Below are 57,332 nucleotides of genomic sequence, written 5' to 3' on the forward strand. Positions count from 1 at the left end.
GTGAGAGTAGGTCATCGTCAAGATTAAATTCCGAAACCCCAATTGCGAAAGCAGTTGGGGTTTTGTTTTGCCTGCGGGAAAGTTTTCAGCCTGCCACCGGGGAAATTCATTCTGAAGTGGACGGCCAGTTTTGATATGGTGCAGCTCGTTTTTTAACGGACTGATGTCCTGCCCACGGATCGGCACTCATTTATGTCAAAGAGTTGCTGTAGAAATGCCTGAACCAATCCCGATCAAGGATCATGAAAAAGAGACGCGGCTGGTCAACAAGCGATTGATCGCCTGCGCTCTGTTTGTCTTCGCCATCAGCTGCGCTCTGGTGGTGCGCCTGTACATCCTTCAGGTCGTGGAATTCGACTACCACTCGACCATCTCCGAAAACAATCGCGTCCATGTCCTCCCGATACCGCCAACGCGTGGATTGATCTACGACCGCAACGGTGTGTTGCTCGCCGACAATCGCCCCAGCTACAACCTGACCATCACCCGTGAGCGTGCCACCGACGTCAATCAAGAATTGGACGAAGTCATCAACTTGCTGCACTTGCCTGCTGAAGACCGCACGGTATTCGACAAGGCGATGAAGCAATCCCGGCATCCGTTCACACCGGTCACCCTGTTTTATGAGCTGACGGAAGAGCAGATTGCCGTCCTGGCGGTTAACGAGTTTCGCTTGCCGGGCATTGATGTCGAGCCGCAGTTTGTCCGCCACTATCCCCTCGGCGCCCATTTCGCCCATTCGATCGGTTATGTCGGTCGGATCAATGAAAAAGAATCGAAAACTCTCGACTCCGTGGAATACCGAGGTACGCAGTCCATCGGTAAAACCGGTATCGAGCGTTTTTATGAAGCGCAGTTGCACGGCCATGTCGGTTACGAAGAAGTCGAAACCAATGCTCAAGGCCGAGTGCTGCGCGTACTCAGGCACACCGATCCGGTGCCTGGTAAAAACATCGTCCTCAGTCTCGATGTGAAGCTGCAGGAAGCCGCTGAAGCTGCTTTGGGCAACCGCCGTGGTTCCGTGGTTGCCCTTGATCCGTCCACTGGAGAAGTGCTGGCCATGGTCAGCAACCCGAGCTTCGATCCGAATCTTTTCGTCACCGGGATCAGTTCAAAGGAATATTCAGCGCTGCGCGATTCCATCGACCGTCCGCTGTTCAACCGCGTATTGCGCGGCCTTTATGCCCCAGGCTCGACGATCAAGCCCGAAGTCGCCATCGCGGGTCTGGACGCCGGCGTCGTGACCCCGCAGACCCGCGTATACGATCCCGGCTACTACCAATTACCGGACTTCGATCACAAGTATCGCAACTGGAACCACAGTGGTGATGGTTGGGTGGACATGGACGCGGCGATCATGCGCTCGAACGACACCTACTTCTATGATCTGGCGCACAAGCTTGGCATCGATCGTCTGCACGACTACATGGCGATGTTCGGCCTTGGTGAAAAAGTCTCGCTGGACATGTTTGAAGAGTCGCCCGGTCTGATGCCGTCGCAAGCGTGGAAACGCGCTACTCGGCGACAGGCCTGGTATCCCGGCGAGACGGTTATTCTGGGCATCGGCCAGGGCTACATGCAGGTCACACCACTGCAATTGGCCCAGGCCACTGCCCTCATCGCCAACAAGGGGATATGGAATCGACCGCACTTGGCCAAGTCGGTCGACGGCGTTGCGCCGGTTGACGAGCACCCGATGCCGAACATTCTGCTTAAAGATCCGCGCGATTGGGAGCAGGTCAATCACGGAATGCAGATGGTCATGCACGATGCTCGAGGCATCGCACGAGCGGCGGCTGCGGGGGCGCAATACCGCATCGCTGGCAAGAGTGGTACGGCGCAAGTGGTGGCGATCAAGCAGGGTGAGCGCTACAACCGTGAGAAAACCCTCGAGCGCCACCGTGACAACGCCCTGTTTGTAGGATTTGCACCGGCCGAGCATCCGAAGATCGCCATCTCGGTAATGATCGAAAACGGCGAGGCGGGTGGTCGTGTTGCCGGTCCAGTAGTGCGGCAGATCATGGACGCCTGGTTACTCGATCAGGATGGCCACCTCAAGCCGCAATACGCAGCGCCGAGCAAAGCACCGGGTGATCCGCACGTCTGAGGCATAACGGTTTCACAGCACAGGCTCCCGTAAGTGAGCCTGTGATTACGCACCAGGTACCGGGCAACTCATATCACCTTCCTCACATTTCAAATATTGCTTGAGCGACTCGACGCGCGTCTTGGTCATTCCCGTTAGGCACTCGCTGTAAATCAATGGATAAACGCTCCCGCCCGCCACCCCAGAAGCCGAAAACGTGCACTCGGCATCCCGAAAGCTGACCCACGCCCGCTGCGCGTTGACCAGCAGCTTCTTTCCGTCCGGGTTGTCCTTAAGGCGTCCGGTGATCTGCTGGTAGATCGTATTCAATTCCTTGTCCGCCGCTTTGAACGCTTGCCCAGCGCATTGATTCATCGTCGCCTGATCACTGGCGTTGGCGCAATCAACCGTGGCATGGGCGAAAGGGGCAAACAAAAAAGGCGCAAGGGCCAGAAGCAGACGCACTGACATAAGGTTCTCGCTGTATCGAGTGGAATGAGTGTAGCGATTGTTATGTACGTAGGCGGGAGGCCTCAAGCAAGCGATCCGCAGTGGCGGTGATTTCCTCGCCTTCATGCAACTGCTCCAGCCAGTGTTCGGGAATCGCCCGAGCGCCGTAGTAAGCACCTGCCAACTGACCGACGATAGCAGCCGTCGTAACCGCATCATCACCGAGATTGGCTGCTTTCAACACCGCTTCGGCGAATGTCTGCGTATGGTGAAAGCACCACAAAGCGGCTTCCAGCGATTGGACGCTATAGCCACTGCCTTTTATTTCAGTTTCCGCTTTATGGAGGTACTCACCCTGAGCAATCGCAATCACCTTGGGCTGGGAAAGCTGGAGCAGTGGCGACCGCCGAAGCTGTGTTTTCTCCGCACCCTCAAGCGCTCGTGCGATCAGGTCAGCCAGCAACTGACAGCACTCGATTGCCTCCGGCGCCGCATGGGTTGTGCGCGAACTGTCGGCGGCGTTGATCTGGATCTGTCCAGCGTCGGGAAAATAAAACAGCACGACAGGCGCCAATCGCATCAGCGACCCGTTACCAGCAGTCAATGGATCAGTCGACCCTGCGAAAGGCTCCCCGGTTCGCTGATACTGTTCCAGTGCATGGCTGACGGTCATGCCGATGTCGAAACATTCTCCGGTAGAGCTCAGGTATCCCCATTTCCACCAATTGAGATAGCGGCCCATCTGATCAGTCGCGTCGAAGCCGTTTTTACTCAGCAGGCTTTCGGCCAGGCACAGTGCCATTGAGGTGTCATCGGTCCATTGCCCAGGCTTGAGCTGGAACGGGCCGCCGCCAACCATATCGCTCAGCGGCTGGAATGATCCTCGCGGCTGGAACTCAACCGTTGTGCCGACCGCATCGCCGCAAGCCAGGCCGAGGAGGGCGCCGCGATACCGATCGGCAAGAGAGGGCTGCATGATTCGTCCTTGTTTCTGCGGATTCGCTGGAAAGATAACAGGTCAGGCGGCGCCGATCACAGAGCGCAAACTACCGCAGAATGTGTCCGCTCGAATGGGTGGCTGCAGCGCTTCGATACAACTTCGCATTGGACATGTGGTCATACAAGCCTAGTGTTCAGAACAGGAGGTGACGTATGAAACCAGTACCTAACAGTTTCGAACGCAAGATCACGCTCAAGGCGTCGCGTTCCCACGTCTGGCGTGCATTGGTCGATGCAGAGGCGTTTGGCCAGTGGTTCGGCGTGGCGCTCGAGGGACGGCGTTTCATTGCCGGCGAGTGGACGCAGGGCCAGGTCACGTACCCCGGTTATGAACACGTATTGTGGAATGTGCTGATCGAGCGGGTCGAGCCGCAGCAATTGTTTTCTTTCCGCTGGCACCCGTACGCGGTCAACCCGAAGATCGACTACTCGCAGGAGCCGACCACGCTGGTCAAGTTCGAATTGCAGGACTTCGAAGACGGCACTCTACTCAAGGTCTCGGAATCCGGCTTCGCGCACATCCCTGATATCCGCCAGAAAGAGGCGTATTACATGGACAGCCGCGGCTGGGAGGAGCAGTTGAGCAGGCTTGAACAGTTTCTCGCCGAAAGCGCCAGGGCTCGTGAAAGCGGCGGCGCCTGACACGTCTAAGGGTTTTCGGAAGTGTTTGTATGGCGAATGTCTTACACGCGTTGGTAGCTTTTACGACTATTGCTGATTGGATCCACTGGGTAATCTACACACATCAACTGAGACACAGGGAGTGTTTCAGGATCATGGATGATCGACCATTTGCAAGGATCGCTGCCGACAGGGAGTCGATAATGGTCTTGGGAAAAACCCGCTTCGGCGGGTTTTTTTTCGTCTGTACGTAGGAGCTGCCGAAGGCTGCGATCTTTTGATCTTGCTCTTGAAAACCCAAGTCAAAGAGATCGCAGCCTGCGCGAACGTGTCCCGTTACGAAGCAATCAACTGCCGCAACACATAATGCAGAATCCCCCCGGATTTGAAGTACTCGACCTCATTCAGCGTATCAATCCGGCACAAGACTTCGATTCTTTCCTGACGCCCATCCTCGCGAGTGATAACCAGCGGCAGGTTCATCCGTGGCCTCAGCTCGACGCCGGTCAATCCCAGAATCTCGAACGTCTCTTTGCCGGTCAGATTGAGGCTCTTGCGGTTTTGATCAAGCTTGAACTGCAACGGCAGCACACCCATGCCGACCAGATTCGAGCGGTGAATACGTTCGAAACTCTCCGCAATCACGGCTTTGACGCCCAGCAGATTGGTGCCTTTCGCCGCCCAGTCACGGCTCGACCCGGTGCCGTACTCCTGACCGGCAATCACCACCAGCGGCGTGTCCGACGCCTGATATTTCATCGCTGCATCGTAGATGGCCATTTTTTCCCCGGTGGGGATGTAAATGGTGTTGCCGCCTTCCTCGCCGCCAAGCATTTCGTTGCGAATACGGATGTTGGCAAACGTGCCGCGCATCATCACTTCATGATTGCCACGACGGGAACCGTAAGAGTTGAAATCGCGCGGTTCGACGCCTTTTTCCTGCAGATACCGCCCGGCCGGGCTGTCGATCTTGATGTTGCCGGCGGGGGAGATATGGTCGGTGGTCACTGAATCGCCGAGTAAGGCCAAAACCCGCGCGCCTTTGACGTCTTTGACTTCCGGCAGAGGGCCGGAAATGTCGTCGAAGAAAGGTGGATGCTGAATGTAGGTCGAATCGTCCTGCCACACGTAAGTCGCCGCTTGCGGCACCTCGATGGCTTGCCATTGTTCATCACCGGCAAACACTTCGGCGTATTCCTTATGGAACATCGCCGTGTTGACCTGATTCACCGCCTCGGCGATTTCCCGGCTGCTTGGCCAGATATCGCGCAGATACACCGGATTGCCCTGTTGATCCTCACCCAGCGGTTCGCTGCTGATATCGGTGCGCACGCTGCCAGCCAGTGCGTAGGCGACGACCAGCGGAGGCGAGGCCAGCCAGTTGGTTTTCACCAGTGGGTGTACGCGACCTTCGAAGTTGCGGTTGCCGGACAGGACCGACGCGACGGTCAGATCGGCTTTCTGAATGGCTTTCTCGATCGGCTCCGGCAGTGGCCCGGAGTTGCCGATGCAGGTGGTGCAACCGTAGCCGACCAACGAAAACCCGAGCTGATCAAGGTACTGAGTCAGCCCGGCAGCCTTGTAGTAGTCGGTGACCACTTTCGAGCCGGGGGCGAGTGAGCTTTTCACCCAAGGCTTGCGTGTCAGGCCTTTTTCGACGGCTTTTTTCGCCAGTAGTCCAGCGGCCATCATCACGCTCGGGTTGGAAGTGTTGGTGCAGGAAGTGATCGCGGCGATGACCACGGCACCGTTTTTCAGGCGATAGGTCTTGCCCTCGTATTCGTAGTCCGCTTCACCGACCAGATCGGCGTTGCCGACCGCCACGCCGCCACCGCCCTCGCTTTCCAGGCGTCCTTCTTCCTTGCTGGTGGGTTTGAACTGCAGGTCGATGAAATCACTGAAGGCCTGCGCGACGTTCGGCAGAGAGACGCGATCCTGCGGGCGTTTCGGACCGGCCAGACTGGCTTCGACGCTGCCCATGTCCAGCGCCAGGCTGTCGGTGAACACCGGCTCCTGACCCGGCAGACGCCACAGGCCTTGAGCTTTGGTGTAGGCCTCGACCAGTTTCACCACTTCCGGCGGCCGGCCGGACAAGCGCAGGTATTCCAGGGTGACATCGTCGACCGGGAAGAAACCGCACGTCGCACCGTATTCCGGAGCCATGTTGGCGATGGTCGCGCGGTCGGCCAACGGCAGGTCGGCGAGACCGTCGCCATAGAATTCGACGAATTTGCCGACCACGCCTTTCTTGCGCAGCATCTGCGTCACGGTCAGCACCAGATCGGTAGCGGTAATGCCTTCCTTGAGCTTGCCGGTGAGTTTGAAGCCGATCACTTCTGGAATCAGCATCGACACCGGTTGCCCGAGCATCGCCGCTTCCGCTTCGATCCCGCCCACGCCCCAGCCGAGTACGCCGAGGCCGTTGATCATGGTGGTGTGGGAGTCGGTGCCGACCAGTGTGTCGGGGAAGGCGTAGGTGCGGCCATCCTCGTCTTTGGTCCAAACGGTGCGGCCGAGGTACTCAAGGTTGACCTGGTGGCAGATGCCGGTACCCGGCGGGACCACGCTGAAGTTATCGAACGCACTCTGGCCCCAGCGCAGGAAGGCATAGCGCTCGCCGTTGCGTTGCATTTCAATGTCGACGTTCTGTTCGAAGGCACTGGCGCTGGCAAACTTGTCGACCATTACCGAGTGGTCGATCACCAGATCCACCGGCGACAATGGATTGATTCGTTGCGGGTCGCCACCGGCCTTGGCCATCGCCGCACGCATGGCGGCGAGGTCGACCACGGCGGGGACGCCGGTAAAATCCTGCATCAATACACGAGCAGGGCGGTACTGGATTTCGCGATCGGAGCGGCGCTCCTTAAGCCAGGCGGCAATGGCCTTGAGGTCAGCGCCGGTGACGGTTTTTTCGTCTTCCCAGCGCAGCAGATTTTCCAGCAGGACCTTCAATGACATCGGCAGCTTGTCGAGATCGCCCAGGCTTTTGGCGGCTTCCGGCAGGCTGAAATAGTGGTAGGTCGTGGCGTCGATTTGTAGGGTTTTCAGTGACTTCAGACTATCGAGGGACGGCATTACGATCACTCCTTTGAGTCCGCACGGCTACGGACTGAGGGGACGGGCAGAGCATTAAACCTAGCCCTGTTTTGAGTAGCTGGCTAATAACTGGACTCTATGGACGGAACCAAGGTTCCGACTTCAGCTATCATGCGCCGGTTTTCGTGACAGGCATTGCGGCAACGCAAGGCTTGAGCATCGCGCAGCGGCCGAATGATCGACCGCTGCCCAGGAGTAAAAATGAACACCCTATTCATGCATTGCCGGCCCGGCTTCGAAGGCGAAGTCTGTTCGGAGATTTCCGATCTCGCCGCCCGTCTCAATGTGGCCGGTTACGCCAAAGCCAAAACAGCCGCGGCCTGCGCCGAGTTTGTCTGCACCGAAGCGGACGGTGCCGAACGTCTGATGCGCGGTCAGCGTTTCGCCGAATTGATCTTCCCCCGGCAGTGGGCGCGGGGCTTTTTCATCGATCTGCCGGAAAACGATCGCATCAGCGTAATCCTCGCGCACATGGCCGATTTCCCGGTGTTTGGCAGTCTGTGGCTGGAAGTGGTCGATACCAATGACGGCAAGGAACTGTCGAACTTTTGCAAAAAGTTCGAAGGCCCGCTGCGCAAGGCGCTGACCGCCGCTGACAAACTGGTGGAAGACGCCAGCAAGCCGCGTTTGTTGCTGACCTTCAAAAGCGGACGCGAAGTGTTCCTCGGCATGGCCGATGCCGGCAATTCGGCAATGTGGCCGATGGGCATTCCACGCCTGAAGTTTCCTCGCGAGGCGCCCAGCCGTTCGACCTTGAAGCTGGAGGAGGCGTGGCACCACTTCATTCCGCGTGACCAGTGGGAAGACCGTCTGCACAGCGACATGACCGGCGTCGACCTCGGCGCCGCGCCGGGCGGCTGGACCTGGCAACTGGTCAACCGTGGCATGCTGGTGACGGCGATCGACAACGGCCCGATGGCTGAAAGCCTGATGGAAACCGGACTGGTCCAGCATCTGATGGCGGACGGTTTTACCTTCAAGCCGAAGCAGCCGGTGGACTGGATGGTTTGCGACATCGTCGAGAAACCGGCGCGTAACGCGGCGATGCTGGAAGAGTGGATCGGCGAAGGACATTGCCGCGAAGCAGTGGTCAACCTGAAGCTGCCAATGAAGCAGCGTTATGCCGAAGTGAAACGTCTGCTCGAGCGCATTGCCGATGGTTTCAAGGCACGTGGGATCAAGGTTGATATCGGCTGCAAGCAGCTATATCACGACCGCGAGGAAGTGACTTGCCATCTGCGCCGGCACGACACCAGGAAAACCAAATCGCGCTGACACAACACTGAGCGTGTGGGAGCGAGCCTGCTCGCGAAAGCGGTGGGGCAGCCAGCGATGTGTTGACTGACGGATTGCCTTCGCGAGCAGGCTCGCTCCCACATGGGTTGGACGATATCCCAAGCAATGCGCGACAATGCCGGCCAGTTTCTGGAGTGAACCATGAGTGAAATGATCGATACCGCGGTCGACGGCACCCTCGACGCCACCGGCCTGAATTGCCCGGAACCGGTGATGATGTTGCACCAGCACATTCGCGATCTGGTACCCGGCGGCCTGCTCAAGGTGATCGCCACCGATCCCTCGACCAAGCGCGATATCCCCAAGTTCTGCGTGTTTCTTGACCATGAGCTAGTCAGCCAGCACGAAGAGGCCGGCACCTATCTGTACTGGATTCGCAAGAAGTCCTGAATCAGGGCAAAAAAAGACCTGCAAAAGCAGGTCTTTTTTTATGGGTGTTCAACCCGCCGAACGACTGATCCGAATCCGCTTGCGCGCGCTGCGTGTCAGCCGGATCGACAGCATCAGCGCAGCGCAGCTCAAACCGACAATCAGACCCTGCCACAAACCGCTCGGGCCACGTGGCTCGCCGAGCCAGTCGGTCAGCCCCAACGCGTAACCCACCGGCAAACCAATCCCCCAGTAGGCGAACAGAGTCAGGATCATCGTCACCCGAGTGTCCTGATAGCCACGCAGTGCGCCGGCGGCAGTCACCTGGATCGCATCGGAAAACTGGAACAGCGCCGAGTAGACAATCAGCATCGCGGCAATGTGAATCACCGTTGGATCAGCGGTATAGATCGCCGCAATCGGCTCGCGCAGCGCCAGCATCAGGCTCGCCGACAGGCAGGCGTAGGCCAGCGCCGTGCCCATGCCGACTCCAGCGGCAAAACGTGCCTCTCGCGGTTCCTCGCGGCCCAGCGCCTGGCCGACACGCACGGTGACCGCCATGCCCAGCGAATAGGGAATCATGAACACCAGGGAGCTGACGTTCAGCGCGATCTGATGCCCGGCCACCACCGTCGCGCCGAGGCTGCCGATCAGCAGGGCGATCACGGCGAAGATGCTCGACTCGGCAAACACCGCGATGCCGATTGGCAAACCGATCGACAGCAGACGCTTGATCACCGCCCACTGCGGCCAGTCGAAGCGGCTGAACAATTCGCTCGAGCGATAGGCCGGCGCCCAGCGTTCGTAACCGGCCAGGCCCAGCGCCATCACCCACATTACGATCGCCGTGGCCCAGCCGCAGCCGACGCCGCCCATCGCAGGCACGCCGAAGTGGCCATAGATGAAGATGTAGTTCAGCGGAATGTTCAGCGCCAGACCGCACAGGCCCAACACCATGGCCGGGCGGGTGCGGCCGATGCCGTCACTGGTGCAACGCAATACGTGATAGAAGGCCACCGCTGGCAAGCCGCTGGCGATGCCGTGCAGATATTGCATGCACGGGCCGATCAACTCGGGATCGACCTTCATCAGGTGCAGCACAGGCTCGGCGGCGACCAGCATCGAGGTGGCGATCAATCCGACTACCAGTGCCAGCCACAACGCCTGACGCACGATCGGGCCGATCTCGCTGTGCTTGCCGGCGCCGAAACGCTGGGCGACTTTTGGTGTGGTGGCCAACAGGGTGCCGGTCATCAACAGAAACACCGGCACCCAGATCGAGTTGCCCAGCGCCACCGCCGCCAGATCCTTGGGCCCGACGCGCCCGGCCATCACCGCATCGACGAAGCCCATGGCCGTGGTCGCCAGTTGCGCGATGATGATCGGCAGGGCGAGGGCGAGCAGGTTTTTCAACTCCAGGCGAATCCGCGCAAGGCGGCTCAGCGAGACGGCGACAGGTTGGTCAGTTACAGGGTTCACAGGCAAAGCGTCCAGAAAGTATTGATGCGCAGAGCGGCGCATTCTACGCCGCTGACGCCTCGGTCAGGAAAAATCCTCTGTTGCGCATTTGTAAGCGCAAACCCTGCTGGCTGATCGACGCGTCAGCACCTAAACTGCCGATCCGCCCAAGGAGCCCGCCATGCTGATTGTTGCCGACGAAAATATCCCGCTGCTCGATGCCTTTTTTGCCGGTTTCGGTGACATCCGCCGAGTGCCGGGCCGCTCCATTGACCGCGCGACGGTCGAGCAGGCCGATGTGTTGCTGGTGCGTTCGGTGACCAACGTCAATCGTGCGCTGCTTGAAGGCAGTAAGGTGCGCTTTGTCGGCACTTGCACCATCGGCACCGATCATCTGGATCTTGATTACTTCACCGAGGCCGGGATCTGCTGGTCGAGCGCGCCGGGTTGCAATGCCCGTGGCGTGGTCGATTACGTACTGGGCAGTCTGATGACACTGGCCGAAATCGAAGGCGTTGATCTGACTCAGCGCACATACGGCGTCGTCGGCGCCGGTGAAGTGGGGGGGCGCTTGATCAAGGTCCTGAAGGGCCTGGGTTGGAACGTCAAGGTTTGCGACCCGCCACGTCAGGCTGCCGAGGGCGGCGATTATGTCAGCCTTGAGCAGATCATCGAACAGTGCGACGTGATCAGCCTGCATACGCCTTTGACCCGCAGCGGCGACTCTGCAACCTGGCACCTGTTCGATCAACAGCGTTTGCAGCAACTCAAGCAGGGTGCATGGTTGATCAACGCGGCGCGCGGCCCTGTGGTGGATAACGTTGCGCTACGTGAGGTGCTGCTGGAGCGCGAGGACCTGCAAGCGGTGCTCGACGTCTGGGAGAAGGAGCCGGAAGTCGACCCTGCGCTGGCCGAGCTCTGCTTATTGGCCACGCCACATATTGCCGGTTACAGCCTCGACGGCAAGCAACGCGGGACCGCGCAAATCTATCAAGCCTACTGCGCTTTCAGCGGCCAACCTGCAGTTATCCAGTTGAGTGATCTGTTGCCAGCGGCATGGTTGTCGGAGGTATCCCTGCACTGTGACAGCGACCCGGCGTGGGCGCTGGCGATGTTGTGCCGGGGCGTGTACGACCCGCGCCGCGATGATGCGGATTTCCGCCGCAGTCTAGTGGGAAATGTCGCTGAGCAGCGTGCGGCGTTTGACGCGTTGCGCAAGCAGTATCCGGTGCGACGCGAGATCGAAGGGCTGAAGGTGCGAATCGAAGGTGATGCGCCGGGGTTGCGGCAGATTGTTGAGGCGCTGGGGGCAACCCGTGTCCTGTAGGAGCTGTCGAGTGAAACGAGGCTGCGATCTCTTGATCTTGCTTTTTGGAGATCAAAAGATCGCAGCCTTCGGCAGCTCCTACACGATTCGCAGCTAAATTACAGATATAAAAAACCCGGCCAATCAGGGCCGGGTCAGGAAGGCGTTGGCTGCATCACTCTTGTTCGACAGGCTTGACCAATCGCTTCTCCAGTTCGCGGCAAGCGTCCTGGATCATGTCTTCAGTGATCGGTACTTCGCGGCCCTGCTCATCGATAATCGAGCAACCCAGAGACTGGTCGGGTTTGGTGCGGATCACTTCAATCTTGTCTTCGCTGCTGTGTTGCAAGGACATGGCCTGTCTCCTCATCAGGTTGTGTGCCTAAGTTAAAACCGCCACGTGACCAGGCTGTGACAACTCCCTGCGGTCTGTCGGCGGGCGGCATCTCTACTCAAACAGAAATGACCGCTCGTCTCAACCGCAACCTTAGACCAATCGTTTCTAGCATCCGGACATCCCGGGCATATTTAACCTGACTCATTGTGATTTACAGAGTTCCACCCCATCTGAGTCTGTAGGCTGGCCCGATCCATCTGCACAGACGTGAACTCCATGATCTCCATGCTTTCTTCCCGGCACCGGCGCGCCCTGCGCCTGACCAGTCATTTTCTCCTGCCGTACCGCTGGCATGCCTTCGGCGCTCTACTCGCGCTGATCGTCACCGCCGGCATTACCCTGTCGATGGGGCAGGGCATCAAGTTGTTGGTAGACCAGGGTTTCATGACCCGTTCGCCGCATCTGCTCAATCAGTCGATCGGCATTTTCATGCTGTTGGTGCTCGGGTTGGCGCTGGGCACCTTTGCCCGTTTCTATCTGGTGTCGTGGATAGGCGAGCGCGTGGTCGCCGACATTCGCCGTCAGGTGTTCAATCACTTGGTGTATCTGCATCCGGGCTTTTATGAGGACAACCGCAGCTCGGAAATCCAGTCGCGCCTGACCGCTGACACCACGCTGCTGCAGTCGGTGATCGGCTCGTCACTCTCGCTGTTCCTGCGCAATCTGCTGATGGTGATCGGCGGTGTGGTGCTGCTGTTCGTTACCAATCCGAAGTTGACCAGCATTGTCGTGATTGCACTGCCGCTGGTGATCGCGCCGATCCTGATTTTCGGCCGCCGCGTGCGCAATCTGTCGCGCCAGAGCCAGGATCGCATCGCCGATATCGGCAGTTACGTGTCGGAAACCCTCGGCCAGATCAAAACCGTGCAGGCCTACAACCACCAGGTGCAGGACGAGCAGCGTTTCGCATCGACCGTCGAGCAGGCGTTCGAAACCGCGCGCAAACGGATCTTCCAGCGGGCGTGGCTGATCACGCTGGTGATCGTGCTGGTGCTTGGCGCGGTGGCGGTGATGTTGTGGGTCGGCGGCATGGACGTTATGGCCGGGCGTATCTCGGCCGGGGAATTGGCGGCATTCGTTTTCTACAGCCTGATTGTCGGCAGTGCGTTCGGTACGCTGAGCGAAGTGATCGGAGAGCTGCAACGCGCTGCGGGTGCTGCTGAACGCATCGCGGAATTGCTGCGCTCGGAAAACATCATCCAGCCACCGTCGACCGGACTGGTCACTTTGCCAGCGCGAGTCAAAGGAGAACTTGAACTGCGCGACGTGCGTTTTTCCTACCCGTCGCGTCCGCAAAGCTACGCAGTTGATGGCTTGAGTCTGACGGTGAGGGCGGGCGAAACCCTGGCGTTGGTGGGGCCGTCGGGCGCTGGCAAGTCCACGGTCTACGACTTGTTACTGCGCTTCTACGATCCATGCGAGGGGCAGATTCTCCTCGATGGCGTGCCGCTGACCAGCCTTGACCCGCTGGATCTGCGCCGCTGTTTCGCCCTGGTCTCGCAAACCCCTGCATTGTTCTTCGGCAGTGTGGAGGACAACATCCGCTACGGCTGCCCGACGGCCACGCTTGAACAGGTCAAGGAAGCTGCGCGAATTGCCCACGCCCACGACTTCATCGAACAAATGCTGGACGGCTATCAGACTCATCTCGGCGACGGCGGCCTCGGGTTGTCCGGCGGTCAGCGCCAACGTCTGGCCATCGCCCGCGCCTTGCTGGTAGACGCGCCGATCCTGCTCTTGGACGAAGCCACCAGTGCCCTCGACGCCCAGAGCGAGCATCTGATCCAGCAAGCCCTGCCAACGCTGATGGAAAACCGCACCACGTTGGTCATCGCGCACCGACTGGCCACGGTGAAGAACGCTGATCGGATTGCAGTGATGGATCAAGGCAAGCTGGTAGCGGTGGGGACACATCAGCAATTGATCGCCAGCAATCCGCTGTACGCACGGCTGGCGGCGTTGCAGTTTAATGATGGTTATGAGGCGACTAAACAGAACTGATGCATGGCGCCAACATCGGGCATCATTACGAACTGCATGATTTCCAGGATGAGGATATGAGTCGTTATCAGCCGCCGCTGACCCTGACTGCACGAATGATTACGCTGATCGCCGAAATCAGCGAACAGATAGGTCAACTCCTGGCTGTGGACGATAGTAGGCAGACGCCTCAGCTGCGTCGAAGCAATCGAATCCGTACGATTCAGGCTTCGCTGGCTATCGAAAACAATACATTGAGTGTTGAACAGGTCACTGCGGTCATTGCCGGGCGGCGTGTCTTGGGGCTGCCCAAAGAGATACAGGAAGTTCATAACGCTTTCGAGGCTTATGAGTCGATGGCCGCTTGGGATCCGGCCAGCAAGGCTGATCTTTTGCGGGCCCACGAGCTATTGATGAAAGGTTTGATCGAGGATTGCGGGCAACTGCGCCGTACGGGCGTTGGCATCTATCGAGGCGATCAGTTGGTGCATATGGCGCCGCCGCCGAGTCGGATTGCGCATTTGATCGATGACCTCTTGGCATGGCTTGGCTCATCCGATTGGCATCCGCTGATCATCAGCTGTGTCTTCCATTACGAATTCGAGTTCATTCATCCTTTCGCGGATGGAAATGGGAGGATGGGGCGTCTCTGGCAAACGCTGATTCTAAGTCAGTGGCGACCGGTGCTTGCCTACTTGCCAGTTGAGGCGGTTATCCGGGATCAGCAGGATGCCTATTACGCTGCGCTCTCGACAGCGGACCGGATGGCAGAATCGACGCCGTTTGTTGAATACATGCTTCAGGCGTTGAGTCTTGCACTGCGCGAGGCCGTTGAAAGTGAGCAAGCGGCCGACCCAGTAACCGACCCAGTAACCGACCCAGTAAGGAAGCTGTTGCAAACGTTGGATAACCGGGCGCTGAAAACCAGCGAGTTAATGGGCGAGTTGGGCCTTAGACATAAAGCGACATTCAGGTCCAACTACCTTAAACCCGCGCTGGCAGCGGGATTTGTACAAATGACGGACCCTCAGAGTCCGAACAGTCCTGTTCAGAAATACCTGCTCACCGAGGCAGGCAAGCTCAAGGTCGCGCAGGAGAAGAGATAGATCTGCTGCACTTAAAAAATGCCCGCATTCCAGTGCGGGCATTTTTGTTAAGCCAGATCAAAAGATCGCAGCCTTCGGCAGCTCCTACGTAACCGGCATTACCGGTTACTGATCATCAAAATATCGCTCATGCCAATCCACCAGCGGCTGCGGCGAGTTGAGCTTCTGGCCGTAGATTACCGAGTACGACAGCACGTTCTGCACGTATTGCCGGGTTTCGTCGAAGGGGATGCTTTCCACCCAGACGTCGAAACTCAGGTGATCAGCGCCGCGCAGCCACTGGCGCACGCGGCCGGGGCCGGCGTTGTAGGCGGCGGAGGCGAGCACGCGGTTGCCGTTGAACTGGCTGTGTACCTGGCTGAGGTAAGCGGCGCCGAGCTGGATGTTCTTGTCCGGATCGAGTACTTGCTGGGGCGAGGCCAGTGGGATGCTGAACTTGCGCGCGGTTTCCTTGGCCGTGCCGGGCATCAATTGCATCAGACCGCTGGCGCCGACGCCGGAGCGGGCGTCGTCCATGAAGGCGCTTTCCTGCCGGGTGATGGCGAACACCCAGCTCGAATGCAGGCCGCGAACCTTGGCTTCACGCACGAGGGTATCGCGGTGCGCCATCGGGAAGCGGATGTCCAGATCGTCCCAGTACTGCGCCTGACTGATCGTGCGGATTGCCGGGAAGTACCACTTCAGGTCGTAGGCCAGTTTGGCCTGGGCGACCATTTCATCGCGGTTGAAATGCCGGCTGACGTGATACCACTCGCGGCGCCCGTCGACGATCTGCCCGCGTGCATGGAACTCCAGCGCGCGGCGAACCCCGGGGGTATTTCGCACTTTGTTGATCAGCGCCTGGCTGAGCACCAGCGGTTTGTTGTTCAGCGAGTAAGGCGATTGTGAACGGTCTGCGGCGAGGAAGCCGTAGAAGTCGCGTTCCCGCGCCAGATTCTTGTACAAGGTCAGCGCTTGCGGGTTTTGTGGCTCGGCCAGTTCCAGGCTGCGCGCCTGCCAGTAGCGCCAACGGTTGGTGGTGGCCAGGTCTTGCGGCAGACGTTTGGTCAGCTCATAGGCATCATTCCAGCGAGCCAGACGCAAGAGCAGGCGCAGGCGCCATTCCGAGACGGTGTTGTCGCGCAGCTCCGGATCGTATTTGGTCATGACGTCCAGCGCGCGGCTGTCGAAGCGGCGCGCCAGGGTCAGGCCGATCTCGCGGGCGATCGCGACTTTTTCATCGCGTGAGAAATGCATGCTGCTGGCGTAACCGTCGAGCAGGGCCATGGCCTTGTCCGGGTCCTGTCGAGCAAGGCGGCGCAGGCCGAGGCTGACGACGTCGGACATCGGCTCGTCGGCCGGGGTGAAGCGCGACGGCTGATTGAGCAGTTCGGGTTTCTGCGCCACGTCGACCAGCAAGCGACCGCGCGGGGCGAGGGTGGTCAGGCCGTTGATCAGGCTGTTGGCCAGCGGATAGTTGCGCGCCTGCGCGGCAAGTTTGGTGCGCTCCCAGCGTTTCTGCTCGGTGAGCTGGCCATCGGCGGCCCAGATGCCGAACAACGCGTCACACGCAGCCGGTTGCGATTTGCCGGTCAGCCAGAGTTTTTCCGCGTTGGCATAGCCTTCGGCTTTCTTGTCGTGGCTGATCTGGTACTGCGCGTTGAGGCAGTCGAGTTCGGTGAAATTCAGCTTTGGATCGTAATACTTGACGAACGTCGCCCAGTCGCCGCGATCGGCCAGCCAGCGCAGCCAGCGCAGCTTCATCCAGTTGGCTTGCGGCAGGTCACCGTGTTCGGCGAGGAATTTCTCGATTTCCGCGTTGCTCGCGGTCTTCAGACGCGCGGTCAGTTCGTCGTAGGCCAGATACGGTTCCAGCGGATAATCGGCCAGCGCCTGGCTGTAACGGAAATACGGGCCGGTATCACCCTTGGCCAAGGCGCGCTTGGCTTCATCGTAATACTGGCGTTGGGTGGACAAGTCCACCGCCTGGACGGATTGAGCGGCAGCGGCGGTAAGAAACAAGCAGGACAAAACACTGAAAAGGCGACTGCGCATGAGACATCCGGGCAGAGAAATCATGACAAGTGCAGACCGAAATCCGCACTGAATTGCCTGTAGCTTAGCCTTTTGCCAGCAAGCGGCGAAAGCTTTGCGCGCCTCGCTGCACAAGTTCGCAACAAATGTTGTGCAGAGTGCTTCGACAGACAAATTGCCGGCCTGCTGACGCCTCAAGTCAGGTAGAATGCGCGCCCGGTTTTTGGAGAAGCTCATGACCCTGCTCAAATTCAGCGATGTGTCCCTTGCGTTCGGCGCTATGCCGTTGTTGGACAAGGTGTCCTGGCAGATCGCCCGTGGTGAGCGGGTGTGCATCATCGGCCGCAATGGCACTGGCAAGTCCAGCATGATGAAACTGGTCAAGGGCGACCAGAAGCCCGATGACGGCTCGGTGTGGCGTGCCCCCGGTCTGAAAATCGGCGAACTGCCGCAAGAATTGCCAGTGGCCGACGACCGGACGGTATTCGACGTGGTCGCTGAAGGCCTCGACGGTGTAGGCGCCTTGCTCGCCGAATACCATCACCTGAGCCAGAACATCGTCACCGACGCCGATCTGGACAAGCTGATGCACGTCCAGCACGACCTTGAAGCCCGTGACGGCTGGCGCTTGCAGACGCTGGTCGACAGCACCCTGAGCCGCCTGCAACTGCCGGCCGACAAGACCCTCGCCGAGCTGTCCGGCGGCTGGCGTCGCCGCGTGCTGCTGGCGCAGGCGCTGGTCTCCGAACCGGACCTGCTGCTGCTCGACGAACCGACCAACCACCTGGACATCGGTGCGATTGCCTGGCTCGAAGAGGCGCTGAAAGATTTCCAGGGCGCCGTGCTGTTCATCACGCACGACCGTTCCTTCCTGCAAAACCTCGCCACGCGCATTCTCGAACTGGATCGCGGCGGCCTGATTGACTGGAACGGCGACTACGCCAGTTTCCTCGTGCACAAAGAAGCTGCGCTGGCTGCTGAAGAAACCGCCAACGCGCTGTTCGACAAGCGACTTGCTCAGGAAGAAGTGTGGATCCGTCAGGGTATCAAGGCCCGGCGTACCCGTAACGAAGGTCGCGTGCGCGCGCTGAAAGCCCTGCGCGTTGAGCGCAGTGAGCGTCGCGAGCGTACCGGCAAGGCCAACATCCAGCTGGAAACCGCGGACAAGTCCGGCAAACAGGTGATGGTCCTCGAGAACGTGAGCTTCGCGCATCCGGGCGGGCCGTTCCTGATCAAGGATTTCTCCATGGTCCTGCAGCGCGGCGACCGTATCGGTCTGCTCGGCGCCAACGGTACCGGCAAGACCACCCTGTTGAAACTGATGCTCAGCGGTCTGCAACCGACCAGCGGTAAAGTGGAAGAGGGCACACGCATCGACGTGGCGTACTTCGACCAGTTGCGCCATCAGCTGGATCTGGAAAAAACCGTGATCGACAACGTCGCCGAAGGTCGCGACTTTATCGATATCGACGGTCAGAGCCGCCATGTGCTGAGCTATCTCGGTGATTTCCTGTTCAGCCCGCAGCGTGCGCGTACGCCGGTCAAGGCGTTGTCCGGTGGCGAGCGTGCGCGTCTGTTGCTGGCGAAGCTGTTCAGTAAACCGGCGAACCTGCTGGTACTCGACGAACCGACCAACGACCTCGATGTGGAAACCCTCGAGCTGCTCGAAGAAGTGCTGCTGACTTTCAACGGCACCGTGTTGATGGTCAGCCACGACCGGGCATTCCTCGATAACGTGGTGACCAGCACCCTGGTCTTCGAAGGCGAAGGCAAGGTTCGTGAATATGTCGGCGGCTATCAGGACTGGATCCGTCAGGGCGGCTCGCCGCGTCTGTTGGGTGTGACTGAAAGCAAGTCGGGCAAGGCTGACCTGAATTCGGCGGTGGTTACCGCTGAGCCGGCTCCGGTGGCTGCGCTTGCCGCTGCTGCTCCGGTTGCCAAGAAGAAACTCAGCTACAAGCTGCAGCGTGAGCTGGAAGCCTTGCCGGGCGACATCGACGCCAAGGAGCAGCAGATCGCCGCGGTTGAAGCGGAAATGGCTGAAGCCGGTTTTTACCAGCGTCCGCCGGCGGAAACGGCCAAAGTGATTGCTTCGCTGGAGCAATTGCAGGCCGAGCTGGATGCGTTGGTGGAGCGTTGGGCCGAGCTGGATGCCTGAATGCTCCTGATGTGAAAAAGCCCGGCGCTCAGTGATGAGCGCCGGGCTTTTCATATGTAACGCGATCTACAGGCTGGAACAGGTCACCTGTGGGAGCGAGCCTGCTCGCGAAAGCGGTGTGTCAGGCAGCACTGATGTTGTATGTGCTGACGTATTCGCGAGCAGGCTCGCTCCCACAAAGAGCAAGACAAGTCAGCGTTTGACCAGGTGCACCGCCAGTACGTCGCAAGGCGCGCCGTGCAGTACGTCATTCGCGGTCGAGCCGAGCAACAGTGCCAGGCCATGACGACCATGACTGCCAACCACGATCAGATCGCAAGTCTGTTCCTTGGCAAAATGATGGATCTCCTGGCGGGGCTGGCCGTAGGTCAGATGGCAATTGGCGCCTCCGAGCTCGGGATATTTCATTTTCAGTTTTTCAAGGCGTTCCTTGGCCTGATCGAACTGTTGTTGTTGCAGTTGTGACAGGTCCATTGGCACGTCGCCACCGAAGGCCATGGCCATAGGTTCAACGATATGCACCAGCGACAACTTGGCACCGTTGCTCACCGACAGCTCGCGGGCGCGGTGGATCACAGGGTCGCACTCTTCGGTCAGATCTACGGCGACCAGTATGTGGTGGTAGGGCATGAGGTGCTCCTCCTGAGGGTTCGATATTGGTAAGTATGGCTGGTTTCAAGCGCATTGGTTCGCTAGTGACACAATGGGCTCATCAAAAATCGGGAGTACAGATATGACGGTCTGGCTGGTGGTGTCAATCCTGCTGGTAGTTTTAAGTCCGCTGGCATGGTTGCGCCCATCGCGCACGCAGAGCGGGCGCATGGCCCTGCGCATGGAGGCGCGACGCATCGGCCTGGCCATGCAACTGGCGCCGCAGGAGTGGCCGCACTGGCTGCTGCCGGAGCCGCCGAATCCCTGCGCCCAGTACCACCGGCCCCGGCGGGGCAGTCAACCGGCGTGCTGGACCTATTGGCAGAAAACCCCGGGCGTGTGGGTCAATCAATGGCAAGAAGTCTGCGATGACCGGAGGCTGCTCGATTATTTCGAAAAATTGCCGGGCAATGTTTTCAAGATCGAAGCGGACAAGCAGATGATCGCCTTGTACTGGGGCGAGAAGGGCGAGGCGACGGTTTTGCAGGATATCGATGCGACGCTGAAAGCGCTGGCGTGATGCGCGGACTTTTCTCACTGCAACGGTGGGGAACGTCCGGCAGACGCGCAATAAAAAGCCCGACATGATTCGTCGGGCGGGTTGGCCAGGCAGGCCGGTAATCTCTTATGCGGCAGGCGCTGTGATCGCCCCGGCAAATTTCCTTGCAGCCTCCCCAGCGTAGCCTTCTGTACAGGGCTCGGCGGAAATTAGGGCGATTTTTCTAACTATTGATTCTATGAATGGCTCAACATCGAGACGGGTGTTGCTGCTCATCATGGTGCAGAAATGACTGCAAAGTCGCATTTCAGCCCGAATTTAGGGCGATTGACAATTGTCAGAAATTCCGTGAAGGTGACGTACCCGAATCAAACGGGCGTATGAATTGAGCGTTTGTCTTACAGACTGCTCCTACAGAATCCCGACTATCGCGTTGGCGGGTGTGCCAGGCAGACGGTGTCAGTATCGACGAGCAAAGCGTCCTTCTGAGCCATAACCCTGCGTCCGACGTGTACTGTTCAGCTTCCATATCGTGGAGATCAGTTGATGATTTACGAAGGTAAAGCCATCACGGTTAAAGCTCTTGAAAGTGGCATCGTCGAATTGAAATTCGACCTCAAGGGTGAGTCCGTCAACAAGTTCAACCGTCTAACCCTGAACGAACTGCGTCAGGCCGTAGACACCATCAAGGCAGATGCTTCGATCAAGGGCGTGATCGTCAGCAGCGGCAAGGACGTATTCATCGTCGGCGCCGACATCACCGAATTTGTCGACAACTTCAAGCTGCCGGATGCCGAGCTGGTTGCAGGCAATCTCGAAGCCAACAAGATCTTCAGCGATTTCGAAGACCTCAACGTGCCAACCGTCGCGGCCATCAACGGCATCGCTCTCGGTGGCGGTCTGGAAATGTGCCTGGCCGCTGACTATCGCGTCATGTCCACCAAGGCCAAGATCGGTCTGCCGGAAGTCAAACTGGGCATCTACCCAGGCTTCGGCGGTACCGTACGTCTGACACGCCTGATCGGTGTCGACAACGCCATCGAGTGGATTGCCGCTGGCAAGGAAAACCGCCCTGAAGACGCCCTGAAAGTCAGCGCCGTCGACGCCGTAGTCGCCCCTGAAAAATTGCAGGAAGCTGCCCTCGAGCTGATCAAGCGCGCCATCTCCGGCGAGTTCGATTACAAGGCCAAGCGTCAGCCGAAACTTGAAAAACTCAAGTTGAACGCCATTGAGCAAATGATGGCTTTCGAAACCGCCAAAGGTTTCGTGGCTGGCCAGGCCGGCCCGAACTACCCGGCGCCGGTTGAAGCGATCAAGACCATCCAGAAAGCCGCGAACTTTGGTCGCGACAAAGCGCTGGAAGTGGAAGCTGCAGGCTTCGTCAAACTGGCCAAGACTTCTGCCGCACAGAGCCTGATCGGCCTGTTCCTGAACGATCAGGAGCTGAAGAAAAAGGCCAAGGCCTATGACGAAATCGCCAAAGATGTGAAGCAGGCTGCCGTACTGGGCGCCGGCATCATGGGTGGCGGTATCGCCTATCAGTCGGCTTCCAAAGGCACGCCGATCCTGATGAAGGACATCAACGAGCACGGTATCGAGCAGGGTCTGGCCGAAGCCGCCAAGCTGCTGGTTGGCCGCGTTGACAAGGGTCGCATGACCGCTGCGAAGATGGCTGAAGTGCTCAACGGCATTCGTCCGACCCTGTCCTACGGCGACTTCGGTCACGTCGATCTGGTTGTCGAAGCTGTGGTCGAGAACCCGAAGGTCAAGCAAGCGGTACTGGCTGAAGTCGAAGACAAGGTCAAAGAGGACACCATCCTCGCGTCCAACACCTCGACCATTTCCATCAGCCTGCTGGCCAAGGCCCTCAAACGTCCGGAAAACTTCGTCGGCATGCACTTCTTCAACCCGGTGCACATGATGCCGCTGGTGGAAGTCATCCGGGGCGAGAAGTCCAGCGAACTGGCCATCGCCACCACCGTTGCCTACGCGAAGAAAATGGGCAAGAACCCGATCGTGGTCAATGACTGCCCGGGCTTCTTGGTCAACCGCGTGCTGTTCCCGTACTTCGGCGGTTTCGCCAAGCTGGTCAGCTCCGGTGTCGACTTCGTGCGTATCGACAAGGTCATGGAAAAATTCGGCTGGCCGATGGGCCCGGCATACCTGATGGACGTAGTTGGCATCGACACCGGTCACCACGGTCGTGACGTGATGGCTGAAGGTTTCCCGGACCGCATGAAGGATGACCGTCGCTCGGCCATCGACGTGCTGTACGAAGCCAAGCGCCTGGGCCAGAAGAACGGCAAGGGCTTCTACGCCTACGAGGCCGACAAGAAAGGCAAGCAGAAGAAAGTCGCCGATCCGTCGGTACTCGAAGTGCTCAAGCCGATCGTTTACGAGCAGCGCGAAGTCACTGACGAAGACATCATCAACTGGATGATGATCCCGCTGTGCCTGGAAACCGTGCGTTGCCTGGAAGACGGCATCGTTGAAACCGCCGCCGAAGCCGACATGGGTCTGGTTTACGGTATCGGTTTCCCTCCATTCCGTGGCGGTGCGCTGCGCTACATCGATTCGATCGGTGTCGCCGAGTTCGTTGCCCTGGCTGACCAGTACGCTGATTTGGGCGCGCTGTACCACCCGACCGCGAAGCTGCGCGAAATGGCCAAAAACGGCCAGAGCTTCTTCGGTTAAGCGCCCCCAACTAGAGTGAGAGTGAACTTATGAGCTTGAATCCTAGAGACGTCGTGATTGTCGACTTCGGTCGTACTCCGATGGGCCGCTCCAAGGGCGGCATGCACCGCAACACCCGCGCTGAAGACATGTCGGCGCACCTGATCAGCAAACTGCTGGAACGCAACAGCAAGGTCGACCCGGCGGAAGTCGAGGACGTGATCTGGGGCTGCGTCAACCAGACCCTGGAGCAGGGCTGGAACATCGCGCGCATGGCGTCGCTGATGACCCAGATTCCGCACACCTCGGCCGGCCAGACCGTCAGCCGTCTGTGCGGTTCGTCGATGAGTGCACTGCACACTGCTGCGCAAGCGATCATGACCGGCAACGGTGACGTGTTCGTGGTCGGCGGCGTCGAGCACATGGGCCATGTGAGCATGATGCACGGTGTCGATCCGAACCCGCACATGTCGCTGTACGCGGCGAAAGCCTCGGGCATGATGGGCCTGACCGCTGAAATGCTTGGCAAGATGCACGGCATCACTCGTGAGCAGCAGGATGCCTTTGGCGTGCGTTCCCACCAGTTGGCCCACAAGGCAACCGTGGAAGGCAAGTTCAAGGACGAAATCATCCCGATGCAGGGTTACGACGAGAACGGTTTCCTGAAGCTGTACGACTACGACGAAACCATTCGTCCGGAAACCACCCTGGAAAGTCTGGCGGCGCTCAAGCCGGCATTCAATCCGAAGGGCGGCACCGTGACTGCCGGTACTTCGTCGCAGATCACTGACGGTGCTTCGTGCATGATCGTGATGTCGGCGCAGCGTGCCCAGGACCTGGGTATCCAGCCGATGGCGGTGATCCGTTCGATGGCAGTAGCGGGTGTGGACCCGGCGATCATGGGCTATGGTCCAGTGCCGGCGACACAAAAAGCCCTGAAGCGTGCGGGCCTTGGCATCAACGATATCGACTTCTTCGAGCTCAACGAAGCTTTCGCCGCACAGGCCTTGCCAGTGCTGAAAGATCTGAAAGTGCTCGACAAGATGAACGAGAAGGTTAACCTGCACGGCGGCGCTATCGCCCTGGGTCACCCGTTCGGTTGCTCCGGTGCACGTATTTCCGGCACCCTGTTGAACGTGATGAAGCAGAATAGCGGCACCTTCGGGGTGGCCACTATGTGCATTGGTCTCGGCCAAGGCATCTCCACCGTCTTCGAACGCGTTTAAGCGTCTCGTCGATGGAAGCCGGGGCCCAGTGCCCCGGTTTTTGTTTTTGGGTTTTTTATTTATTTTTTTGAAAAGATTTCAGTGAGGGCCGAAGCATGCCGATACAACCTGGGCTCTACCAACATTACAAAGGTCCGCAATACCGTGTATTCAGTGTTGCGCGGCATTCCGAAACCGAAGAAGAAGTGGTCTTCTACCAAGCCCTGTATGGCGATTACGGCTTTTGGGTGCGCCCGTTGAGCATGTTCGTCGAGTCGGTCGAGGTTGACGGCGAGCAGGTGCCGCGCTTTGCTTTGGTGCAAGCCGAACCGAGCCTTTTTGACAAGGTTTGAGGCGACTGCGCAGACAACCCTGCGCTTGACCTCACCTTGTATCAACTATATATAGCGGTGCCGCGTCAGGCGCCAACCGCCTTTCACTTCTAGAATTCAGGAATTTTCTGATCCATGGGCAAATCGCTGGTCATTGTGGAATCCCCGGCTAAGGCCAAGACCATCAACAAGTATCTGGGTAACCAATACGTGGTGAAGTCGAGTATCGGCCATATCCGAGACCTGCCCACCAGCGGTTCGGCTAGCGCCAGCAAAGAGCCAGCCGCCAAGCGCGGCAAGGCGGCTGCGGGCGAAGGTCCGGTGCTCTCGCCGAAAGAGAAAGCGCGCAAGCAGCTGGTCTCGCGCATGGGCGTTGATCCCGAGCACGGCTGGAAAGCCCAGTACGAGATCCTTCCCGGCAAAGAGAAGGTCATCGAAGAGCTGCGACGGCTCGCCAAGGATGCTGACACCATCTATCTCGCAACCGACTTGGATCGCGAGGGGGAAGCCATTGCCTGGCACCTGCGCGAAGCCATCGGTGGTGACGACAGCCGCTACAAGCGCGTGGTGTTCAACGAGATCACCAAGAAGGCGATTCAGGAAGCCTTCTCCGAGCCGGGCGAGCTGGACATTGATCGTGTCAACGCCCAGCAGGCGCGTCGTTTCCTCGACCGCGTCGTCGGCTACATGGTCTCGCCGCTGCTGTGGGCCAAGATCGCCCGTGGCCTGTCCGCCGGTCGCGTGCAATCGGTTGCCGTGAAACTGGTGGTCGAGCGTGAGCGCGAAATCCGTGCGTTCAATCCCGAAGAATACTGGGAAGTGCATGCTGATCTCGGCACTGCCAAAGGCTCGACCGTGCGTTTCGAAGTGGCTCGCGAAAAAGGCGAAGCCTTCAAGCCGCTGAACGAAGCCCAGGCCATGGCTGCGCTGGAGAAGCTCAAGTCCTCCAGCTACAGCATCGTCAAGCGCGAAGACAAACCGACCAGCAGCAAGCCATCGGCGCCGTTCATCACGTCGACCTTGCAGCAGGCTGCGAGCAACCGCCTCGGTTTCGGCGTGAAGAAAACCATGATGATGGCCCAGCGTCTGTACGAAGCCGGCTACATCACTTACATGCGTACCGACTCGACCAATCTCTCGGCCGACGCCGTGGCGATGGCGCGCACTTACATCGAAGACGAGTTCGGCAAGAAGTACCTGCCGGAAACGCCGAACGTCTACAGCAGCAAGGAAGGCGCGCAAGAGGCTCACGAAGCGATTCGTCCGTCCGACGCCAACACTACGCCAAGCAAGCTGGCGGGCATGGAGCGTGATGCCGAGCGTCTGTACGAACTGATCTGGCGCCAGTTCCTCGCCTGCCAGATGCTGCCGGCGCAGTACCTGTCGACCACCGTCAGCGTCGGCGCTGGCGACTTCGAGCTGCGCGCCAAGGGCCGTATCCTCAAGTTCGACGGTTACACCCGGGTGATGCCGCAGATTGCCAAGCCTGGCGATGATGACGTGCTGCCGGACATGGCCCAGGGCGATGTGATGAAGCTGATCAAGCTCGATCCGTCGCAGCATTTCACCAAGCCACCGGCGCGTTACTCCGAGGCCAGTCTGGTCAAGGAAATGGAAAAGCGCGGCATCGGTCGTCCTTCGACTTACGCTGCGATCATTTCGACCATTCAGGATCGCGGTTATGTGACCCTGCACAACCGTCGTTTCTACTCGGAAAAGATGGGCGACATCGTCACCGAGCGTCTGTCCGAGAGCTTCTCCAATCTCATGGACTACGGCTTCACCGCCGGCATGGAAGAGAACCTCGATGACGTGGCGCAGGGCGAGCGCGACTGGAAAAATGTGCTGGACGAGTTTTACGGCGACTTCAAGAAGAAGCTCGAAGTAGCGGAAAACCCGGAAAGCGGCATGCGTGCCAACCAGCCGGTGATGACCGATATTCCGTGCACCACGTGCGGTCGTCCGATGCAGATTCGTACTGCCTCGACTGGCGTGTTCCTCGGCTGCTCGGGCTACAGCCTGCCGCCGAAAGAGCGCTGCAAGGCTACCGTCAACCTGGTGCCGGGCGATGAAATCGCAGCGGACGACGAGGGCGAATCGGAATCGCTGGTATTGCGTGGCAAGCATCGCTGCCCGATCTGCAGCACGGCGATGGACGCCTATCTGCTGGACGAAAAGCGCAAGTTGCACATCTGCGGCAACAACCCGGATTGCGCCGGTTACGAAATCGAAGAAGGCAGCTATCGCATCAAGGGCTATGAAGGTCCGAGTCTGGAATGCGATAAGTGCGGCAGCGAGATGCAGCTCAAGACCGGCCGTTTTGGCAAGTTCTTCGGTTGCACCAACCCGGAGTGCAAGAACACCCGCAAACTGCTGAAGAGCGGTGATGCGGCGCCGCCGAAGATGGATCCGGTGAAGATGCCTGAGCTGAAATGCGAAAAGGTCAACGACACCTACATCCTGCGCGATGGTGCGTCCGGTCTGTTCCTGGCCGCCAGTCAGTTCCCGAAAAACCGCGAGACTCGCGCTCCGCTGGTGATCGAGATTCTGCCGCACAAGGACGAGATCGATCCGAAGTACCACTTCCTGTGCGAGGCTCCGCAAAAGGATCCTGACGGTCTGCCAGCGGTCATTCGCTACAGCCGCAAGACCAAGGAGCAATACGTACAGACCGAAGTCGATGGCAAACCGACAGGCTGGAAGGCGTATTACGACGGTGGCAAGTGGACTGTTGAAGACAAGCGCAGCGCAAAGGCCAAGGCTGAGTAAGCGTTAGTCTGAACGGCGAAAAGGCCGCATGAAACCTTGAGGGTTTCATGCGGCCTTTTTGTTTTGTGCTTGCGGTGGCATCGGCTGATCCACGACACTGTCCGACCTGTGTGAAGCAATTATTTCGTTGTGGAGGCTGCCGTCATGGCCCACGAACTCTATACCCGCACCAACCAGAAGATCTATTTCGCCGGCCTGTCACTCGAGGCTCTGGCTCGTGCTGAAGAGGGGCGGGCGATGAATTCCCTGGCGCTGATCCAGGCCGGGCGCGAGTCGGCGCTGTTTCACCTCTACGGCGCACTGCTGGGTTTGTGTCATGAGATCGCCGGCTTTTATCGTCTGCCGCAGGCCAATTCGCCGAGGGCGGAGGAGTTGCTTAAGCGCGAAGTGCTGGAGTCCATCGCGATCCCGGAGCTGGCGGAAATGGTCGAGCTGGCCGGTAATCCGGAAACCTGGCTGGCGAAACTGCTGGCGGCGCACGCAGCACTGTTTCAGCCACCGAGGGCGCCACGCAAACCGAAAGGCGACGTGACGCAGCCGCTGATTCAAGCGGTAAATCTTGATGAAGAAGAGGCGCCAGAAGAGTTGAGTCGAGATGAGCTGGAGAGCTGGCGGCAGCACCTGAAAGGTCTGGCCCTGCGTTTCCGCGAAGGCTTGAACGAGTGCTGAGGTAGTTTGGCGCAGTGGCAATCTGAAACATGCTGCTGGTCAAGATCCTGAGCGAAGCTCGAATGATGTCTATATAATCGCTGCCTTTCGTGGAGAACAGACCTATATGCCAACGTCCTTTCTAGAAATTGTCGAGTTACCAGACGGCCGAATCGAACTGCGCAGGGCTGAGGACGAAGGTTCTCTGGTGACGCTGGATTTCTCCGAGGATGCCAAGGCGTTCCTGCAAGGCCAGCACGTTGAAATCGCCAAAGCGATGTTGAGCGTTGGCGTGCAGATGGCGGGTCGTATGGTTGAAGGCGAGTTCGATAAGGATGAGGGGCCGCGGGTTCTTCATTGATTCACGCTTTGGCCTTTGCTCGGTCGCTTGCGCTTCAGATCGGCTTCTCTGTCCCTGGAGAAGCCCTGCGCTTCACACAGCGCGCACTACCATCAATCAACCCAAACGAATGTTCAGGCTCTGAGCTTCGCCCGTACGCGCGGCGCTGATCAGTTGTTGCCGGGAATTGGCATTCAACGGGTTTAGCCAGGTCACCACGGTGTGGCTGCGACCCAGTCGCAACGCTTCGCACGCCAGTTGCTGAGCACTCTGAGTGCCGCGCGGTTGCAGCAGAAGAATGCGTTCGCGATTCAGGCCGGCATCGCGCAGCCAGGTTTGCGTCAGGCTGGCGGGTGGGGCGATCAGCGTCAGCCAGCGAGCATCCTGATCCTCGCTGAGCTCACGCAGGATCGGGGCGAGCAGGTTCAGGCAGTTCCCGGCCGCACCGCGCAGTGATAGCTCACTGAAGGCGTCAGGTTTGGCATTCCAGTCACGCTCGACCACGTCTTTGAGGATCGGCGCTATCGGCTGCGCCAGAAACGCTTCAAACAAAGGCAGTTGTGTTTGCTGAGGTGTGTGTGGAAACTGCATGGAGCCTCCTTTAGCGGCGAATGACGCCGACACTCAAGCCTTCGATCACCAGTTCCTGATCTTTCAGGTCGACTTCGATAGGGGCGAACTCGGGGTTTTCGGCGATCAGCCAGACTTTGCTGCCTTCACGCTTGAAGCGTTTGACCGTCACCTCGTCGCCGATACGGGCAACCACAACCTGACCGTTACGCGCTTCGCGGGTGGTGTGCACTGCCAGCAGGTCGCCGTCGAAGATGCCGATGTCCTTCATGCTCATGCCGTGTACACGCAACAGGTAGTCGGCGCGAGGATGGAAGAAGGTCGGATTGATGTTGCAGGATTCTTCGATGTGCTGCTGGGCGAGGATCGGCGCGCCGGCAGCCACTCGGCCGATGATCGGCAGGGTGGAATCGTCGGCCTTGGCTTCGAAGCCGGGAATGCGGATGCCGCGAGAAGCGCCGGGCGTCATTTCGATCGCGCCCTTGCGGGCCAGGGCTTTAAGATGCTCTTCCGCCGCATTCGGCGATTTGAAACCCAGTTCCTGAGCGATTTCCGCGCGGGTGGGCGGATAGCCGTTGTCTTCGAGGCAACGTTTGATAAAGGCCAGTATCTCGGCTTGGCGTGGCGTCAGCTTTAGCATATTGATCGCTCTGTCTTTTTATACAGTGACTGGGATTATATACAGTGAAGCGGTCTTGGCAATGGGCGTTTTTTTGCCGCCCGCCGAGCGGTCGCGAAGGGCGCTTATTAATGCTGGCGCCTTGTGTGGTTAAATAGCTGACCGACCATTCCCAAAACGAACCGGCAGGCTTGACAAGGCACAGGCTGAAACGTATGTTTCAAACAAGTGTTTGTCAGGCGGAGTAGCCATGGCCCAGTCGGAAACCGTTGAACGCATTCTTGATGCTGCCGAGCAGTTGTTCGCGGAGAAAGGATTCGCTGAAACCTCATTGCGTTTGATCACCAGCAAGGCTGGCGTCAATCTGGCTGCGGTGAATTATCACTTCGGCTCGAAAAAGGCGCTGATCCAGGCCGTGTTCTCGCGCTTCCTCGGCCCGTTCTGCGTCAGTCTCGATAAAGAGCTGGAGCGCCGTCAGGCCAAGCCTGAGAACAAGCCGACCCTCGAGGAGTTGCTGGAAATTCTCGTCGAGCAGGCGCTCGTCGTGCAGCCTCGCAGCGGTAATGACCTGTCGATCTTCATGCGCTTGCTCGGCCTCGCGTTCAGTCAAAGCCAGGGCCACTTGCGGCGTTATCTGGAAGACATGTACGGCAAGGTGTTCCGCCGCTACATGCTGCTGGTCAATGAAGCGGCGCCACGCATTCCGCCGATCGAACTGTTCTGGCGCGTGCACTTCATGCTTGGCGCCGCAGCGTTCAGCATGTCCGGGATCAAGGCCTTACGTGCGATTGCCGAGACCGATTTCGGCGTCAATACCTCCATCGAACAAGTGATGCGCCTGATGGTGCCGTTTCTCGCTGCCGGCATGCGCGCCGAAACCGGCGTCACCGATACAGCCATGGCCAGTGCGCAATTGCGTCCGCGCAGCAAATCCATGCCGGTCGCCGCCAAGGTTTGACCGCGCACGGGTGGGCGCGGCAGCTGGTATCCGCTAAGCTAGCCGGCCATGCCGACTCTCGTACTGAACCCGATCTGCATGAATTCTGCTGACCGTCCGGGCAATGCCCACGGTAGCGAATGCAAGCAGATCGGGTTTTTCGTTTTCAAGGAATCTCTATGACTGCTGGCCTGCAAGGCTCGTTGATGGTGGACGTCGCCGGTACTTGGCTGACGGCCGAAGATCGCCAATTGTTGCGTCAGCCCGAAGTGGGCGGCCTGATCATTTTCGCCCGCAATATCGAGCATCCACGCCAGGTGCGCGAACTCAGCGCCGCGATCCGCGCGATTCGTCCGGATCTGCTGCTGGCGGTGGATCAGGAAGGTGGGCGCGTGCAGCGCCTGCGTCAGGGGTTCGTCCGTCTGCCAGCGATGCGCGCCATCGCTGATAACCCGAACGCCGAATACCTCGCCGAGCAATGCGGCTGGATCATGGCCACCGAAGTGCTGGCGGTCGGGCTCGACTTGAGTTTCGCCCCTGTATTGGACCTGGACTATCAGCGCAGCGCTGTGGTCGGTACCCGTTCATTCGAAGGCGATCCCGAGCGCGCAGCCTTGCTCGCCGGTGCATTCATTCGCGGCATGAACAGCGCCGGCATGGCCGCCACCGGCAAACATTTCCCGGGCCACGGCTGGGCCGAAGCCGACTCCCATGTGGCGATTCCGAACGACGAGCGCAGCCTCGACGAGATCCGCGCCAATGATCTGGTGCCCTTCGCCAAACTCAGCAAACAACTGGCCGCCGTGATGCCAGCCCACGTCATCTATCCGCAAGTCGATTCACAGCCCGCCGGTTTTTCCCGACGCTGGCTGCAGGACATCCTGCGCGGCGAGTTGGATTTCGATGGCGTGATCTTCAGCGATGATCTGTCGATGGCCGGCGCCCACGTGGTCGGCGACGCTGCCAGCCGCATCGAAGCCGCGCTGAGTGCCGGTTGCGACATGGGTCTGGTATGCAACGACCGCGCGGCAGCCGAGCTGGCGTTGAGTGCCGCCCAGCGCATGAAGGTCAAGCCTTCCGCGCGCATCGCGAAGATGCGCGGGCAGGCCTTCGCCAGCACCGATTATCGTCAGGACCCGCGTTGGCTCACCGCCCTCGGCGCGCTCAAAGACGCTCAACTGATCGATTAAGGATTTTTCGTTATGACCGTTTACGCAATCATCGGTGGCACCGGCCTGACTCAGCTCGAAGGCTTGAGCATTCGCCAGTCGCTGGCAGTTGACACTCCTTACGGCGCGCCTTCGGCCGAGGTGCAGATTGGTGAATACGCTGGCAAGGAAGTGCTGTTCCTCGCCCGTCACGGTCACCCGCATCGCTTCCCTCCGCACAAGGTTAACTACCGCGCCAACCTCTGGGCGCTGAAGCAGGCCGGTGCCGAAGCGATCATCGCCGTCAATGCGGTGGGCGGGATTCATCCGGCCATGGGCACCGGGCATTTCTGTGTGCCGCACCAGATCGTCGACTACACCAGCGGGCGCGAGCACACCTATTTCGCTGATGATCTGGAGCACGTCACCCACATCGATTTCAGCTTTCCCTACAGCGAGCCGTTGCGTCAGCAATTGATTGCAGCAGTCGCCGCCGAAGGCTGCGAATTCAGCGATCAAGGCGTGTACGCCTGCACCCAGGGACCGCGTCTGGAAACGGTCGCCGAGATCGTGCGACTGGAACGTGACGGCTGCGACATCGTCGGCATGACCGGCATGCCGGAAGCGGCGCTGGCCCGTGAGCTGGATCTGGATTACGCCTGTCTGGCGCTGGTGGTGAATCCTGCAGCTGGCAAGACCACCGAAGTCATCACCATGGCAGAAATCGAGCAGGCCCTGCACGACGGCATGGGCAAGGTGAAATCAACGTTGGCCCGGGTGCTGGCCAGCTAAGGACTGTCCATGAGCATTTTCATCGAGCGGCTCAAAGGGCTGACATGGACCCACGCATTCAGTAGCAAGGCGTTGGCCAAGGCCCGGGCTTATGCCGCCGATGACCGGGTCGAGATCCTCGAGATCGATGAAAGGAAGATAGAGGCGTTCTGCGTCGGCTCGCAACTTCAGGCGTATGAGCAAAGCATTTACCTGTCCGAAGATCGGCTGGGGTCGGTAAACCTGCGTTGCCTGTGCAGCTGTCCTGTTGCAATCGACTGCAAGCACAGCGCAGCGGTGCTCTATCACCTGCTGGGCACTGGCGAGGATGCGTCTGGAAGTGACGCGCAGACCCCGTTGGGACGAGCGCTGGAGCATTGGCTTTCGACAATTCCCGTGCCGGCCAAGCCCGCTGAAGAAAATGCGCAAACCGCAGGCACGCGTCTGTTTTACAAGCTCAAACCGACGTCTGCGAACGGCAAGTGGCTGCTGGATATTTTCAAGGTCTACCAGCTCAAGAGCGGCGAGTTACGCGAAGTCAAACCGATGTACTCGCTCGCGGAAATGCTCATGCGCCAGCCCGGCTACCTGTCCGAGCTGGATCTGCGCATCGCCCGGCTGTTGGTCGCCATGCATTCCCATCACGCCTATTACAGCGGCTATCCGCTGGAAGGCAGCAGTGGCGCCGAACTGCTGGAAATGCTCCTGCGCACTTCGCGGCTGTTCCTCGACTTCGAAGACCTGCGAGCGCTGACACCGGGGGCGAAACGCGTGGGTCAGTTCTCTTGGGCCGAGCAGGCTGACGGCGGATTCCGCGCGCAATGGAGCAGTGCCGAAGCCGCGCAGGAAACCGTGCTGGCGCTGGAGCCGCTTTATTATCTTGATCGCGAGCAGCGCCAGGTTGGCCCGCTGTTCACTGAGCTGGAAGAAAAACTCGCCTGCCATTTGACCCAGGCGCCAGATATTCCGGCGCGTCAGGCCATGCAGTTCAGCCATCGCATGAGCGCGGCGACCCAAATTGCGCCACCACACAAGCTCACCGAGCGGATCATCGATGACGTGCTGCCGCAGCCGCAACTGACCCTGGTCAGCGGTCGAGAGCGCTCGCGCTGGGAATATGTGCTGGAACACCGCGCCGCTCTGCTGTTTACCTACAACGGTCATCCAGCGGTGGACCGCAACCCGGAAGTGATGATCCTCAACGGCAGCGAAACCCAGCGCATTCAGCGTCAACCTGCGCTGGAAAAGAAGCTGCGCCAGAACCTGCAAAAACATGGCTTCAAGAAAGCCACGCGCAAGAGTGCAATGGATCGTCCTGGCGAGATGTTTACCCTGCCGGATGATTCCGCCTGGCTCGGGTTCATGCACGAAGGGCTGGCCACGCTGCGCGCTGCAGATTGGAAAATCGAGATCAGTCCCGGTTTCCATTTCGATGTACAACCGGTTGAACAGTGGTACGCCGAGGTCGAAGAAGAGGCCACGCATCAGTGGTTTGATCTGCAGTTGGGTATCGTCGTCAACGGCGAGCGCTACAGCTTGCTGCCGATCCTTCTGCACCTGTTGCGAACCCAGCCGCGCTTGCTCGACCCGGTCAATCTGGCGCAGCGCAGCGATGATGAAAAACTCCTGATCGAGCTCAAGCCCAGCGGTTTTGGCGAGCCGGCGGGCGCCAAAGTCGCGTTGCCGCTGAGTCGGGTCAAACCGCTGATGGCGACGCTGGGCGAGCTGTACCTGGGCGGCCATCAGGGTGATGCGCTGCGCTTGACCGCTCCAGACGCCGCGCGTCTGAGTATGCTCGATGGCGTGCCGCTGGATTGGCAGGGCGGCGAACGTCTGCGCACTTTTGCCGAGCGTCTGCAGAATTCCAGTCACGCCCAGGTTGCTGCGCCGGCCGGCCTCAATGCGCAACTGCGCCCGTATCAGCTCGAAGGCCTGAACTGGATGCAGACCCTGCGCGAGCTGGAGGTCGGCGGCATTTTGGGCGATGACATGGGCCTGGGTAAAACCCTGCAGACCCTGGCGCATCTGCTCACGGAGAAACACGCCGGGCGTCTGGACTGTCCGGCACTGGCGGTGATGCCCACCAGCCTGATTCCCAACTGGCTCGACGAAGCCGAGCGCTTCACGCCGCAGTTGAAAGTCCTGGCGCTGCACGGCACCGGGCGGCAAAAGGACTTTGCCAATCTGGGCGAATACGACTTGGTGCTGACCACTTACGCATTGCTGCCCAGGGATCTGGAAATCTTGCAGCCGCAGTCGTGGAGCGTGCTGATTCTCGACGAAGCGCAGAACATCAAGAACCCGCTGAGCAAAGCCGCCCAGGCCGCGCGTGACTTGCAGGCCCGTCAGCGCTTGTGTCTGAGCGGTACGCCGCTGGAAAACCACCTCGGTGAGCTGTGGTCGCAGTTCCATTTCCTCATGCCCGGCTGGCTCGGCGACAGCAAATCCTTTAACCGCGATTACCGCACACCGATCGAGAAGCACGGCAATGTGCAGCGCATGCAGCACCTGACCGCGCGCATCAAGCCGTTTTTGCTGCGACGCAAGAAGGATCAGGTCGCCACCGAGTTGCCGCCGAAAACCGAGATCATCCACTGGGTCGAACTCAGCGATGGTCAGCGCGACGTCTATGAGACGGTGCGCGTGGCGATGGACAAAAAGGTCCGCGACGAAATCGCCCGCAGCGGCGTGGCGCGCAGTCAGATCATCATCCTCGATGCGCTGCTCAAGCTGCGTCAGGTCTGCTGCGATCTGCGCCTGGTCAATATGCCGCTCACGGCGAAGGCGTTGCGCTCGGGCAGCGGCAAGCTGATCAGCCTGATGGAGATGCTCGAAGAACTGCTCGGCGAAGGGCGGCGCATTTTGCTGTTCTCGCAGTTCACCTCGATGCTCGCGCTGATTGAGCAGGAGTTGCAGCAACGCGGGCTTGCCTACTCGTTGCTGACCGGCGACACCACCGATCGGCGCACGCCGGTGAAGGATTTCCAGGGCGGCAAGGTGCCGTTGTTCCTGATCAGCCTCAAGGCCGGGGGTACTGGTTTGAACCTGACGGCGGCGGACACGGTGATTCACTTCGATCCTTGGTGGAACCCGGCGGTGGAGAATCAGGCGACTGATCGGGCGTATCGCATCGGCCAGAACAATCCGGTGTTCGTCTACAAGTTGATTGCCAAAGGCACCGTCGAAGAAAAGATCCAGGCGTTGCAGCAGGAGAAAGCGGCGCTGGCCGGGGCGGTGCTTGAGGGTGGCACGACGGGCGGATTCAAACTGGAACAGAGTGATATCGAGGCGTTGTTTGCGCCTTTGCCGGTTACCAGGGATTGAGGGGTTTGAATCGCAGTGGGGCCATTCGCGAGCGGGCTCGCTCCCACATTTGATCTTCAGTGAATCTGGATCGTGTGGGAGCGAGCCTGCTCGCGAAAAGCTATCTGGCCAGCAACGCCGCTTTCAGCGCTTGTCGATCTTGTCCGGCAACGGCGCAAACAGCGCTTCGATATCATCGCTCTGCAACTTCCAGTCCCCGGCCTTGCGCCCATCGAGCACGCCCGCGGCCAGGTCAGACTTTTCCTTCTGCAGGTGCTGAATCTTCTCTTCCACCGTGCCCCGGGCAATCATCTTGTAGACGAACACCGGTTTTTCCTGGCCAATGCGATAGGCCCGGTCCGTCGCCTGATTCTCGGTTGCCGGGTTCCACCACGGATCGTAGTGAATCACCGTATCGGCTTCGGTCAGGTTCAAACCGACGCCACCGGCCTTCAGGCTGATCAGAAAGATCTGACGCGTGCCGCTCTGGAATTCCTTCACCGGGGTGCGCCGGTCACGGGTCTGGCCAGTGAGGAGGGCGTAAGCGATCTTGCGTTTTTTCAATTCCTCTTCGATCAATGACAGCATCGAAGTGAATTGCGAGAACAGCAGAATCCGCCGACCTTCCTCGAACAATTCCTCAAGCATTTCCATCAGGCTGTCGAGCTTGCCCGAGGTGCTGCCGCGTGCGGGCAGGGTGGCGTCGTTGACCAGGCGCAGATCGCAGCAGACCTGGCGCAGCTTGAGCAATGCTTCGAGAATGATGATCTGACTGCGTGCCACGCCTTTGCGAGTGATCTCATCACGGACTTTCTTGTCCATCGCCAGGCGCATGGTTTCGTACACGTCGCGTTGCGCTTCGTTGAGTTCGACCCAGTGGATGATTTCGGTTTTCGGCGGCAGCTCAGTGGCGACCTGCTCTTTGGTGCGGCGCAACAGAAACGGTTTTATCCGACCGTTGAGGTGTTGCAGTCTGACTTCACTGCCGCGCTTTTCGATCGGCACACGGTAATCGGCATTGAAGCTTTTCACGTCGCCGAGCCAGCCCGGCAACAGGAAGTGGAATAGCGACCAGAGTTCGCCCAAGTGGTTTTCCAGCGGCGTGCCGCTGAGGCACAGGCGCTGGCGCGCATTCAACGCGCGCGCGGCCTGGGCGGCTTTGCTGTTGGGATTCTTGATGTATTGCGCTTCGTCCAGCACCAAAACATGCAGCGGCTGTTTGGCGAGACGTTCGAGGTCCTTGGGCAACAGGGCGTAAGTGGTGAGGATCAGGTCGAAGTCGGCCAGATTGTCGAAGTGCTTTTTTCGCGTCGCGCCGTACAGTGCGAGGACTTTCAGTTGCGGGGTGAAGTGCGCCGCCTCATCGAGCCAGTTCGGAATCAGGCTGGTCGGCATCACCACCATGCACGGGCGATCGAGGCGTCCGGCGTTCTTCTCGCTGAGAATATGCGCCAGGGTCTGTAGGGTTTTGCCCAGGCCCATGTCATCCGCAAGAATCCCGCCGACTTCCAGTTGCCGCAGCGATTGCATCCAGCTCAAACCTTCGAGCTGATACGGACGCAGCGTTGCATTCAGACCTTGCGGCGCTTCGGCAGTGAAATCGCGGATGTCGCGCAGGCGCTGGGCGAAGGTGCGCATCTGCTCGCCGCCTTCCCACAACAGCGGCAGGCCTTCCAGCGAATTGAGCCTGGTCGCGTCAGCCTTGCTCAGGCGCAGCGTTGTTTCGCCCGGCTCCTGCAAATAGAATTCGCCCAGCGTCATCAATACCGGCTTCAAGCGACCGAGCGGCAGCGCCACTTGCAACGGCCCATGCTCGCTGCTGCGTTGCGGAATGTTCACCAGAATCAGTTCGTCATCGCGACGACGGGCGAGGCGTTCCGGGTTGAGGATCTCGGTGTGCGAGCGCATCAGATTCAGCAGAATCGGCAGCAGGCTCAGGCGCTCGCCGTTGACGATGATGCCCAGCTCCAGATCAAACCAGTCGCGCTCCGGCGCCTGTTCGACGGTGGCGTACCAGTCGTCGACGGCGGTCAGGTCGAAGCCGAATTCCTCATCGATCTGCAACTCCCAGCCCTGGCTGCGCAACTTCGGCAAGTCATTCAGCGTGAAGGTCAGCCAGGCGCTGTCGTTGACCATCTCGTAGAGTTCGCCGGCGCTTTCCGGCAGCGCTTTGCTCTGCCTTGTCGCGATGCGGAAACCGAGGATGCGTAACTGTTCGCGGTAGGACTGTTCGACATCCGGGTGGCGTTTTATCCGCAGGGTCTGGGCTTCCTGACGGATCAGGATATCGCTGTGTTTCTGCCCGCTGACGTATTCGTCCAGATAGCAGAACGACAGCGCTGCACGATGCTGAATGTAGCGCTGCATCTTGCCGTTGCGCGGCTCGAAGGCGCTGAACTCGACACTGGCCAGCCACAGGCGTGGCACCGGTTGCACGTTGTCCACCAGCACTTGCGGCGGCGCTTTCGGGCTACGGTTTTCCAGCACGGCCTGGAGCTTCTCCAGCAGCTCGGCATCTTTAGCGGCGGCGGGGTAGTCGAGGGTTTCCTGGATTTTCAGCAGCACCGCCGCGCAATGTTTGCAATTGCTGCGCACCGGGCAGGTGCAGGTGGCGTCGACCAGCAACAGCGTCGCTTTGGCTGACTCACGCAGATGGATGGTTTGCCGGTAAACACTGCCGCCGGAGCCTTCGCAACTGGCGGTGATGGTCGCATCGCCGACCTGGGCGATGCGCACTCGATTCTCCAAAGCGTAGCGGCGGCCGCGCTCCAGACTCTGTTCTTTGAATCGGCTGACCCACGACGGGGCCAGCGGTTTGCTCAGGGGCGGCGGCATAAGGACTTCGATCAGTCCGGCACGACTTCAGGCGCTTCGCGAGGCGCTGGCGCGGTCAGGGAAGTGATCTTGATCAGCAGGGCCAGATGACCGTTGTCGAGGTAATTGAGCTGGCCGTTCTTGGTGTGGCTGTCCTGACGCAGGCGCTCACTGGCAGTGACCAAGCCATTGGCGTCGATCTGATTGACCCAGAAATCGGCAGTCACGTCGGTGAAGCGGCCGAGTTTCATTTCCAGCGTGCCCTCGATGGGGAACTGGCCGAACTGCTCCTGACCTTCGCTGACTGCGACTTTCGCCGGCGCTTCGCCGAGGCTCTGCTGCCAGGCTTTGTGCATCAGCACGGTGTACTCGCCGCTGGCGGTGAGTTTGCTCACTACATCATTCAACGCCGGGGTGCGCTGGCTGTCGCTACCCAGACGCTGGGCGCCTGCGGCCCAGTCTTCCGGGGCGGCGCGGCTGACGATGGCCGGGACGGCATTCTGGCGCACCAGGATCATTTCGACCTGATACGTGTCATCGGCAAACGCCGTCGGTGCTGCAAGTGCAAGCAACAAAGTCAGAGAGCGGAACAGGCGCATCGGGCGTCCTTCAAGCGGATTTCGGGATGAGACGCTCAAACAGCGCCTCGACAGTATTGAAACGTTCTTCCGGGCGCTCCATCGGCACCTGGAATTTAAACATCGTCGCGCCTTCGAACTTGTAGCGCTTGGGCTGCGTCTGGATCAGCTTGATCAGGGTCATCGGGTCAACCGGCGTCTGCGCTTCGAACTCGATACGTCCGCCTTGCGGCCCGCCGTCGACTTTCTTGATGCCGAGCTTTTCCGCCTGCAATTTCAGCGCGGTGATCCGCACCAGGTTCTTGGTCGGCTCCGGCAACAGGCCGAAGCGGTCGATCATCTCCACCTGCAGATCCTTGAGACCTTCCTCGTCGGTGGCCGAGGCGATGCGTTTATACAGAATCAACCGCGCATGCACATCCGGCAGATAATCTTCCGGAATCAGCGCCGGCACCCGCAGATTGACTTCCGGCCCGCCACCAAGCGGTTGATCGAGGTTCGGCTGCTCGCCCTTGCGGATCGACTTCACCGCGCGCTCGAGCATTTCCATGTACAGGGTGAAGCCGACGGCCTGTATCTGCCCGCTCTGACCATCGCCGAGCAGTTCGCCGGCGCCACGGATTTCCAGGTCGTTGGTCGCCAGCACGAAACCGGCGCCGAGGTCCTGGGTATTGGCGATCGCCTCCAGACGCTTTTCCGCATCCGAGGTGATCTGCTGGCGCGGCGGCGTCAGTAGGTAGGCGTAGGCCTGGTGGTGACTGCGGCCGACACGACCACGCAACTGGTGCAGCTGGGCCAGGCCGAACTTGTCAGCGCGTTCGATGATGATGGTGTTGGCGCTCGGCACGTCGATGCCGGTCTCGATGATGGTCGAGGCGATCAGCACGTTGAAGCGCTTGTGGTAGAAGTCGCTCATCACCTGTTCGAGTTCACGTTCGCGCATCTGCCCGTGGCCGATACCGATGCGCGCTTCCGGCACCAGTTCGGCGAGGTCGGCGGCGCATTTCTCGATGGTCTTCACATCGTTGTGCAGGTAGTAAACCTGACCGCCACGCAGCAGTTCACGCAGCAGGGCTTCCTTGACCGTGCTCTTGTTCTGCTCCATGACGAAAGTGCGCACCGACAGGCGTCGCGCCGGCGGCGTGGCGATGATCGACAGGTCGCGCATCCCCGATACCGCCATGTTCAGCGTGCGCGGAATCGGCGTCGCGGTCAGGGTCAGAATGTCGACTTCGCTGCGCAGGGCCTTGAGCTGTTCTTTCTGGCGCACGCCAAAGCGGTGCTCTTCGTCGATGATCACTAGCCCGAGGTTTTTGATCTTCACATCATCGGACAGTAGCTTGTGTGTGCCGATGACGATGTCGATCTTGCCTTCCGCCAGATCGGCGATCGCCGCGTTGACTTCCTTGGCCGACTTGAAACGGCTCATCACTTCGACGGTCACCGGCCAGTCGGCGAAGCGGTCGCGGAAACTGTTGTAGTGCTGCTGGGCGAGCAGGGTGGTCGGTACCAGAATCGCCACCTGACGCCCGCCGTGCACGGCAATGAACGCCGCGCGCATGGCCACTTCAGTCTTGCCGAAGCCAACGTCGCCGCAGACCAGACGATCCATCGGTTTCGGCGCGAGCATGTCTTCGCGCACGGCCTCGATGGTGGCTTGCTGATCGGGTGTTTCTTCGAACGGGAAACCGGCGCTGAAGGTGGCGTAATCGGCCTTCGGGTCGGCGAAGGCATAACCTTCGCGGGCGGCGCGACGGGCATAAATGTCGAGCAATTCGGCGGCGACGTCACGCACCTGCTCGGCGGCCTTGCGCTTGGCTTTCTGCCAGGTCTCCGAACCGAGGCGATGCAGCGGCGCGAGCGAATCGTCGCTGCCGGTGTAACGTGCGATCAGGTGCAGGTTGGCCACCGGCACGTAAAGCTTGGCGTTCTCGGCGTATTCGAGGGTGAGGAATTCGGCGGCCTGATTGTCGATTTCCAGAATCGTCAGGCCCAGATAGCGGCCGACACCGTGGTCGATATGTACCACCGGCGCGCCTTCACGCAGTTCGGTGAGGTTCTTGATCACCGCATCGTTGCTGACGTCGCTGCGCTTCTCGCGGCGGCGACGTTGCATGACTCGTTGGCCGAACAGCGGACTTTCCGCTACCAGCGCCAGCGCCGGGTCGTCGAGCAGCAGACCTTCGTCGAGCGGGGCGATGGTGATCGCCAGACGATCCTTGCTGGCGACGAAGTCCGGCCAGCTGTCGACGGTTTTCGGCCGCAGCTTCAGACGTTCCAGCAGCTCCAGCAGGACTTCGCGACGACCCGCCGATTCGGCGGTGAACAGCACGCGACCGGGGAATTCTTCGAGGAAGCCGGCCAGCGCCGCCAGCGGTTGCGTGGCCTTGGCTTCGATGGCCAGATCCGGCAGCGCATGGGCCGGGAAGCGTTCACGGCCGACACCGCTTTCGACGTCCTGCTGACTGGCGACGACGCGTGGCCAGTTCTTCAGGCGCGCGAAGCAGTCTTCCACCGGCAGGAACAGTTCGGCCGGTGGCAATAAAGGACGCGAAGGATCGACACGGCGTTCTTCGTAACGATTGCGCACGTCGTTCCAGAAGTTTTCCGCCGCCTGCTCGATGCCCGGCAGCGAGAACACCTGAGTGTCCTGGGGCAGGTAGTCGAACAGCGTCGAGGTTTCGTCGAAGAACAGCGGCAGGTAGTACTCGATACCGGCCGGGGTGATACCACTGCTCAGGTCCTGAAAGATCGGGCAGCGGCGGAAGTCGACGTCGAAGCGCTCGCGAAAGCGCGCCTTGAAGCGGGTGACTGCATCTTTCTGCAACGGAAACTCGCGGGCCGGCAGCAGCTTGACCGACTCGACCTTGTCGATCGAGCGCTGGGTTTCCGGATCGAACGTGCGCAGGGTTTCGATTTCGTCATCGAACAGGTCGATGCGATACGGCAGTTTGCTTCCCATCGGGAACAGGTCGATCAGCGCGCCGCGTACGGTGAACTCGCCGTGCTCGTACACCGTGTCGACATAGCGATAGCCGCTGGCCTCGAGCCGCGCACGCATCTGTTCGACGTCGAGCTTCTGGCCGATGTCCAGCACCAGGCTGCTGCCGAGCAGGAATTTGGTCGGCGCCAAGCGATGCAGGGCGGTGGTGATCGGTACCACCAGCACGCCGTGGGCCAGTTCCGGCAGGCGATACAGACTGGCGATGCGCTGGGAGATGATGTCCTGGTGCGGCGAGAACAGGTCGTAGGGCAGGGTTTCCCAGTCGGGGAAATGCAGTACGGGCAAATCCGGGGCGAAGAAACTCAGCTCCTGTTCCAGCCGTTCGGCACTTTGGCTGTCGGCGGTCAGCAGCAGGGTAAAGCGCTTGGCAGCGCTGGCAGCCTCGGCAATCGCCAGGCTGAGGGCGGCACCGGGCAGATTGCCCCAGTGCTGTTTACCTGCTTCGGCAGGGAGTAGCGGTAGACGCAGAACAGGCACGGAAGGTTGAGCTCCAGGCGTTGCGACAAAGTCGGTAATTGTAGCGGCCTCCGGTGCCGCCTGTCAGTTGCAGACTGCGTCTATCTTCATGGTTTGGACGAAATGTAGTGGTAACCATAAAAACGAGCACTTTTTTCATGGTTATGTAGTGCCGAAACCGGGTGGTGTTACGGAGGGTTACAGACATCGTCTAACAGTCGTCGAAAAATTGACTGCGCTGAAAGCCCCGGTTTTATTGGGCTGGAGAAGGGCGTAAATTTTTTGAACGGGATTTTGTTACCGATTGCGCGACAAGCGCGCATTGCTGAAAGGGCTTGTCGGCGGCATAATGTAGCCCCTTTTTTCTGCCCCTACATGTGGAAGGTTACCGTGACTCAGAAGCCCGACCAGTGTCTTGGTGAATGGATCGACCGTGAAGCACTCGCAGAAGCGATGATCCCGCTTATCGGTCAGCTCTACCGCAATAACAACGTGGTTAGCTCGATCTATGGCCGCAGCCTGATCAACCAGTCTGTCATCGCGATTCTCAAAGCCCACCGCTTTGCTCGCCACCGTTCTACGGACGACAGCGAACTCTCCGTCCACGAAACATTCCCACTGCTCAAGGCCATGAGCGAGCTCAAGCTCGGCGCGGCGTCGGTGGATCTGGGCAAGCTGGCGTTCAAATTCCGCAATGAAGGCAACGGCCGCAGCGCCGAGCAGTTCGTGCGTGAAGAGATGGCTGACGTGGTTGGCCAGCAGAACGCCTCGGCCCGCAAAGGCACCGACGTTGTTCTTTACGGCTTCGGTCGTATCGGCCGTCTGCTGGCGCGCATCCTGATCGAGAAAACCGGTGGTGGCGACGGCCTGCGTCTGCGGGCCATCGTCGTGCGCAAAGGCGCCGAGAACGACCTGACCAAACGCGCCAGCCTGCTGCGTCGCGATTCGGTACACGGTTCGTTCAACGGCACCATTACCATCGATGAAGAAAACAACACCATCACCGCCAACGGTAACCTGATCCAGGTGATCTACGCGAAGAACCCGACCGAGGTGGATTACACCCAGTACGGCATCAAAGACGCGCTGCTGGTGGACAACACCGGTGTATGGCGTGACGCCGATGGCCTGGGTCAGCACCTGGCCTGCCCGGGTATCGACCGCGTTGTTCTGACCGCGCCTGGCAAGGGCAAGCTGAAGAACATCGTTCACGGCATCAACCACGGTGAAATCACCGCTGACGACAAGATCGTCTCGGCTGCTTCCTGCACCACCAACGCCATCGTGCCGGTGCTCAAAGCGGTCAACGACAAGTTCGGCATCATCAACGGTCACGTCGAAACCGTTCACTCGTACACCAACGACCAGAACCTGATCGACAACTTCCACAAGGGCGATCGCCGTGGTCGCAGCGCCGCGCTGAACATGGTGATCACCGAGACCGGCGCCGCTACCGCTGCTGCCAAGGCTCTGCCTGAGCTGGCCGGCAAGCTGACCGGTAACGCGATCCGCGTGCCGACGCCGAACGTGTCGATGGCCATTCTCAACCTCAACCTTGAGAAAGCCGCCACCCGTGAAGAGATGAACGAGTACCTGCGCTACATGGCGCTGCACTCCGAGCTGCACAAGCAGATCGACTTCGTCAATTCGCAGGAAGTCGTGTCGACCGACTTCGTTGGCTCGCGTCACGCTGGTGTGGTCGACGCTGAAGCGACCATCGTGCAGGACAACCGCGTCGTTCTGTACGTTTGGTACGACAACGAGTTCGGCTACAGCTGCCAGGTGGTTCGCGTGATGGAAGACATGGCTGATGTGAATCCGCCAGCGTTCCCGCGCTAAGCCTCAGGCTTGAATGAAAACGCCCCGGCATTTTGTCGGGGCGTTTTTGTTTATGGGCCTGTTGGATCTTCGGCGTCCTTGCCGGCCTCTTCGCGAGCAGGCTCGCTCCCACACTGGATCAGTGTCGTTCACAATCTTCTGTGGGAGCGAGCCTGCTCGCGAAAGCATTCTGTCAGGCGCCGCTGGCTACCGAAGCCTGCGCCGTGCGCAACTCATGCCGGTTGCCACGGAACAGCACCAACGTCGCAATCAACCCCAACACCGCCGCGCCGCTGAGCCAGATCCCCGGTGCTGCCTTGTTGTCCAGCACATGAATCAGGTAAGTGCACGCCGCCGGCGTAAAGCCGCCGAACGTCGCCGTCGCCAGGCTGTACGCCAGCGAGAACCCGGTCGTGCGCACTTCCACCGGCATGATTTCGGTCAGCGCCACCACCATCGCGCCGTTGTACGAGCCATAGAGAAACGACAGCCACAATTCGACAATCAGCAAATGGCTGAAGCTCGGATTCGCCACCAGCCACGACAGCGCCGGATACGCCGTCAGGATCGCCAGAATCGTCGCCGCCAGCAGCAGGGGTTTTCGGCCGATCTTGTCGGATACCGCGCCCATCACCGGTAGCCAGAAGAAGTTCGACAAGCCGATGCATACGGTCACCAATAGCGCATCCAGATCAGACAGATGCAGCTCGGCCTTGCCAAACGTCGGCGTGTACGCAGTGATCAGGTAGAACGACACCGTGGTCATCACCACCAGCGCCATACCGGCAATGACGATGCCGAAGTTCTGGCCGATCGAGCGGACGATTTCGCCGAGGGTAGGGCGGTGGGTGCGCGCCTGGAATTCCGGAGTTTCTTCCAGCGAGCGACGGATGAAGAAAATCACCGGCACGATCATACAGCCAATCAGAAACGGCACGCGCCAGCCCCATTCGCCCATTTGCTCCGGACTCAGCCAGTGGTTGAGGCCGACGCCGAGCAGACCGGCGAACACCACGGCTGCCTGTTGGCTGGCCGACTGCCAACTGACGAAAAAGCCTTTACGCCCCGGCGTAGAAATTTCCGCCAGATACACCGACACGCCACCCAGTTCCACGCCCGCCGAGAAGCCTTGCAGCAAACGGCCGAACAACACCAGCAGCGGCGCGGCGACACCGAGCGTCGCGTAGCCGGGCACGCAGGCAATCAGCACTGTACCGGCGGCCATCATCGCTAAAGTGATGATCAGCCCTTTGCGCCGTCCGTGACGGTCGATATAGGCACCGAGGAAAATCGCCCCCAACGGGCGCATCAGGAATCCGGCACCGAAGGTCGCCAGCGACAGCATCAGCGAAGCGAACGCGCTGTCGGTGGGGAAGAAGGTTTTGGCGATGGCCGTGGCGTAGAAGCCGTAGACCATGAAGTCGAACATTTCGAGGAAGTTGCCGCTGACAACGCGAAAGATCGCTTTGCCTTTGCCCGTGGTGGAGGACATGGGAGGTACTCACTGTTCAATTTTGTATAAAGGCGTTGCAGCCATGGGGAAGCGAGCGGGCGCTTGTAGTTCATAATGGCCGCCGTGGTTTTGCGGGGAGATGAAGAATTGTTAACTGGACGCTGGTTGGGGCTTGTGGTCTTGGCGGCGGCTTTGGTCGGCTGCGGCACCGGCGATTCCCTGGAACAGGTTGGCGGTTCGACCATGGGCAGCACCTGGTCGGTCAAGTACGTGCGCCACGCCGGGGTCGCCGATCCTTCAATGGTGCGCGGCGAAGTGCAGGCCATCCTCGGTGAAGTCGATCAACAGCTGTCGACTTACCGAAGTGACTCCGCCATCGAACGTTTCAACGCCTTGCCCGCCGATAGCTGCCAAGCCATGCCGGCAGCAGTGCTCGAATTGGTCCGCATCGGCGAACAGCTTTCAACGCAAAGCGAAGGCTCCTACGACCTGACCGTGGAACCGCTGCTGGACCTCTGGGGATTCGGCCCGCAAGGACGCGAAGAAAAGGTCCCTGATGCGGCCGCTGTGGCCGAGGTCATGCAGCGGGTCGGTCATCAGCATCTGCGCATCGACGGCGAGCGGTTGTGCAAGGACGCCGCCGTCGAAGTCGACTTCAACAGTATTGCCGCGGGTTACGCCGTGGATGCCATCTCCGCCAGATTGCTGGGCATGGGCATTGACAATTATCTGGTCGAAGCCACGGGCGAACTCAAAGCCCGGGGCAAGAAGCCGGATGGTTCCGCGTGGCGCATCGCTCTCGAAGAGCCGCGCGATGACCAGCAAGTGGCCGAGCGGATTATCGATGTTGATGGCTACGGCGTGTCCACCTCCGGCGACTACCGCCACTATTTTCTGCAGGACGGTCGGCGTTATTCCCACACCTTCGATGCCCGCAGCGGGCGACCGGTCCTACACGACCTGGCGTCAGTCACGGTGATTCATCCTTCAGCGCTGATGGCCGATGGACTATCGACGCTGTTGCTGATTCTCGGGCCGGAAAGGGCGCAGGACTATGCCCAAAAGCATGACATTGCTGCATTCTTTGTCCTGCGTGCCGATACAGGTTTCGTCAGCCGCAGCAGTCAGGCATTTACGCAGCTTGTCGGTGAAAAAAACTGACCGAAGACAAGACGAAAGCTGGCGTTGTAGTGCAGGCAAAAGTAGCCTACGACGCGACCAAGGGTTAATGTGCGCGGCGTTGACGCTTCTATAGACTGTGTCCGGGTTCTTCACTGGCCCCCAATTGTTCCTTCGCGCCGCCGTTCGGCGTGATTTAGCCGCCGGTGCTGCTGGCACCGCGGCCTGTTCTGAGGAGTACGCATGGCTGTCTACAACTACGACGTGGTGGTACTGGGTTCCGGCCCGGCGGGAGAAGGCGCGGCAATGAACGCCGCCAAAGCGGGGCGCAAGGTCGCGATGGTCGACAGCCGTCGCCAGGTCGGCGGCAACTGCACCCACCTCGGCACCATTCCGTCCAAGGCACTGCGTCACTCGGTGCGGCAGATCATGCAGTTCAACACCAACCCGATGTTCCGCGCGATCGGCGAGCCACGCTGGTTCTCCTTCCCGGACGTGTTGAAAAGCGCCGAAAAAGTCATTTCCAAACAAGTCGCATCGCGCACCGGCTACTACGCCCGTAACCGCGTCGACGTGTTCTTCGGCACCGGCAGCTTCGCCGACGAGCAAACCATCGAAGTGGTCTGCGGCAACGGTGTGGTCGAGAAGCTGGTGGCCAAGCACATCATCATCGCCACCGGTTCGCGTCCGTATCGCCCGGCGGACATCGATTTCCACCACCCGCGCATCTACGATAGCGACACCATCCTCAGCCTCGGCCACACCCCGCGCAAACTGATCGTTTACGGCGCTGGTGTGATCGGTTGCGAATACGCATCGATCTTCAGTGGTCTGGGTGTGCTGGTCGAACTGGTCGACAACCGTGGCCAGTTGCTGAGCTTCCTCGACTCGGAAATTTCCCAGGCGCTGAGCTACCACTTCAGCAACAACAACATCACCGTGCGTCACAACGAAGAGTACGACCGCGTCGAAGGCGTGGACAACGGCGTGATCCTGCACCTGAAATCCGGCAAGAAGATCAAGGCCGACGCCTTGCTCTGGTGCAACGGCCGTACCGGCAACACCGACACGCTGGGTCTGGAAAACATCGGGGTCAAGGTCAACAGCCGTGGCCAGATCGAAGTCGACCAGAACTACCGCACCTGCATAGAGAACATCTACGGCGCCGGTGACGTGATCGGCTGGCCAAGCCTGGCCAGTGCCGCCCACGATCAGGGCCGTTCGGCCGCTGGCAGCATCGTCGACAACGGTAGCTGGCGCTTCGTCAATGACGTGCCGACCGGCATCTACACCATTCCGGAGATCAGCTCGATCGGCAAGAACGAGCAGGAGCTGACCCAGGCGAAAGTGCCGTACGAAGTCGGCAAGGCATTTTTCAAGAGCATGGCGCGGGCGCAGATTGCCGGTGAGCCGCAGGGCATGCTGAAGATCCTCTTCCACCGCGAAACGCTGGAAGTGCTTGGCGTGCACTGCTTCGGTTATCAGGCGTCGGAGATCGTTCACATCGGTCAGGCGATCATGAACCAGCCGGGCGAGCTGAATACGCTGAAGTATTTCGTCAACACCACGTTCAACTACCCGACCATGGCCGAAGCCTATCGGGTAGCGGCGTACGACGGCCTCAACCGGCTTTTTTGACGGGCTCCGGCCGGTGGCCTGAGCCGGCCGGGGAGACCGATTTCAGCAATTCTCAAGGGTGGCAGTGGCCAAACCGGGAAAGTCTGTAATCAGGCTGTCAACGCCGAAGTCGGCGAGTCTGCGCATCAGCGCAGGCTCGTTGACGGTCCACACCGACACATGCAGGCCCTGACGCTGCGCCTTCTGCAGGCGTTCCGGCGTACACAGCGTCCAGTTCAAGGCGAGAATTTCACAGCCGTAGCTGGCCGCAACCTTCAGCGGGTCAAGCCAGGCATATTCGGCCACAAGGCCGCGCGATACGTCCGGCACCAGATCCAGTGCTGCCTTCAAGACTTCCCGCGAACTCGAAGTGATCGTCACCTTGTCGAGCAGGCCGTGGCGCTGAGCCATTTCCCGAATCGCCAGCACGGTAGTCGCCGCGCGGGTGCGTGAAGCGCTTTTGACTTCCAGCTGCCAGTGCTCGAAATCACATTGCTCGAACAGCTCTTCCAGCGTCGGAATCGGGCACGGCTTGATCCAGCCCGGGCCGCCCTTGCGTGCGTCGTAGGTGACCAATTCGGCAGCGGTGTGCTCGACGACTTTGCCGCGACGGTCGGTGGTGCGCTTGAGGGTCGGGTCATGAATGACCATCAGCTCGCCGTCCTTGGACAGGTGCAGATCCAGTTCGCAGCGGCGTACGCCGTGCTTGAGGCATTCCTGAAAGCTGCTCAGGGTGTTTTCCGGTGCTTCGCCCTTGGCGCCGCGGTGGCCGTAGATGAGGGTCACGGTGCTTCCTTAAGTTAAATGCCAGATTCGTTCTGTTCGCGGGCCAGACGGCGTTCCTGAGCCTGCTTTTGCAAGATGTAGCGCGCGAGCAATTGGCGCTGGGCATCGGTCGGGCGCTCGAACTCGGTGCCGACGTCAAAGCCATCGCCCTTCGGGTCGCAATGGGTGACCCGGGCACGCAGCAGCAGGCCGAGTGCCTGCGGCATCAGCACCAGTTTCACCGACAGGTGTGCGCCGGTGGCAATCGGGGTCGGGTACTGAAAGTCGATCCCGCCCTCGGAGATGATCACCGGCTGCGGCTCGCCGATGTGGCCGAGCACGGTCAGGGCAATGACCTGGCTGAGCAGGTCGATGCGTTTGTTCTGCGATTTGAGGAAAGCGGCGATGGCGCGGTCGCGCTCGCTGATCTGCCGCAACAGGTGCTGCGACTCGAATTCGCTCAGGTGCAGTTCGCTGAGCAGGTTGAAGAGTGGGGAAGCATCCTGCAACACTTCCTGGCCTGCGGCTTCGGGAGCGGACAGGGGCCGAATTTCCAGTGCGATCGTGTCCTCGATACGGTAGTATTCGCGGCGATCTTCTTCATCTAATGTCGACATGGCGAACCCATGGTAGCGGCGGTGGTCTGAGTGTAAAGCTGGTTTTCGACCCCCGCCACAAGGACGTTCCTTTTCCCTCCGAACAAGCCCCGACATGTTCAGACCTCTCTTCGTATTTATCGGCACGCGTTATACCCGTGCAAAGCGTCGCAATCATTTTGTGTCATTCATTTCCCTCACTTCGATGATCGGGCTCGCCCTTGGCGTGGTCGTGATGATCGTCGTGCTGTCGGTGATGAACGGCTTCGACCATGAGATGCGCACCCGCGTGCTGGGCATGGTGCCCCACGCTACTCTCGAGACCGGCGAGCCGATCAATGACTGGCAGAGCCTTGCCGACAAGGTCAAGCAGAACCGGCAGGTGACGGCGGTGGCGCCGTTCACCCAGATGCAGGGCCTGCTGACCAACAACGGTCAGGTTTCCAAGGTGTTGCTCAATGCCATTGATCCTGCGCTCGAGCGCAATGTGTCGATCATCGACAACTTCATGAAGCAGGGCAAACTCGACGACCTGACACCGGGCAGCTTCGGCATCGTCATCGGCGACAAGGCGGTGACCAAGCTCGGCGTCGGCATTGGCGACAAGGTTACGTTCGTTGCTCCCGAGGTCAGTGTGACCCCGGCCGGGATGTTTCCGCGCATGAAGCGCTTCACCGTGGTCGGGATTTTCCATGTCGGCGCCGGTGAGCTCGACGGCTACCTCGGCGTGACCAACCTGCAGGATCTGGCGAAAATGCACCGCTGGAAAGCCGATCAGGTGCAGGGCCTGCGACTGAAGTTCGACGACCTGTTCCAGGCCCCGCGCGAGGCGTGGAACATCGCCCAGCAGCTCGGCGAAGACCGTTACTACGCCCGCGACTGGACCCGTACCCACGGCAACCTGTATCAGGCGATCCGCATGGAAAAAGCCATGATCGGGCTGCTGTTGCTGCTGATCGTCGCCGTCGCCGCGTTCAATATTATTTCCACGCTGGTGATGGTGGTGAACGACAAGAAGGGCGACATCGCCATTCTGCGTACCCTAGGCGCCACTCCGGGCACGATCATGCGCACGTTCATGGTTCAGGGCACGGTGATCGGCGTGGTCGGCACGGCCATCGGCGCGGTGGTCGGGATCCTTGCGGCGCTGAATGTCAGTGCGGCCATTTCGGCGCTTGAAGGGCTGATCGGCCACAAGTTCCTTAATGCTGACGTGTATTTCATTGATTATCTTCCTTCGCAGGTCCAGAGCCAGGACGTCGTCATGGTCTGCGCCGCTGCGTTGGTCCTGAGTTTCCTCGCCACCCTGTATCCCGCCTGGCGTGCCGCGCGCACCCAGCCGGCGGAGGCGTTACGTTATGAGTGAGTCGGGCATGAGTGAACAAGCAATTCTGAGCTGCCGTAACCTGGGCAAATCCTACGAGGAGGGTCCGGAGTCGGTACAAGTGCTGGCCGGCCTGCAACTGGAGCTGCACCCGGGCGAACGTGTAGCGATCGTGGGCAAATCCGGTTCCGGCAAGAGTACCTTGCTCAACCTGCTCGGCGGTCTCGATACGCCAAGCAAGGGCAGCGTCTGGCTCGACGGTGAAGAACTGTCTGCGTTGAGCGAGAAAAAGCGTGGCCTGCTGCGCAATCGCGCGCTTGGCTTCGTTTATCAGTTTCACCACCTGCTGCCTGAATTCACCGCGCTGGAAAACGTCTGCATGCCGCTGCTGATCGGCAAGACCGCCATCCCGGAGGCGCGCCAGCGTGCCACGGCATTGCTGGAGCGCGTCGGTCTCGGCCATCGTCTGGAACACAAGCCGGCGGAATTGTCCGGCGGCGAACGTCAGCGCGTGGCCATCGCTCGTGCCCTGGTCAACAACCCGGGGCTGGTGATGCTCGATGAGCCGACCGGCAACCTTGACCTGCACACCGCCGAAGGCATCCAGGACCTGATGCTGGAGCTGAGCACTTCGATGCGCACGGCGTTCCTGGTGGTGACGCACGACATGAACCTGGCTCGCCAGATGGACCGCGTCCTGCAGTTGCAGGAAGGTTGCCTCACTCCCATCTGACTGGCTGAAACCCGGCGCCCGTAACGGCGCCGGGTCTTTTATTTCTATACGGTGCCCCAGCGAATGTTCAGACCGTTATCGATCTTTATCGGCACGCGCTATACCCGCGCCAAGCGCCGCAATCGCTTTGTTTCGTTCATTTCGATGACCTCGATGATCGGCCTCGCCCTCGGCGTGCTGGCGATGATCGTGGTGCTGTCGGTGATGAACGGCTTTCAGCGCGAGATGAGCTCGCGCATCCTCGGCATGGTGCCCCATGCCACCATCGTTGGCGTCAAGCCGATCGATGACTGGCAGCCGGTGGCCGCCGCCGCGATGAAAAATCCTGAAGTGACTGCCGCCGTGCCGTTCACCGAGATGGAAGGCATGCTGTCCTACAAGGGTTCGATGCAGCCGATCCAGATCAGCGGCGTTGATCCGGCCCAGGAAGGCAAGGTGTCGATCGTTGCCCAGCACATCGTGCAGGGGCGTCTTGATGCCTTGAAACCGGGCGAATTCGGTGTGGTGATCGGTGAGATCACCGCGCGGCGTTTCCGCCTTAATGTCGGCGACAAGATCACCCTGATCGTCCCGGAAGTCAGCACCGCGCCGGGCGGTATCACCCCGCGCATGCAGCGCCTGAATGTGGTGGGCGTGTTCAAGGTCGGCGCCGAGCTGGACGGCTCGATGGGCCTGATTCATGTCGCCGATGCCGCGACCATGCAGCACTGGCAACCGAATCAGGTGCAGAGCGTGCGGCTGGCGGTCAAGGATCTGTACGCGGCACCGAAAGTGTCTGCGGACATCGCCAGTGGCCTTGGCGCCGAGTTCAAGGCTGACGACTGGACCCACACCCAGGGCAGCCTGTTCAGCGCGATGAAGATGGAAAAAACCATGATCGGCCTGCTGTTGCTGATGATCGTCGCGGTGGCGGCGTTCAACATCATCGCGACGCTGATCATGGTGGTGAACGACAAGGGCGCCGACATCGCCATCCTGCGCACGATCGGCGCCACGCCCCGGCAGATCATGGCGATCTTCATGGTCCAGGGCACGGTGATCGGTATTGTCGGCACCATCATTGGCGGCGTGCTGGGCGTGATTGCGGCGCTCAATGTCAGCGAACTGGTCGGCTGGGTCGAGCGCGTGACCGGCCAGCATATCTTCAGTTCGGACGTGTATTTCGTCAGCAACCTGCCTTCGGAACTGCAGGGCGGCGATGTGCTGTTGATCTGCTCGGCGGGATTCATTCTGAGTTTTCTGGCGACGGTGTATCCGGCGTGGCGGGCGGCGAAGATCGAACCGGCGCATGCATTGAGATACTCGTAACCTTTAGACCGCCTTCGCGAGCAGGCTCGCTCCCACGGTTGGAATGCATTTCCCTGTGGGAGCGAGCCTGCTCGCGAAGGGGCCGGACCTGCTGGCCTCAGTTCTGCTTCGGTAACTGGATCACAAACCGCGTAAACCCCACCTCCGATTCGCAATGAATCGTCCCGCCATGTGCCCGCACGATCGACTGGGTAATCGCCAGCCCCAACCCCGCATGCTCACTGCTGCCTTCCTGCCGCGCCGGATCCGCTCGATAGAAGCGGTCGAACAGACGTGGCAGTAATTGCGCGGAAATACCCTCGCCACTGTTCTCGACGCGGACGCGCACGGTTTCCCCCTCGTCGACGATGCTCAAGCGCACATAACCCTCGGCCGGGGTAAACCGCAGTGCGTTATCCAGCAGGTTCGACAAGGCCCGGCGCAACATGCCGCGATCACCTTCGATTTGCGCCTCACCTTCACGGCTAAAACTCACGCCAGCGTCTTCCGCCAATGGCGCAAAAAACTCCAGCAACATGTCAGCTTCATCCGCCAGCTCCAGCGGTTCGCGCTTGGGCATCAGCAAGCCGTGGTCAGCCTTGGCAAGGTAGAGCATGTCGTTGACCAGTTGCGCCATCCATTGCAGTTCTTCGAGGTTGCTGTGCAGCGCTTCGCGGTAGTCCTCCAGTGCGCGTGGGCGGGTGAGGGTGACCTGGGTGTGGGTCAGCAGATTCGACAACGGTGTGCGCAGTTCATGAGCGATGTCGGCGGAGAATGCCGAGAGGCGCTGAAACGAGTCGTCGAGGCGTGCGAGCATGGCGTTGAAGCTGTGGGTCATTTCCGCAAGCTCTGGTGGCATCTTCTCTTCAGGCAGTCGGGCATTCAGCGATTGCGCGGAAATCCCACGGGCCACTGCGCTCATCCGCCGCAACGGGCGCAGACCGCTGCGCGCCGCCCAGGCCCCGAGCAGGGCGGTAGCTAGCGCTGACAGGCCGACGGTCAGCCAGATCAGATGCTGCATGCGCGTAAGAAAATGCTGGTGATGGGTGATGTCCAGCAGCAGCGTCAGTTGTGGCGAATCCGCTGCGTCCGGGTAGAGCGGGGCGCGCAGCACGCGGTAGTCGGTGCCGTCATGGCTGATGGTCGACAGGCCTGTTTGCAGCGGCAGATTCTTCGGAATCTGCACCGAGCTGTCGTACCAGTGCTGCCCGTCGCCACTGGTGATGCGCAACGACAGATCCGCCTGCCGGTTGAGTTCATCGGCCAGCCGCGCCTCGCGCTGCGCAGGTTGGAGATCCTGCAAGGCGCGGCGCAGGCCGATCAGTTTCGTCTCCAGTTGTTGCTGATCGAGTTCGATGAAGTGCGCCTCGCTGGCGCGGTCGAACAGCACCCCGGCGAACAGCGAGACTACCGCAGTGCAAGCGGCAAACAACAGTGCCAGGCGCGTGCTCAAGGACCAACGACGCATCACAGCGAACGCTCTTCGAGCACGTAACCCATGCCGCGCACGGTGTGGATCAACTTGTTGGGGAAGTCATCGTCGATCTTCAGGCGTAAACGGCGGATCGCCACTTCGATGACGTTGGTGTCGCTGTCGAAATTCATGTCCCAGACCTGCGAGGCGATCAGCGATTTGGGCAGGACTTCACCCTGACGGCGCAGGAGCATTTCCAGCAGGGCGAATTCCTTGGCGGTCAGGTCGATGCGCTGGCCGCTGCGTTCGACCCGGCGGCGGATCAGATCCAGGCGCAGATCGGCCAGTTGCAGACTGGTTTCCTGGGCGATCGCGCTGCCGCGCCGCAACAGGCTGCGCACCCGCGCGAGCAGCTCGGAAAAGGCGAACGGCTTGACCAGATAATCGTCGGCGCCCAGTTCGAGGCCGTGAACCCTGTCCTCCACGGCGTCTTTGGCGGTGAGAAAAAGTACCGGCGTGTCGAGGCCGGCGCTACGCACCGCTTGGAGAATCTGCCAGCCACTGCGCCCGGGCAGCATTACATCGAGGATCAACAGCGCGAAGTCACCGCTCAAGGCCAATTGCTGGCCGCTGATGCCGTCAGCCACCAGCTCGGTATTGAAACCGGCCTCGGTGAGGCCCTGACGCAGGTATTGGCCGGTTTTCGCTTGGTCTTCGACGATCAACAGTTTCATGGGCGACTCGGGCGGGTTCGGGATGAAAAAGGGCGAGGGCGTTATACCGTGAGATCAGGCGATAAGCGCCAAGCTGACAAACTTGTAATGTGCCTGTCAGGTCGATGCCAGCGCAGGGTAGTTAGAGTTTCCCACAGGCTGAACCTTATCTTGTTGGAGCGTGACCATGTTTTTTCGCACATCCTTAACGGTGGCGGCTTGTCTGCTGGCATTGAGTTCGCCAGTTTCGGCGACGCCGGCGCATACCTTCGCCTTCGGCCAGCCTGCAGCGGCGAGCCAGGCCACGCGGACTATCGAAATCGTCATGGGCGACATGAACTTCGACCGGAAAGCCATACAGGTCAAGGCCGGTGAGACGGTTCGCTTTGTGCTGGTGAATAAAGGCCAGTTGCTGCACGAATTCAACCTCGGTGATGCGGCGATGCATGCCAGTCACCAACAGGAAATGTTGCAGATGCAGCAAAGCGGCATGCTCACGCCGACAGGCATGAAAGAAATGTCCCACGACATGGCGGGCATGGATCACGCAGCGATGGACCATGGGATGAGGCACGACGATCCCAACAGCGTGCTGGTCGAGCCGGGCAAAACCGCGGAGTTGACCTGGACCTTCAGCAAGGCCACGGCGCTCGAGTTTGCCTGCAATATTCCCGGGCATTATCAGGCGGGCATGGTCGGCAAACTGACAGTCAGTCAGTAAGCACTCAAAGGCGCGGGCAAAGGCTGGTAGAATCCGCTGATTCTTCAGTCAGGTTTCCGCCATGCATCCCGCAGCCGAACATTCGCCGCTGGGCAAATCCAGCGAATACATCGCCACTTACACGCCGTCCCTGCTGTTCCCGATTCCGCGCACCGCGAAATGGGCCGAGCTGGGCCTGACCGCCGAAACCCTGCCGTATAAAGGCGTGGATTTCTGGAACTGCTTCGAGCTGTCGTGGCTGCTGCCCTCGGGCAAACCGGTGGTGGCGATCGCTGAATTCAGCATTCCGGCGGACTCGCCGAATATCATCGAATCGAAGTCGTTCAAGCTCTACCTCAACTCGCTGAACCAGACACCGTTCGCCGACGTCGCCACTTTGGAAGCGACGCTGGTCAAGGATCTGTCCGCCGCTGCCGGCAAACCGGTGGGCGTGCGGGTGCGCAGTCTGAAAGACGTGGAAGCTGAAGGCGTGGTGGCGTTGCCGGGCGTGTGCATCGATGATCTGGATATCAGCGTGAGCAATTATGAGCACCCGCGTCCGGAGCTGCTGCGTTGCGACAATTCGCGCGTGGTCGAGGAGAGCGTGCACAGCCATCTGCTGAAATCCAACTGCCCGGTGACCAGCCAGCCGGACTGGGGCAGCGTCGTGGTGGAATATCGCGGCGCGGCGCTGGATCACGCCAGCCTGCTGGAGTACATCGTCAGCTTCCGCCAGCATTCGGACTTCCATGAGCAATGCGTGGAGCGGATTTTTCTTGATCTGCAGCGGTTGTTGAAGCCGGAGAAACTCACGGTGTTTGCGCGCTATGTGCGCCGGGGTGGGCTGGATATCAACCCGTATCGCAGCACTGAACAGGTGCAGCTGCCGAATCACCGGCTCGTACGTCAATAAAGAAACGGAATGTGCGATATCCCTTGTGGGAGTGGGCCTGCTCGCGAATGCGGTGGTTCATTCGACGATGATGTCCACTGACACGACGCCTTCGCGATCAGGCTCGCTCCCACAAGGGCTAGCATGCACATTTTGCAAATGAAAAAGCCCTGCCATCGCTGGCAGGGCTTTTTTGTGCGGCGGGGCGTCAGATGCCCATGCTGCCCAGCGTATTCATGATATTGC

At 59.9% G+C, this 57,332-nt stretch carries 45 protein-coding genes (1 of these 45 running past the window's edge); 27 read left to right on the plus strand and 18 right to left on the minus strand.

Going from position 1 to position 57,332, the window contains the following annotated elements:
- Positions 1-214 precede the first annotated feature (214 nt).
- On the plus strand, positions 215-2,107 hold the full coding sequence (gene mrdA / locus PspCFBP13508_RS12155; RefSeq protein WP_137214623.1) for a penicillin-binding protein 2: 1,893 nt from the start codon (positions 215-217) through the stop codon (positions 2,105-2,107).
- Positions 2,108-2,152: 45 nt separating this feature from the next.
- Here the strand turns inward: mrdA and PspCFBP13508_RS12160 are convergent, their stop codons facing one another.
- Together PspCFBP13508_RS12160 and PspCFBP13508_RS12165 are read right to left on the minus strand one after the other, a co-directional pair.
- Complete coding sequence (locus tag PspCFBP13508_RS12160; RefSeq protein ID WP_137214626.1) at positions 2,153-2,557, minus strand: lysozyme inhibitor LprI family protein; 405 nt, start codon at positions 2,555-2,557, stop codon at positions 2,153-2,155.
- Positions 2,558-2,597: 40 nt separating this feature from the next.
- Entirely contained in the window at positions 2,598-3,512 is a 915-nt protein-coding gene (locus PspCFBP13508_RS12165; RefSeq protein ID WP_137214629.1) for an ADP-ribosylglycohydrolase family protein, read from the minus strand.
- A gap of 176 nt (positions 3,513-3,688) precedes the next feature.
- Here PspCFBP13508_RS12165 and PspCFBP13508_RS12170 point away from each other — a divergent pair, with 176 nt between their 5' ends.
- A complete protein-coding gene (locus tag PspCFBP13508_RS12170; protein ID WP_016775506.1) occupies positions 3,689-4,177 on the plus strand; it encodes an SRPBCC family protein in 489 nt (162 codons plus the stop codon).
- A 315-nt stretch (positions 4,178-4,492) separates the two neighbouring features.
- Here PspCFBP13508_RS12170 and acnA read toward each other — a convergent pair whose 3' ends face one another.
- Positions 4,493-7,234, minus strand: coding sequence for an aconitate hydratase AcnA (gene acnA, locus PspCFBP13508_RS12175; protein ID WP_137214631.1), 2,742 nt, complete (start codon positions 7,232-7,234; stop codon positions 4,493-4,495).
- Positions 7,235-7,456: 222 nt separating this feature from the next.
- On the opposite strand from acnA, the gene rlmM reads away from it, so the two are divergent.
- Together rlmM and tusA are read left to right on the plus strand one after the other, a co-directional pair.
- On the plus strand, positions 7,457-8,530 hold the full coding sequence (gene rlmM / locus PspCFBP13508_RS12180) for a 23S rRNA (cytidine(2498)-2'-O)-methyltransferase RlmM (protein WP_137214633.1): 1,074 nt from the start codon (positions 7,457-7,459) through the stop codon (positions 8,528-8,530).
- A 174-nt stretch (positions 8,531-8,704) separates the two neighbouring features.
- The gene (gene tusA / locus PspCFBP13508_RS12185) at positions 8,705-8,941 is read left to right on the plus strand and encodes a sulfurtransferase TusA (protein WP_178084492.1); all 237 of its coding nucleotides are present in this window, start codon (positions 8,705-8,707) and stop codon (positions 8,939-8,941) included.
- Positions 8,942-8,989: 48 nt separating this feature from the next.
- On the opposite strand, the gene PspCFBP13508_RS12190 is transcribed toward tusA, so the two are convergent.
- Entirely contained in the window at positions 8,990-10,399 is a 1,410-nt protein-coding gene (locus PspCFBP13508_RS12190) for an MATE family efflux transporter (protein ID WP_137214637.1), read from the minus strand.
- 160 nt (positions 10,400-10,559) lie between these two features.
- Here PspCFBP13508_RS12190 and pdxB point away from each other — a divergent pair, with 160 nt between their 5' ends.
- Complete coding sequence (gene pdxB / locus PspCFBP13508_RS12195; protein WP_137214639.1) at positions 10,560-11,705, plus strand: 4-phosphoerythronate dehydrogenase PdxB; 1,146 nt, start codon at positions 10,560-10,562, stop codon at positions 11,703-11,705.
- A gap of 154 nt (positions 11,706-11,859) precedes the next feature.
- On the opposite strand, the gene PspCFBP13508_RS12200 is transcribed toward pdxB, so the two are convergent.
- The gene (locus PspCFBP13508_RS12200; RefSeq protein ID WP_130909900.1) at positions 11,860-12,039 is read right to left on the minus strand and encodes a PA1571 family protein; all 180 of its coding nucleotides are present in this window, start codon (positions 12,037-12,039) and stop codon (positions 11,860-11,862) included.
- 258 nt (positions 12,040-12,297) lie between these two features.
- Here PspCFBP13508_RS12200 and PspCFBP13508_RS12205 point away from each other — a divergent pair, with 258 nt between their 5' ends.
- Positions 12,298-14,082, plus strand: coding sequence for an ABC transporter transmembrane domain-containing protein (locus PspCFBP13508_RS12205; protein WP_161984079.1), 1,785 nt, complete (start codon positions 12,298-12,300; stop codon positions 14,080-14,082).
- A 56-nt stretch (positions 14,083-14,138) separates the two neighbouring features.
- On the plus strand, positions 14,139-15,167 hold the full coding sequence (locus tag PspCFBP13508_RS12210; protein ID WP_137214987.1) for a Fic family protein: 1,029 nt from the start codon (positions 14,139-14,141) through the stop codon (positions 15,165-15,167).
- A gap of 105 nt (positions 15,168-15,272) precedes the next feature.
- Here the strand turns inward: PspCFBP13508_RS12210 and PspCFBP13508_RS12215 are convergent, their stop codons facing one another.
- Positions 15,273-17,201: a transglycosylase SLT domain-containing protein gene (locus PspCFBP13508_RS12215; protein WP_130909899.1), complete on the minus strand. Its 1,929-nt coding sequence runs from the start codon at positions 17,199-17,201 to the stop codon at positions 15,273-15,275.
- 214 nt (positions 17,202-17,415) lie between these two features.
- On the opposite strand from PspCFBP13508_RS12215, the gene PspCFBP13508_RS12220 reads away from it, so the two are divergent.
- Entirely contained in the window at positions 17,416-19,338 is a 1,923-nt protein-coding gene (locus tag PspCFBP13508_RS12220) for an ATP-binding cassette domain-containing protein (RefSeq protein WP_125918334.1), read from the plus strand.
- 192 nt (positions 19,339-19,530) lie between these two features.
- Here the strand turns inward: PspCFBP13508_RS12220 and PspCFBP13508_RS12225 are convergent, their stop codons facing one another.
- Entirely contained in the window at positions 19,531-19,968 is a 438-nt protein-coding gene (locus tag PspCFBP13508_RS12225; protein WP_137214641.1) for a universal stress protein, read from the minus strand.
- A 103-nt stretch (positions 19,969-20,071) separates the two neighbouring features.
- Between PspCFBP13508_RS12225 and PspCFBP13508_RS12230 the strand changes: the two genes are divergently transcribed.
- From PspCFBP13508_RS12230 to PspCFBP13508_RS12260, 7 genes are all read left to right on the plus strand, one after another.
- Positions 20,072-20,509, plus strand: coding sequence for a hypothetical protein (locus PspCFBP13508_RS12230; RefSeq protein ID WP_137214643.1), 438 nt, complete (start codon positions 20,072-20,074; stop codon positions 20,507-20,509).
- A gap of 525 nt (positions 20,510-21,034) precedes the next feature.
- On the plus strand, positions 21,035-23,182 hold the full coding sequence (gene fadB / locus PspCFBP13508_RS12235) for a fatty acid oxidation complex subunit alpha FadB (protein WP_137214645.1): 2,148 nt from the start codon (positions 21,035-21,037) through the stop codon (positions 23,180-23,182).
- 29 nt (positions 23,183-23,211) lie between these two features.
- Positions 23,212-24,387: an acetyl-CoA C-acyltransferase FadA gene (gene fadA / locus PspCFBP13508_RS12240; protein ID WP_016775495.1), complete on the plus strand. Its 1,176-nt coding sequence runs from the start codon at positions 23,212-23,214 to the stop codon at positions 24,385-24,387.
- A 95-nt stretch (positions 24,388-24,482) separates the two neighbouring features.
- Positions 24,483-24,719, plus strand: coding sequence for a DUF1653 domain-containing protein (locus tag PspCFBP13508_RS12245; protein WP_024013639.1), 237 nt, complete (start codon positions 24,483-24,485; stop codon positions 24,717-24,719).
- Positions 24,720-24,833: 114 nt separating this feature from the next.
- Positions 24,834-27,467 carry a type I DNA topoisomerase gene (gene topA, locus PspCFBP13508_RS12250; protein ID WP_137214647.1) on the plus strand — a complete coding sequence of 878 codons (2,634 nt, stop codon included), beginning with the start codon at positions 24,834-24,836 and terminating at the stop codon, positions 27,465-27,467.
- A 144-nt stretch (positions 27,468-27,611) separates the two neighbouring features.
- On the plus strand, positions 27,612-28,136 hold the full coding sequence (locus tag PspCFBP13508_RS12255) for a DUF6586 family protein (protein ID WP_137214649.1): 525 nt from the start codon (positions 27,612-27,614) through the stop codon (positions 28,134-28,136).
- Between the two features lie 106 nt (positions 28,137-28,242).
- Positions 28,243-28,476, plus strand: a complete 234-nt coding sequence (locus PspCFBP13508_RS12260) for a hypothetical protein (protein ID WP_007953047.1) — start codon at positions 28,243-28,245, stop codon at positions 28,474-28,476.
- 96 nt (positions 28,477-28,572) lie between these two features.
- Here PspCFBP13508_RS12260 and sulA read toward each other — a convergent pair whose 3' ends face one another.
- Together sulA and lexA are read right to left on the minus strand one after the other, a co-directional pair.
- Positions 28,573-29,046 (minus strand): SOS-induced cell division inhibitor SulA, encoded by a 474-nt coding sequence (gene sulA, locus PspCFBP13508_RS12265; protein ID WP_041477346.1) that lies wholly within the window; start codon positions 29,044-29,046, stop codon positions 28,573-28,575.
- A 10-nt stretch (positions 29,047-29,056) separates the two neighbouring features.
- Positions 29,057-29,665 (minus strand): transcriptional repressor LexA, encoded by a 609-nt coding sequence (gene lexA / locus PspCFBP13508_RS12270; RefSeq protein ID WP_016775490.1) that lies wholly within the window; start codon positions 29,663-29,665, stop codon positions 29,057-29,059.
- A gap of 229 nt (positions 29,666-29,894) precedes the next feature.
- Between lexA and PspCFBP13508_RS12275 the strand changes: the two genes are divergently transcribed.
- From PspCFBP13508_RS12275 to PspCFBP13508_RS12290, 4 genes are all read left to right on the plus strand, one after another.
- Complete coding sequence (locus tag PspCFBP13508_RS12275) at positions 29,895-30,602, plus strand: TetR/AcrR family transcriptional regulator (RefSeq protein ID WP_016775489.1); 708 nt, start codon at positions 29,895-29,897, stop codon at positions 30,600-30,602.
- Between the two features lie 158 nt (positions 30,603-30,760).
- On the plus strand, positions 30,761-31,771 hold the full coding sequence (gene nagZ, locus PspCFBP13508_RS12280; protein ID WP_137214650.1) for a beta-N-acetylhexosaminidase: 1,011 nt from the start codon (positions 30,761-30,763) through the stop codon (positions 31,769-31,771).
- A 12-nt stretch (positions 31,772-31,783) separates the two neighbouring features.
- Positions 31,784-32,521 (plus strand): S-methyl-5'-thioinosine phosphorylase, encoded by a 738-nt coding sequence (locus tag PspCFBP13508_RS12285; protein WP_071173058.1) that lies wholly within the window; start codon positions 31,784-31,786, stop codon positions 32,519-32,521.
- Positions 32,522-32,530: 9 nt separating this feature from the next.
- Positions 32,531-35,824, plus strand: a complete 3,294-nt coding sequence (locus PspCFBP13508_RS12290) for a DEAD/DEAH box helicase (RefSeq protein WP_137214652.1) — start codon at positions 32,531-32,533, stop codon at positions 35,822-35,824.
- A 123-nt stretch (positions 35,825-35,947) separates the two neighbouring features.
- Here the strand turns inward: PspCFBP13508_RS12290 and PspCFBP13508_RS12295 are convergent, their stop codons facing one another.
- From PspCFBP13508_RS12295 to mfd, 3 genes are read right to left on the minus strand one after another with little or no spacing between them, the layout of a single operon-like run.
- On the minus strand, positions 35,948-38,638 hold the full coding sequence (locus tag PspCFBP13508_RS12295; RefSeq protein ID WP_137214654.1) for a DEAD/DEAH box helicase: 2,691 nt from the start codon (positions 38,636-38,638) through the stop codon (positions 35,948-35,950).
- 11 nt (positions 38,639-38,649) lie between these two features.
- Positions 38,650-39,216, minus strand: coding sequence for a CsiV family protein (locus PspCFBP13508_RS12300; RefSeq protein ID WP_071173055.1), 567 nt, complete (start codon positions 39,214-39,216; stop codon positions 38,650-38,652).
- A gap of 10 nt (positions 39,217-39,226) precedes the next feature.
- Complete coding sequence (gene mfd / locus PspCFBP13508_RS12305; RefSeq protein WP_024013632.1) at positions 39,227-42,676, minus strand: transcription-repair coupling factor; 3,450 nt, start codon at positions 42,674-42,676, stop codon at positions 39,227-39,229.
- Positions 42,677-43,030: 354 nt separating this feature from the next.
- Here mfd and PspCFBP13508_RS12310 point away from each other — a divergent pair, with 354 nt between their 5' ends.
- Complete coding sequence (locus PspCFBP13508_RS12310) at positions 43,031-44,494, plus strand: glyceraldehyde-3-phosphate dehydrogenase (protein WP_130909890.1); 1,464 nt, start codon at positions 43,031-43,033, stop codon at positions 44,492-44,494.
- Positions 44,495-44,666: 172 nt separating this feature from the next.
- Here the strand turns inward: PspCFBP13508_RS12310 and PspCFBP13508_RS12315 are convergent, their stop codons facing one another.
- The gene (locus tag PspCFBP13508_RS12315) at positions 44,667-45,965 is read right to left on the minus strand and encodes an MFS transporter (RefSeq protein WP_041477332.1); all 1,299 of its coding nucleotides are present in this window, start codon (positions 45,963-45,965) and stop codon (positions 44,667-44,669) included.
- 75 nt (positions 45,966-46,040) lie between these two features.
- Between PspCFBP13508_RS12315 and PspCFBP13508_RS12320 the strand changes: the two genes are divergently transcribed.
- On the plus strand, positions 46,041-47,087 hold the full coding sequence (locus PspCFBP13508_RS12320; RefSeq protein WP_178084488.1) for an FAD:protein FMN transferase: 1,047 nt from the start codon (positions 46,041-46,043) through the stop codon (positions 47,085-47,087).
- A 201-nt stretch (positions 47,088-47,288) separates the two neighbouring features.
- Positions 47,289-48,683 carry a Si-specific NAD(P)(+) transhydrogenase gene (gene sthA / locus PspCFBP13508_RS12325; RefSeq protein ID WP_039760770.1) on the plus strand — a complete coding sequence of 465 codons (1,395 nt, stop codon included), beginning with the start codon at positions 47,289-47,291 and terminating at the stop codon, positions 48,681-48,683.
- A 42-nt stretch (positions 48,684-48,725) separates the two neighbouring features.
- On the opposite strand, the gene PspCFBP13508_RS12330 is transcribed toward sthA, so the two are convergent.
- On the minus strand, positions 48,726-49,448 hold the full coding sequence (locus PspCFBP13508_RS12330; RefSeq protein WP_008087738.1) for a glycerophosphodiester phosphodiesterase family protein: 723 nt from the start codon (positions 49,446-49,448) through the stop codon (positions 48,726-48,728).
- 14 nt (positions 49,449-49,462) lie between these two features.
- On the minus strand, positions 49,463-50,044 hold the full coding sequence (locus tag PspCFBP13508_RS12335) for a PilZ domain-containing protein (RefSeq protein WP_130909887.1): 582 nt from the start codon (positions 50,042-50,044) through the stop codon (positions 49,463-49,465).
- Between the two features lie 94 nt (positions 50,045-50,138).
- On the opposite strand from PspCFBP13508_RS12335, the gene PspCFBP13508_RS12340 reads away from it, so the two are divergent.
- The 3 genes from PspCFBP13508_RS12340 (at position 50,139) to PspCFBP13508_RS12350 (ending at position 53,388) form a co-directional block, all read left to right on the plus strand.
- Complete coding sequence (locus PspCFBP13508_RS12340) at positions 50,139-51,389, plus strand: lipoprotein-releasing ABC transporter permease subunit (protein ID WP_137214658.1); 1,251 nt, start codon at positions 50,139-50,141, stop codon at positions 51,387-51,389.
- A 7-nt stretch (positions 51,390-51,396) separates the two neighbouring features.
- The gene (gene lolD / locus PspCFBP13508_RS12345) at positions 51,397-52,080 is read left to right on the plus strand and encodes a lipoprotein-releasing ABC transporter ATP-binding protein LolD (RefSeq protein WP_016775477.1); all 684 of its coding nucleotides are present in this window, start codon (positions 51,397-51,399) and stop codon (positions 52,078-52,080) included.
- A gap of 63 nt (positions 52,081-52,143) precedes the next feature.
- The gene (locus PspCFBP13508_RS12350) at positions 52,144-53,388 is read left to right on the plus strand and encodes a lipoprotein-releasing ABC transporter permease subunit (protein ID WP_125918340.1); all 1,245 of its coding nucleotides are present in this window, start codon (positions 52,144-52,146) and stop codon (positions 53,386-53,388) included.
- A 97-nt stretch (positions 53,389-53,485) separates the two neighbouring features.
- Here PspCFBP13508_RS12350 and PspCFBP13508_RS12355 read toward each other — a convergent pair whose 3' ends face one another.
- Both PspCFBP13508_RS12355 and PspCFBP13508_RS12360 read right to left on the minus strand, forming a co-directional pair.
- Complete coding sequence (locus PspCFBP13508_RS12355; protein ID WP_137214660.1) at positions 53,486-54,835, minus strand: heavy metal sensor histidine kinase; 1,350 nt, start codon at positions 54,833-54,835, stop codon at positions 53,486-53,488.
- On the minus strand, positions 54,835-55,515 hold the full coding sequence (locus PspCFBP13508_RS12360) for a heavy metal response regulator transcription factor (protein WP_137214662.1): 681 nt from the start codon (positions 55,513-55,515) through the stop codon (positions 54,835-54,837). Before PspCFBP13508_RS12360 ends, PspCFBP13508_RS12355 begins: the two co-directional genes overlap by 1 nt.
- A gap of 166 nt (positions 55,516-55,681) precedes the next feature.
- Here PspCFBP13508_RS12360 and PspCFBP13508_RS12365 point away from each other — a divergent pair, with 166 nt between their 5' ends.
- Positions 55,682-56,215: a cupredoxin family protein gene (locus PspCFBP13508_RS12365; RefSeq protein ID WP_137214664.1), complete on the plus strand. Its 534-nt coding sequence runs from the start codon at positions 55,682-55,684 to the stop codon at positions 56,213-56,215.
- 61 nt (positions 56,216-56,276) lie between these two features.
- Entirely contained in the window at positions 56,277-57,107 is an 831-nt protein-coding gene (queF, locus tag PspCFBP13508_RS12370; RefSeq protein ID WP_130912521.1) for an NADPH-dependent 7-cyano-7-deazaguanine reductase QueF, read from the plus strand.
- 187 nt (positions 57,108-57,294) lie between these two features.
- Here the strand turns inward: queF and PspCFBP13508_RS12375 are convergent, their stop codons facing one another.
- Positions 57,295-57,332 carry the end of a DUF4404 family protein gene (locus PspCFBP13508_RS12375; protein WP_016775472.1) on the minus strand. The gene runs 226 nt beyond the window's last position, so only the last 38 of its 264 coding nucleotides appear in the window; its start codon lies beyond the right edge, outside the window; the stop codon is at positions 57,295-57,297.

Source organism: Pseudomonas sp. CFBP13508, from assembly GCF_005233515.1.
Taxonomy (GTDB): Bacteria; Pseudomonadota; Gammaproteobacteria; order Pseudomonadales; family Pseudomonadaceae; genus Aquipseudomonas; species Aquipseudomonas mercuritolerans.

What these genes read in the sequence shown, in the direction of transcription:
- mrdA (WP_137214623.1), top strand. Translation starts at nt 215, where the DNA reads ATGCCTGAACCAATCCCGATCAAGGATCATGAAAAAGAGACGCGGCTG.
- PspCFBP13508_RS12160 (WP_137214626.1), bottom strand. Translation starts at nt 2,557, where the DNA reads ATGTCAGTGCGTCTGCTTCTGGCCCTTGCGCCTTTTTTGTTTGCCCCT.
- PspCFBP13508_RS12165 (WP_137214629.1), bottom strand. Translation starts at nt 3,512, where the DNA reads ATGCAGCCCTCTCTTGCCGATCGGTATCGCGGCGCCCTCCTCGGCCTG.
- PspCFBP13508_RS12170 (WP_016775506.1), top strand. Translation starts at nt 3,689, where the DNA reads ATGAAACCAGTACCTAACAGTTTCGAACGCAAGATCACGCTCAAGGCG.
- acnA (WP_137214631.1), bottom strand. Translation starts at nt 7,234, where the DNA reads ATGCCGTCCCTCGATAGTCTGAAGTCACTGAAAACCCTACAAATCGAC.
- rlmM (WP_137214633.1), top strand. Translation starts at nt 7,457, where the DNA reads ATGAACACCCTATTCATGCATTGCCGGCCCGGCTTCGAAGGCGAAGTC.
- pdxB (WP_137214639.1), top strand. Translation starts at nt 10,560, where the DNA reads ATGCTGATTGTTGCCGACGAAAATATCCCGCTGCTCGATGCCTTTTTT.
- PspCFBP13508_RS12200 (WP_130909900.1), bottom strand. Translation starts at nt 12,039, where the DNA reads ATGTCCTTGCAACACAGCAGCGAAGACAAGATTGAAGTGATCCGCACC.
- PspCFBP13508_RS12205 (WP_161984079.1), top strand. Translation starts at nt 12,298, where the DNA reads ATGATCTCCATGCTTTCTTCCCGGCACCGGCGCGCCCTGCGCCTGACC.
- PspCFBP13508_RS12210 (WP_137214987.1), top strand. Translation starts at nt 14,139, where the DNA reads ATGAGTCGTTATCAGCCGCCGCTGACCCTGACTGCACGAATGATTACG.
- PspCFBP13508_RS12215 (WP_130909899.1), bottom strand. Translation starts at nt 17,201, where the DNA reads ATGCGCAGTCGCCTTTTCAGTGTTTTGTCCTGCTTGTTTCTTACCGCC.
- PspCFBP13508_RS12220 (WP_125918334.1), top strand. Translation starts at nt 17,416, where the DNA reads ATGACCCTGCTCAAATTCAGCGATGTGTCCCTTGCGTTCGGCGCTATG.
- PspCFBP13508_RS12225 (WP_137214641.1), bottom strand. Translation starts at nt 19,968, where the DNA reads ATGCCCTACCACCACATACTGGTCGCCGTAGATCTGACCGAAGAGTGC.
- PspCFBP13508_RS12230 (WP_137214643.1), top strand. Translation starts at nt 20,072, where the DNA reads ATGACGGTCTGGCTGGTGGTGTCAATCCTGCTGGTAGTTTTAAGTCCG.
- fadB (WP_137214645.1), top strand. Translation starts at nt 21,035, where the DNA reads ATGATTTACGAAGGTAAAGCCATCACGGTTAAAGCTCTTGAAAGTGGC.
- fadA (WP_016775495.1), top strand. Translation starts at nt 23,212, where the DNA reads ATGAGCTTGAATCCTAGAGACGTCGTGATTGTCGACTTCGGTCGTACT.
- PspCFBP13508_RS12245 (WP_024013639.1), top strand. Translation starts at nt 24,483, where the DNA reads ATGCCGATACAACCTGGGCTCTACCAACATTACAAAGGTCCGCAATAC.
- topA (WP_137214647.1), top strand. Translation starts at nt 24,834, where the DNA reads ATGGGCAAATCGCTGGTCATTGTGGAATCCCCGGCTAAGGCCAAGACC.
- PspCFBP13508_RS12255 (WP_137214649.1), top strand. Translation starts at nt 27,612, where the DNA reads ATGGCCCACGAACTCTATACCCGCACCAACCAGAAGATCTATTTCGCC.
- PspCFBP13508_RS12260 (WP_007953047.1), top strand. Translation starts at nt 28,243, where the DNA reads ATGCCAACGTCCTTTCTAGAAATTGTCGAGTTACCAGACGGCCGAATC.
- sulA (WP_041477346.1), bottom strand. Translation starts at nt 29,046, where the DNA reads ATGCAGTTTCCACACACACCTCAGCAAACACAACTGCCTTTGTTTGAA.
- lexA (WP_016775490.1), bottom strand. Translation starts at nt 29,665, where the DNA reads ATGCTAAAGCTGACGCCACGCCAAGCCGAGATACTGGCCTTTATCAAA.
- PspCFBP13508_RS12275 (WP_016775489.1), top strand. Translation starts at nt 29,895, where the DNA reads ATGGCCCAGTCGGAAACCGTTGAACGCATTCTTGATGCTGCCGAGCAG.
- nagZ (WP_137214650.1), top strand. Translation starts at nt 30,761, where the DNA reads ATGACTGCTGGCCTGCAAGGCTCGTTGATGGTGGACGTCGCCGGTACT.
- PspCFBP13508_RS12285 (WP_071173058.1), top strand. Translation starts at nt 31,784, where the DNA reads ATGACCGTTTACGCAATCATCGGTGGCACCGGCCTGACTCAGCTCGAA.
- PspCFBP13508_RS12290 (WP_137214652.1), top strand. Translation starts at nt 32,531, where the DNA reads ATGAGCATTTTCATCGAGCGGCTCAAAGGGCTGACATGGACCCACGCA.
- PspCFBP13508_RS12295 (WP_137214654.1), bottom strand. Translation starts at nt 38,638, where the DNA reads ATGCCGCCGCCCCTGAGCAAACCGCTGGCCCCGTCGTGGGTCAGCCGA.
- PspCFBP13508_RS12300 (WP_071173055.1), bottom strand. Translation starts at nt 39,216, where the DNA reads ATGCGCCTGTTCCGCTCTCTGACTTTGTTGCTTGCACTTGCAGCACCG.
- PspCFBP13508_RS12310 (WP_130909890.1), top strand. Translation starts at nt 43,031, where the DNA reads ATGTGGAAGGTTACCGTGACTCAGAAGCCCGACCAGTGTCTTGGTGAA.
- PspCFBP13508_RS12315 (WP_041477332.1), bottom strand. Translation starts at nt 45,965, where the DNA reads ATGTCCTCCACCACGGGCAAAGGCAAAGCGATCTTTCGCGTTGTCAGC.
- PspCFBP13508_RS12320 (WP_178084488.1), top strand. Translation starts at nt 46,041, where the DNA reads ATGGCCGCCGTGGTTTTGCGGGGAGATGAAGAATTGTTAACTGGACGC.
- sthA (WP_039760770.1), top strand. Translation starts at nt 47,289, where the DNA reads ATGGCTGTCTACAACTACGACGTGGTGGTACTGGGTTCCGGCCCGGCG.
- PspCFBP13508_RS12335 (WP_130909887.1), bottom strand. Translation starts at nt 50,044, where the DNA reads ATGTCGACATTAGATGAAGAAGATCGCCGCGAATACTACCGTATCGAG.
- PspCFBP13508_RS12340 (WP_137214658.1), top strand. Translation starts at nt 50,139, where the DNA reads ATGTTCAGACCTCTCTTCGTATTTATCGGCACGCGTTATACCCGTGCA.
- lolD (WP_016775477.1), top strand. Translation starts at nt 51,397, where the DNA reads ATGAGTGAACAAGCAATTCTGAGCTGCCGTAACCTGGGCAAATCCTAC.
- PspCFBP13508_RS12350 (WP_125918340.1), top strand. Translation starts at nt 52,144, where the DNA reads ATGTTCAGACCGTTATCGATCTTTATCGGCACGCGCTATACCCGCGCC.
- PspCFBP13508_RS12355 (WP_137214660.1), bottom strand. Translation starts at nt 54,835, where the DNA reads ATGCGTCGTTGGTCCTTGAGCACGCGCCTGGCACTGTTGTTTGCCGCT.
- PspCFBP13508_RS12360 (WP_137214662.1), bottom strand. Translation starts at nt 55,515, where the DNA reads ATGAAACTGTTGATCGTCGAAGACCAAGCGAAAACCGGCCAATACCTG.
- PspCFBP13508_RS12365 (WP_137214664.1), top strand. Translation starts at nt 55,682, where the DNA reads ATGTTTTTTCGCACATCCTTAACGGTGGCGGCTTGTCTGCTGGCATTG.
- queF (WP_130912521.1), top strand. Translation starts at nt 56,277, where the DNA reads ATGCATCCCGCAGCCGAACATTCGCCGCTGGGCAAATCCAGCGAATAC.